49 protein-coding genes and 1 riboswitch (1 of these 50 running past the window's edge) are annotated in these 57,671 nt (G+C 65.2%); of the genes, 26 read left to right on the forward strand and 23 right to left on the reverse strand.

The window, feature by feature from the left end:
* Window positions 1–133: 133 nt before the first annotated feature.
* The 3 genes from ABZ677_RS18400 to ABZ677_RS18410 form a co-directional block, all read right to left on the reverse strand.
* Window positions 134–1,285, reverse strand: coding sequence for a GNAT family N-acetyltransferase (locus ABZ677_RS18400; protein ID WP_358371883.1), 1,152 nt, complete (start codon window positions 1,283–1,285; stop codon window positions 134–136).
* 47 nt (window positions 1,286–1,332) lie between these two features.
* The gene (locus tag ABZ677_RS18405) at window positions 1,333–1,863 is read right to left on the reverse strand and encodes a hypothetical protein (RefSeq protein ID WP_358371886.1); all 531 of its coding nucleotides are present in this window, start codon (window positions 1,861–1,863) and stop codon (window positions 1,333–1,335) included.
* Between the two features lie 260 nt (window positions 1,864–2,123).
* Window positions 2,124–2,597 carry a hypothetical protein gene (locus ABZ677_RS18410; protein ID WP_094741926.1) on the reverse strand — a complete coding sequence of 158 codons (474 nt, stop codon included), beginning with the start codon at window positions 2,595–2,597 and terminating at the stop codon, window positions 2,124–2,126.
* An 80-nt stretch (window positions 2,598–2,677) separates the two neighbouring features.
* On the opposite strand from ABZ677_RS18410, the gene ABZ677_RS18415 reads away from it, so the two are divergent.
* Together ABZ677_RS18415 and ABZ677_RS18420 are read left to right on the forward strand one after the other, a co-directional pair.
* Window positions 2,678–3,172 carry a hypothetical protein gene (locus tag ABZ677_RS18415; RefSeq protein WP_358371888.1) on the forward strand — a complete coding sequence of 165 codons (495 nt, stop codon included), beginning with the start codon at window positions 2,678–2,680 and terminating at the stop codon, window positions 3,170–3,172.
* The gene (locus tag ABZ677_RS18420) at window positions 3,169–3,558 is read left to right on the forward strand and encodes a transcriptional regulator (RefSeq protein WP_052047483.1); all 390 of its coding nucleotides are present in this window, start codon (window positions 3,169–3,171) and stop codon (window positions 3,556–3,558) included. Before ABZ677_RS18415 ends, ABZ677_RS18420 begins: the two co-directional genes overlap by 4 nt.
* 8 nt (window positions 3,559–3,566) lie before the next feature.
* Here the strand turns inward: ABZ677_RS18420 and ABZ677_RS18425 are convergent, their stop codons facing one another.
* Window positions 3,567–4,067, reverse strand: a complete 501-nt coding sequence (locus ABZ677_RS18425; protein ID WP_052047482.1) for a GNAT family N-acetyltransferase — start codon at window positions 4,065–4,067, stop codon at window positions 3,567–3,569.
* Window positions 4,068–4,892: 825 nt separating this feature from the next.
* Here ABZ677_RS18425 and ABZ677_RS18430 point away from each other — a divergent pair.
* The gene (locus tag ABZ677_RS18430; RefSeq protein WP_052047481.1) at window positions 4,893–7,088 is read left to right on the forward strand and encodes an EAL domain-containing protein; all 2,196 of its coding nucleotides are present in this window, start codon (window positions 4,893–4,895) and stop codon (window positions 7,086–7,088) included.
* Window positions 7,089–7,220: 132 nt separating this feature from the next.
* On the opposite strand, the gene ABZ677_RS18435 is transcribed toward ABZ677_RS18430, so the two are convergent.
* Complete coding sequence (locus tag ABZ677_RS18435; protein WP_358371891.1) at window positions 7,221–7,685, reverse strand: hypothetical protein; 465 nt, start codon at window positions 7,683–7,685, stop codon at window positions 7,221–7,223.
* Between the two features lie 79 nt (window positions 7,686–7,764).
* On the opposite strand from ABZ677_RS18435, the gene helR reads away from it, so the two are divergent.
* On the forward strand, window positions 7,765–9,981 hold the full coding sequence (gene helR / locus ABZ677_RS18440; protein ID WP_358371895.1) for an RNA polymerase recycling motor ATPase HelR: 2,217 nt from the start codon (window positions 7,765–7,767) through the stop codon (window positions 9,979–9,981).
* Here the strand turns inward: helR and ABZ677_RS18445 are convergent.
* Window positions 9,942–10,841 (reverse strand): LysR family transcriptional regulator, encoded by a 900-nt coding sequence (locus tag ABZ677_RS18445; RefSeq protein WP_358371898.1) that lies wholly within the window; start codon window positions 10,839–10,841, stop codon window positions 9,942–9,944. The two genes, helR and ABZ677_RS18445, sit on opposite strands and share 40 nt — an antisense overlap.
* A 72-nt stretch (window positions 10,842–10,913) precedes the next feature.
* Here ABZ677_RS18445 and dapA point away from each other — a divergent pair, with 72 nt between their 5' ends.
* The 6 genes from dapA (at window position 10,914) to ABZ677_RS18475 (ending at window position 17,859) form a co-directional block, all read left to right on the forward strand.
* Window positions 10,914–11,858: a 4-hydroxy-tetrahydrodipicolinate synthase gene (gene dapA, locus ABZ677_RS18450; protein WP_358371901.1), complete on the forward strand. Its 945-nt coding sequence runs from the start codon at window positions 10,914–10,916 to the stop codon at window positions 11,856–11,858.
* A 6-nt stretch (window positions 11,859–11,864) separates the two neighbouring features.
* The gene (locus ABZ677_RS18455) at window positions 11,865–14,249 is read left to right on the forward strand and encodes an excinuclease ABC subunit UvrA (protein WP_358371904.1); all 2,385 of its coding nucleotides are present in this window, start codon (window positions 11,865–11,867) and stop codon (window positions 14,247–14,249) included.
* 33 nt (window positions 14,250–14,282) lie between these two features.
* Window positions 14,283–14,849, forward strand: a complete 567-nt coding sequence (locus tag ABZ677_RS18460) for an isochorismatase family protein (protein ID WP_358371906.1) — start codon at window positions 14,283–14,285, stop codon at window positions 14,847–14,849.
* A gap of 7 nt (window positions 14,850–14,856) precedes the next feature.
* The gene (locus tag ABZ677_RS18465; RefSeq protein WP_358371909.1) at window positions 14,857–15,534 is read left to right on the forward strand and encodes a GAP family protein; all 678 of its coding nucleotides are present in this window, start codon (window positions 14,857–14,859) and stop codon (window positions 15,532–15,534) included.
* 23 nt (window positions 15,535–15,557) lie between these two features.
* The gene (locus ABZ677_RS18470) at window positions 15,558–16,358 is read left to right on the forward strand and encodes a DUF2470 domain-containing protein (RefSeq protein WP_094741917.1); all 801 of its coding nucleotides are present in this window, start codon (window positions 15,558–15,560) and stop codon (window positions 16,356–16,358) included.
* 97 nt (window positions 16,359–16,455) lie between these two features.
* Window positions 16,456–17,859 carry an NAD(P)/FAD-dependent oxidoreductase gene (locus ABZ677_RS18475; RefSeq protein ID WP_358371912.1) on the forward strand — a complete coding sequence of 468 codons (1,404 nt, stop codon included), beginning with the start codon at window positions 16,456–16,458 and terminating at the stop codon, window positions 17,857–17,859.
* Window positions 17,860–17,973: 114 nt separating this feature from the next.
* On the opposite strand, the gene ABZ677_RS18480 is transcribed toward ABZ677_RS18475, so the two are convergent.
* The 8 genes from ABZ677_RS18480 to ABZ677_RS18515 form a co-directional block, all read right to left on the reverse strand.
* On the reverse strand, window positions 17,974–18,630 hold the full coding sequence (locus ABZ677_RS18480; protein ID WP_358371915.1) for an urease accessory protein UreD: 657 nt from the start codon (window positions 18,628–18,630) through the stop codon (window positions 17,974–17,976).
* A 6-nt stretch (window positions 18,631–18,636) separates the two neighbouring features.
* On the reverse strand, window positions 18,637–19,341 hold the full coding sequence (gene ureG / locus ABZ677_RS18485) for an urease accessory protein UreG (RefSeq protein ID WP_094641747.1): 705 nt from the start codon (window positions 19,339–19,341) through the stop codon (window positions 18,637–18,639).
* Between the two features lie 38 nt (window positions 19,342–19,379).
* Window positions 19,380–20,036, reverse strand: coding sequence for an urease accessory UreF family protein (locus tag ABZ677_RS18490; protein WP_037189265.1), 657 nt, complete (start codon window positions 20,034–20,036; stop codon window positions 19,380–19,382).
* Window positions 20,036–21,757, reverse strand: coding sequence for an urease subunit alpha (locus ABZ677_RS18495; protein WP_094657184.1), 1,722 nt, complete (start codon window positions 21,755–21,757; stop codon window positions 20,036–20,038). Before ABZ677_RS18495 ends, ABZ677_RS18490 begins: the two co-directional genes overlap by 1 nt.
* Window positions 21,757–22,389, reverse strand: a complete 633-nt coding sequence (locus ABZ677_RS18500; RefSeq protein WP_358371918.1) for an urease subunit gamma — start codon at window positions 22,387–22,389, stop codon at window positions 21,757–21,759. Before ABZ677_RS18500 ends, ABZ677_RS18495 begins: the two co-directional genes overlap by 1 nt.
* Window positions 22,390–22,474: 85 nt before the next feature.
* Complete coding sequence (locus ABZ677_RS18505; RefSeq protein ID WP_358371921.1) at window positions 22,475–23,755, reverse strand: aldolase; 1,281 nt, start codon at window positions 23,753–23,755, stop codon at window positions 22,475–22,477.
* A gap of 5 nt (window positions 23,756–23,760) precedes the next feature.
* The gene (locus tag ABZ677_RS18510; protein ID WP_037189975.1) at window positions 23,761–24,177 is read right to left on the reverse strand and encodes a PaaI family thioesterase; all 417 of its coding nucleotides are present in this window, start codon (window positions 24,175–24,177) and stop codon (window positions 23,761–23,763) included.
* 268 nt (window positions 24,178–24,445) lie between these two features.
* The gene (locus ABZ677_RS18515) at window positions 24,446–25,207 is read right to left on the reverse strand and encodes a hypothetical protein (protein WP_358371924.1); all 762 of its coding nucleotides are present in this window, start codon (window positions 25,205–25,207) and stop codon (window positions 24,446–24,448) included.
* Window positions 25,208–25,390: 183 nt separating this feature from the next.
* On the opposite strand from ABZ677_RS18515, the gene ABZ677_RS18520 reads away from it, so the two are divergent.
* From ABZ677_RS18520 to ABZ677_RS18530, 3 genes are all read left to right on the forward strand, one after another.
* On the forward strand, window positions 25,391–26,866 hold the full coding sequence (locus tag ABZ677_RS18520) for an iron ABC transporter permease (RefSeq protein ID WP_082323575.1): 1,476 nt from the start codon (window positions 25,391–25,393) through the stop codon (window positions 26,864–26,866).
* A gap of 83 nt (window positions 26,867–26,949) precedes the next feature.
* Entirely contained in the window at window positions 26,950–27,963 is a 1,014-nt protein-coding gene (locus tag ABZ677_RS18525) for an iron chelate uptake ABC transporter family permease subunit (protein ID WP_358372084.1), read from the forward strand.
* Window positions 27,960–28,829, forward strand: coding sequence for an ABC transporter ATP-binding protein (locus tag ABZ677_RS18530; protein ID WP_358371928.1), 870 nt, complete (start codon window positions 27,960–27,962; stop codon window positions 28,827–28,829). Before ABZ677_RS18525 ends, ABZ677_RS18530 begins: the two co-directional genes overlap by 4 nt.
* Window positions 28,830–28,838: 9 nt before the next feature.
* On the opposite strand, the gene ABZ677_RS18535 is transcribed toward ABZ677_RS18530, so the two are convergent.
* Window positions 28,839–31,361 carry a DUF2156 domain-containing protein gene (locus ABZ677_RS18535; RefSeq protein WP_256986466.1) on the reverse strand — a complete coding sequence of 841 codons (2,523 nt, stop codon included), beginning with the start codon at window positions 31,359–31,361 and terminating at the stop codon, window positions 28,839–28,841.
* Window positions 31,362–31,474: 113 nt separating this feature from the next.
* Window positions 31,475–32,776: an alpha/beta hydrolase-fold protein gene (locus ABZ677_RS18540; RefSeq protein ID WP_358371931.1), complete on the reverse strand. Its 1,302-nt coding sequence runs from the start codon at window positions 32,774–32,776 to the stop codon at window positions 31,475–31,477.
* A gap of 199 nt (window positions 32,777–32,975) precedes the next feature.
* Here ABZ677_RS18540 and ABZ677_RS18545 point away from each other — a divergent pair, with 199 nt between their 5' ends.
* The 4 genes from ABZ677_RS18545 (at window position 32,976) to gndA (ending at window position 37,958) form a co-directional block, all read left to right on the forward strand.
* A complete protein-coding gene (locus tag ABZ677_RS18545; protein ID WP_032398122.1) occupies window positions 32,976–33,392 on the forward strand; it encodes a BlaI/MecI/CopY family transcriptional regulator in 417 nt (138 codons plus the stop codon).
* A gap of 23 nt (window positions 33,393–33,415) precedes the next feature.
* Window positions 33,416–34,372, forward strand: coding sequence for a M56 family metallopeptidase (locus tag ABZ677_RS18550; protein WP_037189259.1), 957 nt, complete (start codon window positions 33,416–33,418; stop codon window positions 34,370–34,372).
* Between the two features lie 379 nt (window positions 34,373–34,751).
* Complete coding sequence (locus ABZ677_RS18555; protein WP_230596234.1) at window positions 34,752–36,371, forward strand: DEAD/DEAH box helicase; 1,620 nt, start codon at window positions 34,752–34,754, stop codon at window positions 36,369–36,371.
* A 135-nt stretch (window positions 36,372–36,506) separates the two neighbouring features.
* Window positions 36,507–37,958, forward strand: coding sequence for an NADP-dependent phosphogluconate dehydrogenase (gene gndA, locus ABZ677_RS18560; RefSeq protein WP_094634437.1), 1,452 nt, complete (start codon window positions 36,507–36,509; stop codon window positions 37,956–37,958).
* 66 nt (window positions 37,959–38,024) lie between these two features.
* Here gndA and ABZ677_RS18565 read toward each other — a convergent pair whose 3' ends face one another.
* Window positions 38,025–38,495 (reverse strand): DUF4262 domain-containing protein, encoded by a 471-nt coding sequence (locus ABZ677_RS18565; RefSeq protein WP_358371935.1) that lies wholly within the window; start codon window positions 38,493–38,495, stop codon window positions 38,025–38,027.
* Window positions 38,496–38,640: 145 nt separating this feature from the next.
* On the opposite strand from ABZ677_RS18565, the gene ABZ677_RS18570 reads away from it, so the two are divergent.
* From ABZ677_RS18570 to ABZ677_RS18610, 9 genes are all read left to right on the forward strand, one after another.
* On the forward strand, window positions 38,641–39,945 hold the full coding sequence (locus tag ABZ677_RS18570) for a DEAD/DEAH box helicase (RefSeq protein WP_358371938.1): 1,305 nt from the start codon (window positions 38,641–38,643) through the stop codon (window positions 39,943–39,945).
* Complete coding sequence (locus ABZ677_RS18575; RefSeq protein ID WP_358371940.1) at window positions 39,942–40,841, forward strand: DMT family transporter; 900 nt, start codon at window positions 39,942–39,944, stop codon at window positions 40,839–40,841. Before ABZ677_RS18570 ends, ABZ677_RS18575 begins: the two co-directional genes overlap by 4 nt.
* 11 nt (window positions 40,842–40,852) lie before the next feature.
* Entirely contained in the window at window positions 40,853–42,289 is a 1,437-nt protein-coding gene (locus ABZ677_RS18580; RefSeq protein ID WP_037189253.1) for a GuaB1 family IMP dehydrogenase-related protein, read from the forward strand.
* Window positions 42,290–42,636: 347 nt separating this feature from the next.
* A complete protein-coding gene (locus ABZ677_RS18585; RefSeq protein WP_358371943.1) occupies window positions 42,637–44,016 on the forward strand; it encodes a hemolysin family protein in 1,380 nt (459 codons plus the stop codon).
* A complete protein-coding gene (locus tag ABZ677_RS18590) occupies window positions 44,009–45,145 on the forward strand; it encodes a hemolysin family protein (RefSeq protein ID WP_358371946.1) in 1,137 nt (378 codons plus the stop codon). The genes ABZ677_RS18585 and ABZ677_RS18590 overlap by 8 nt, the downstream gene beginning before the upstream one ends.
* A complete protein-coding gene (locus ABZ677_RS18595) occupies window positions 45,146–46,060 on the forward strand; it encodes a 3-methyladenine DNA glycosylase (RefSeq protein WP_358371949.1) in 915 nt (304 codons plus the stop codon).
* Between the two features lie 66 nt (window positions 46,061–46,126).
* The gene (locus ABZ677_RS18600) at window positions 46,127–48,301 is read left to right on the forward strand and encodes a malate synthase G (protein ID WP_358371951.1); all 2,175 of its coding nucleotides are present in this window, start codon (window positions 46,127–46,129) and stop codon (window positions 48,299–48,301) included.
* Between the two features lie 67 nt (window positions 48,302–48,368).
* Window positions 48,369–50,027 carry a substrate-binding and VWA domain-containing protein gene (locus ABZ677_RS18605; protein ID WP_358371954.1) on the forward strand — a complete coding sequence of 553 codons (1,659 nt, stop codon included), beginning with the start codon at window positions 48,369–48,371 and terminating at the stop codon, window positions 50,025–50,027.
* A 3-nt stretch (window positions 50,028–50,030) separates the two neighbouring features.
* Window positions 50,031–51,170, forward strand: a complete 1,140-nt coding sequence (locus ABZ677_RS18610) for a metallophosphoesterase (protein WP_358371957.1) — start codon at window positions 50,031–50,033, stop codon at window positions 51,168–51,170.
* Between the two features lie 60 nt (window positions 51,171–51,230).
* On the opposite strand, the gene gcvP is transcribed toward ABZ677_RS18610, so the two are convergent.
* The 6 genes from gcvP to gcvH all read right to left on the reverse strand — a co-directional run.
* Window positions 51,231–54,083, reverse strand: coding sequence for an aminomethyl-transferring glycine dehydrogenase (gcvP, locus tag ABZ677_RS18615; RefSeq protein ID WP_358371959.1), 2,853 nt, complete (start codon window positions 54,081–54,083; stop codon window positions 51,231–51,233).
* A 193-nt stretch (window positions 54,084–54,276) separates the two neighbouring features.
* Window positions 54,277–54,374: riboswitch (glycine riboswitch) on the reverse strand.
* Window positions 54,375–54,385: 11 nt separating this feature from the next.
* Window positions 54,386–54,943: a MerR family transcriptional regulator gene (locus tag ABZ677_RS18620; RefSeq protein WP_052047548.1), complete on the reverse strand. Its 558-nt coding sequence runs from the start codon at window positions 54,941–54,943 to the stop codon at window positions 54,386–54,388.
* Between the two features lie 397 nt (window positions 54,944–55,340).
* A complete protein-coding gene (locus ABZ677_RS18625) occupies window positions 55,341–55,814 on the reverse strand; it encodes a bifunctional nuclease family protein (protein ID WP_037189246.1) in 474 nt (157 codons plus the stop codon).
* Window positions 55,815–55,912: 98 nt separating this feature from the next.
* Window positions 55,913–56,650, reverse strand: a complete 738-nt coding sequence (locus tag ABZ677_RS18630; RefSeq protein ID WP_037189245.1) for a MerR family transcriptional regulator — start codon at window positions 56,648–56,650, stop codon at window positions 55,913–55,915.
* The gene (locus ABZ677_RS18635; protein WP_032377955.1) at window positions 56,647–57,144 is read right to left on the reverse strand and encodes an FHA domain-containing protein; all 498 of its coding nucleotides are present in this window, start codon (window positions 57,142–57,144) and stop codon (window positions 56,647–56,649) included. The genes ABZ677_RS18630 and ABZ677_RS18635 overlap by 4 nt, the downstream gene beginning before the upstream one ends.
* A gap of 213 nt (window positions 57,145–57,357) precedes the next feature.
* On the reverse strand, window positions 57,358–57,671 hold the 3' portion of the coding sequence (gcvH, locus tag ABZ677_RS18640; protein WP_037189244.1) for a glycine cleavage system protein GcvH. It continues 91 nt past the right edge of the window; the window shows 314 of its 405 coding nt (coding positions 92–405); its start codon lies beyond the right edge, outside the window — the gene reads right to left on this strand; it ends in the stop codon at window positions 57,358–57,360.

Below are 57,671 nucleotides of genomic sequence, written 5' to 3' on the forward strand. Positions count from 1 at the left end.
CTTCCTCGACTTCACGCCACGCTCAGTATCGGAACGGTCGTCGGATTGGAGGGTCAGCGAATACCTCGAGATCAGATAAGAGACTTACCCAGTGATCCGCAGGTGTCGATTCCAGATGCTGCCCCACGACGGTTCAGACCGATCGCAGGAAACAACGAGCTGACTCGAGCCGATCGGCGTCGTAGTCATCCCATTTCGCCGCAGGGACATCCCGACGCCGGACCTCGACGAAACTGCGCTTGACGAAGAACTCCGCGGCTTCACTGCTGACGGTGACCGCGAAGAGATTCGCGATACCCCTCGTGCGGCAGACCTCCAACAATCCGTCCATCAGCAGGCCACCCGCTCCCAGTCCGGAGAATTCGGCGACTGTGATCAAACCCGACACTTCGCCGAATCCCGTTCCGGCGTAGCGGTCCACCTCGAGTCCGACGATACCGGCGAGGTGCCCGGTGCGCAGCACTCGCGCACCGAGCCCTCCGACAGCCATCCTGGCAATCTCGATCCGACTGCGTTGCTTGAGAACCCCTTCTCGCACTCCCTGTGCGACCAATGCCTCGATTGCCGGGAAATCGTCCACCTGCAGCGAGGCCAGATGAAGGTAGCGCCCTTGGGTCAGGACAGTCCCCCGACCGTCGAATGTGAACAGCTCGAATTCGAGATCCTCGGCACGGCAGAGGTTTACGCTGTATGCACCGCCTGCAAGTGCTGCCTCGGCCGCGGGCGCGAAATCGTCGAGCCCACGCTCGGACAGGTGTGCGACCAGACGCTCGCGGTGCAGGTCGATGTCGGCGAAGCTTCGACGAGAATTGCCCCAACCCCCGCCCGGATCGGTCAGGACCATCTTCGACGCGCGCACGCTCGCAGACACGGTGCCGGCAGTGCGCGCGACAGCGGCCGCCTCCGCCCCGATCACGACGTACTCCGAGTCCGCGATGGCCAGCCACAGACGGGCGACGGACTCGTCGTCCCAGACAGTCGCACCGGCCAAGGCCACACCACCGACTGCAGCGGTGACTTCCGAAACGTAGTCGACCGAAACCACAAAAATGAACCGCGTATCGCCAGTGCCGAACTCCCCGACGGTTCGTTCCACTGCGTCCAGCGCTGCGCTGCTCAGCATGGGAAGGGCGATCACGATCGTGACCCCGCGGAACTCCTCGATGAAGAAATCGCGCTCGGAAACAGGCACCCCGCTGGACGTCGTTTCGATCGTCGCCTCGCGCGGGACCGCTGCCCGCGGCCGCAATTTACGTGGGTTGGCGCGCAGATCGTAGTTCGTCATGATGGGTCCCAGTGTGGACTGTCGGCCCACACCCCGCAACGTCCGAATCAGTAGGTGTAGTTGATATCTCGGGAGAACGTGAATCCGCCCATAGGTGCGGTGCAGGCGACGATGTCGTCGGCCCCGGATCGGCATACCACGCCCTCGACCGACAGCACCTGGCCGAACTCGAGCACCGGTGCGTTCGCATCCACATAGATGCCCTGCGTAGTGCACATGCTTTCCGAACCTGCGGCGGTCACGCGAACAGCGACCTTGTCGTTCTCGGCATTCGAGCATTGCGGTCCCTCGAAGGGATTCCTGCCGTCCGCGGCCTGACATCCCACTCGCCCCTCGGGACCGTCGGCATCCCAGATGCCGCAGGAGATGTTGCCCGTCGGCGAAATGAAGTTGTATTTATCACTCCCCGTCCGGAACATCACGGGATCGACGTTGCCTGGTTCGTCTCCCGACGGCTGCAAGATCGCACCGCCACCACCCGGCACCAGGTCCGCTGCTTCCTCCGGGGTTCGAATCGGCGGAACGACTACCGATTCCTGTGGGGATTCGGCCTCGAGCTGAGTCGGCGGCTCGGCCACAACCGACGACGGGGTGGTCGTCCCTGAGGGCGTAGCCGTCGTATCCGGCGTGGCGCTGGTGTCCGAATCGCCACTTGCACAACCACCTAGGGCCAACCCGCACACAGTCGCGACCAGAACAACGGACTTCCGAGCACTTCCCACGTTTCCTCTTTCCTCTTTCGAGTCGATACCAAGACGTCAGGGTGTCGGCGCACGCGTGGTCAGTGAACCGACACCAGAGTTCCCCGCCTGCCGGAAGCCGGTTCGATCGACATCATTCAGCGGGCCGGCACTTCGAAGGTGGGACTCGGTGCATGCGCGGCACTCGTTCTGAAGGTAACCGTGAGCGGCCCCTCCCCTGTCTCGATGTCCAGGTAAGGGTTTGCCACATTGGGGCCCATGAACCGCCAGCTCGCCACCCGCTGCTCGGCGGTTCCGCTGAGTCCGGTGTCGTGGTTACGCCAATCCGCATAGATGCTCAGATAGCACTCGTAGTCGGCTGATCCAGCCCATGCCGGGCTGTACAGGTGGGTGGTGAAATTCGCACGAATCTCGTTGGGCGCGTAGCCGCTCTGGACATTCACATCGACGGTGCCGCCGAAACATTGGGGAACCTCGGCGAGCGTATGGATCCGTTGTTGCGGCGAGAAGTACCTCTCCTGGGCACCGGCTTGTGCGGCGCTGGTTCCGATCACGGCTGCGAGCGCGCTGGCGAGGACGAGTGAACGAGTGACGACCGGGTGCTTCTTCATGACCCTCCATGGATGTGCGCTGTGTACTTTCAGGATTCAACGTATCACTTGCCTATGTGGAAAGTGTTAGAGTTGCCAATATGGAAAGCCATCAGTCACCGGACAACGCACGCGATCTGCTGGGTGCACTTCACGCCGATCGCGTCTCTCTCGCAGATCGTCTCGCCGCACCGTTCTGGTTCTACCCGGCCTTCGCCGCACTGACCGCCTTGTACGTAGGCACACCGGCGTTGCCGGACGGCAACGTGAGTGCGGCATTCGCAGCCGTCCCGGTTGCGGCAGCAGCAACGTTGGCTCTGCTCTACCCCCGCATATCCGGGGTGCGGCCGGCGGCAGTGGGCCCGATGGGATGGTCTGTTCTCGTGGGACTCCTGGTCGGCGTGCTCGGTTTGTTGAGCATGTCCTATGGCGTGGTGGCGTCTCTGTCTGCGTGGTGGGTGCTTCTGCCGCAGGCCGTGTGCTTCGCCATCGTGCTGTTCGGGGGCCGTCTGTTCGACGGCGTGTACCGAACCCATCTACACGCCGGAGGCGTCCGGCAACTCACAGGTCGCCGGACCAGGAGTAGCTGGTCGTGACCGAATCTCCCGGCGCCGGCCCGAGATTCGACGCCGTCATCCATGCTCCGATCCGTTTGCGCGTCTGCGGAATTCTGCGCCGAACCGACGAGATCGACTTCGCGGTCATACGCGACACACTCGAGATCAGCGACGCGTCGCTGTCGAAACACCTCAAAGCACTCTCCGACGCGGGCTATGTCTCGATGAAGAAGACTGCGTCGCTGTCACGTTCGGACTCGCGGAGATTGACCTGGGTGAAGCTGACAAGCGCCGGACGGGAAGCGTTCGACTCCCATATCGCCGAACTCCATGTCATCGCCCACGGCCACCCGGAACCAACGCCGTCGCGACCACCCCTCGTGACGTGGAGTCCGACCTTCGGTGCCACACCCGAATTGGGCTGAACTGCAAGTCACCGGGCGATATTTTCGCCACCCAGCATCCGAACCAGCCGCCGCTCCACTCGCCCTGATGCGCTGTCCACCTGTGTGACATCGGTTCCGATCCACCCTGCACTCTCGTACACGCGAATTGCGCGGTCGTTGTCATCGATCACCCATAGTTCCAGAGTCGCGCAATCGACAGTGCGCGCATGAGTCTCGACGCTGCGCAACAACTGCGTGGCAATTCCTTCGCCCCACATCGCCGGATCCACAGCCAGGTAGAAGATCTCCAAGATACGACCGCGCGGGGCAAAGAGGACGAAACCGACTGTCCGAAAATCTGTTTCGGCCAGCAGAATCGCCGCACCGGCGACGTCGAGTCTGCGTCTGATCCCCGCGACTGCCGATGACAGGTTGCACGGTGTCCGGCGCCTATCGCGAACGGCCGTCGAGCTCGTCCAGATCGATGCCACCGCGTGCAAGTCGTCGAGATCTCCGGCAACGATGACGGGCCTACCGGAACGATTCATGCGGCCGGCACGATCGTGTCGATTCTCGAGCGCTCGCACACCGCCATCAGCTCAGCGTAGCTGCCCGAGGATGGAGTCGACGCGATGTCCTGCCCCCGATCCCATCGATCCCACCGTCCGAGCGTCCCGGCTGCAGGCTTGATCGTTCACCCTCACGCACGGGCAGTTCCTACCCAAATGTGTTGTAGTGCTCGCTGAATCGACCTTTCCGTTCGACGCTTTCGCCTACCCACATCAGTCGACAGCATTGTTCCGACCACGCCCGACTGGGCCGACATGCGGGCCTCGGAGACGTCACCGACATGATTCGCCGCGTGGGGTCGGCAGCACGACGACGGAATCGACCTCCACTCCCCCGCGCTGTGCGCTCTCATCGTGAAAATCGCCGAATCATGAACAGCTACAACCACTTCGGTTCCGACATCACACATCGATTCCTCGGTCGCGTTCGCGTCGAGGATCGGCCGGCGGTGTGGTGACCGTTCCGACGTCCAACAGCTCCGAGGAAGCGACTCGACGACCGCGCCATCCACCAGGTTCGTAGCGCTGACGAACCCGGCCGATGCGCCGACACCGAAGGGTGCGGTGGTCCCATCGAGCATGATCGCCCGGCCTACGGCAGCTCCTGACCGCTACATTCGGCCGGTCGAGGTGACGATGGTGGGCAATGTGGCATACGTCGTCGCTCGACATCCCCTCCACGCACGACAACAGGCAGACCAGGGCAGTTACCCGGCGGGTACTATTCGGGCACAAGGACCGCGAACGCCGAATAACATGGGCCCGGTGCCGCTCGTATCCCGAGTGAAACGGATCGGAGGGCCGATGTTCGATCTCCCGGACGATCCGGTGAGTCTTCGATCCTTCCTGGAACGTTCTCCGGACTTCGTTGCACTGTCCGACGTCACGGGAAAGATCCTGTACATCAATCCGGCAGGTTCGGAACTGATCGGCGTCGAAGACGTGGCAGATATCGGCCAAGTCTCCGCCTTGGATCTGCTGACTTCCGACGGACTCGATCTGACCGACGACATCGCCGCCGGTCTGCTCTCCGAGGGCAAGTGGGAGGGCTACTGCGAGCTGCGCCATCAGGTGACCGGTGCCGGCATGCCGGTCGTGGTCTCTTCCTATGTGATCAGTCGCGCCGATGGTGGCCCCGACGTGGTCGCATCCACCATTCGGCACCGACACACGGTGGAGCAGCGCAGTGCCAGGATGGCGGCCGACGCAGTCATTGCCGGTCGTCACGCGCTCGAGCAGAAGGCTCTCGCCGATCTGAGCCGATTCGCCGTCGTCGCCGAGCTACCCAGATTGCTCACTGCAGCAACCGACACCGCCGCCACCCTGATCGGCGTGGGAAACTCCGCCATCGCCCATCTCGAACACCCGACCGACCCGTACCTGACCATGGACGCCGCCAGCGGTGCACTCGGCATGCGTCAGGACATTCCGTCCGGGGACGGTTCTCTGGTGGGATTCGTCCTGACTCTCTCGGAGCCTGTCGTGTGCAGCGACAGCCACGCGGAGAAGCGTTTTCGCACCGACACGATGATCTCACTCGGCCTCCGCAGCGGCGTCGGAGTTCCCATCCTCACCGCCGCCGGAAGAGCATGGGGAGTTCTCTCCATCCACAGCGTCGAGGCCCGTCTCTACCGCGACGAAGAAGTATCGTTTCTCAGCTCGGTGGCCGGCATCGTATCCGCGGCGATTCGACGCATCGATCTCGAGCTCCAGCTGCGACGACGTAGTACGCACGACGCCCTGACCGGTTTGCCCAACCGCACCCTCGCATACGAGGTCATCGAATCGGCGTTGGACCGCGCGAGACAACAGTCCGGCACCGTAGCACTGCTTCTGCTCGACATCGACGACTTCAAGATCATCAACGACAGCCTCGGACACGACGCCGGAGACAGGGCGTTGGTCAAATTCGTCGAACGGCTCGCTTCGGCGATCCGAGACGCCGACACCATCGCACGCCTGGGCGGAGACGAATTCTTGATCGTCTGCGAAGGTGTGGACAGCGTTGCTCATGCGGAGGAACTCGCGCGACACATCTCGAGTTCCATCGCCGTTCCCTTCTCCGCCGAGGACGTGCCCATCCCTCTGAGCGCCAGCATCGGTATTGCGGTGTCCGAACCGAATTCGACTCGGCACGAGCTGATCCACCGCGCCGACTTGGCCATGTACCGCGCGAAGGACAGTGGGAGCGGCGGGCATGCGGTGTTCGATCCCACCGATCTCTACGACGCCGATCGCATCAGGTCACTGTCGATCGATCTGCGAACGGCGCTGCGCGCCGACGAACTCACTCTCGCCTATCAACCGTTGGTGGACATCGCCACCCGGAAAATCGTTGCCGTCGAGGCACTCGCCCGCTGGAATCACCGAGAACTCGGACCCATCGAACCGAGCGAATTCGTCGGCGTCGCTGAAAGAACAGGTCTTGCAACACCATTGGGCGCATGGGCGCTGCGTACCGCATGCACGGCCGCGGCGCGGTGGAGAACGTTCTCCGACATCGTGGTTCGCGTCAACGTCAGCGCGCTCCAACTCCGCGATCCCGACTTTCCCACCCAGGTCGCTTCCGTGCTGGCAGAAACGGGACTGCCGGCCTTCGCGCTCGGACTCGAGGTCACCGAAACCGTGTGGGTCGCGGACACCGAACGCGTCGCCGATACCGTCTCTGCCCTGCACGCCATGGGTGTGGCACTCCTGCTCGATGACATGGGTAAAGGCCACAGCTCCATGTCGTATCTCGACCGCTACCCCATGTTCGAGTGCTTCAAGATCGACAAGTCGTACATTGCCCGGCTGCCTGCCCCTCGGGCTCGCGCGATCGTATCGGCCATCGTGTCGCTCGCCCGCGCATTCGACGTCACCGTGGTCGGCGAGGGCGTCGAAACCGAGGAGCAACTCGAAGCACTGGCCGCCACCGGCTGCGATTTCGCGCAGGGATACCTCTTGGGTCGGCCGGTCGGTGCCGGTGCCATCGCTGATCTACTTCTCGGCGATCGATGAATTTCGATCAAAAGGACACACTCGCCGGTCGAGTACACGGACTCCCCCACAATCGAGCTCTCGCATCGGTGCGCGCCGACCGCGCCCGGGACCGAAGCCGAACGATATCGACAGCCTGATCTCGACTGCGAATCACCGATTGCACACAGTGTTTCGTCGGCTCTGATCTGCCAGGACGACGAGCAACCCCGGAATTCCAGCCGTCGTCCACGGTACGACAGCACCCAGTGTCGAGACGGTCTGCACCACTCCGAGTTCACAGAAGTCCGTAGAATTCTCGCAGACGATCGCGTCATACGGCGCTGCCGCCAGGAGGACGAACAACGCCGTCGTGAGAATGGACAGCACCACCGTAAACAGTGCTGCCGTAATTACTTTCGGCCGTCCGGCAAGCCCTGACCAGCTCCATGCGAGAAGTGAAACAGGGACAGTGAGGCCGATCAGTGCTGCAGCGACACCGGCTTCGCCGCCGTGACCCTCGACTGTCGGTCCGAACAAGAACCCGAATTGCACTGCGCCGCCTGCCAGCACCCCGGTACCGACGAGTGGGAGAAATCCACGCAACAAGGGACCGGTGCGATTCGGTGATGGATACAACGAGCGACGAATCCCTCTTTCCACTTTCAATATATAGCGCACCCCGGGGCTTGCGGCAAGACCCCGTGCAGGGCTCAGAATGGCTCGCTGCAGCCACGTAGCAATCGATCGGAGTCCTGTGAAACAAGTACACCCGAGTGTTTTCGACCTACCCGACAATCTCGCACACAAGGGCGACCCAGCATCGATCGGCCCTGATGAGCAACACTTTTCAGCAGTCCAGTCGAGTATCGAGAAGTCTCGTCTCGATACGGCGGCGCGGCTGGAGACCGCGCAGAAGTCGTCGGGCCGAATGGGCCGGGAGGTGATGGAACGGGACTTCGAGATACATCGCTTGGGCGGCCGTCTCCGTTCACTCCGTCGATACGGTGTCGATCTGTGCCTGGGTCGCATCGTGACCATCGACACGGACGAGCCGGTGTACATCGGACGACTCGGACTGCTGGGAACCGCGGGCGATCAACTCCTCGTCGACTGGCGCTCCCCCGCAGCCGAACCCTTCTTCGGTGCTACTCACGCCAATCCCATGGGGCTGCGAAGCCGTCGTCGATATCGGTGGACGAACGGCACCATCTCCGACTACTGGGACGAGGTGTTCGACCTGACCGGACCGATCACCGACACTGCACTGGACGATCAGTCCGCCTTCATCGCCAGTCTGGGTTCGGCACGTTCACCGCGAATGCGTGATGTGCTCGGCACCGTTCAAGCAGATCAGGACGCGATCATTCGTGCGGACTCCCACGGCGCGCTGGTCGTCGACGGTGGTCCTGGAACCGGGAAAACCGTTGTCGCTCTGCATCGCACCGCGTATCTGCTGTACACGCAGTCGCGTCTAGGACACAGTCGCGGCGGCGTGCTCGTCGTCGGCCCACACGAGCCGTACCTCTCCTACGTCTCCGACGTCCTACCGAGTCTGGGCGAGGACGGTGTGCAGACCTGCACCCTCCGGGATCTCGTCGCCGAGGGATCGAACGCGGCCGAGGAGACGGATCCTGTTGTGGCGCAACTGAAGGCGACCGCCAACATGGCGGTGGCGATCGAGGCGGCCGTTGCGTTCTACGAGCAGCCGCCGACTCGGGACATGATCGTGGAGACCGAATGGGCCGATCTGACATTGACTGCGGCCGATTGGGCCGAGGCGTTCGAGGCACCTGATCCCGGCACTCCGCACAACGAGGCTCGTGAACAGGTCTGGGACCTGCTGCTCACGATTCTGGCCGACCGCCACGACGGCGACGAGACCCCGAACGACATACGAAAGTCTCTGCAGAACAACAATTCTCTACGTGCAGAGCTGGAACGATCCTGGACGATCATCGACGCTGCCGACCTCGTCGCAGACCTGTGGAGCGTGCCGGCGTACCTTCGCTCGTGCGCACCCTGGCTCGGCACCGAGGACGTCCGCGCGCTCCAACGCCCCGATCCGACCCGATGGACGGAGTCCGATCTGCCGCTGCTCGACGCCGCCCGGATGCGGCTGGGAGATCCCGAGCATGCGCGCCGCACTCGGCGTCGGGAGATAGCCGCAACTGCGGAGCGCGTGCGGATGGACCGCGTCGTCGACGAACTCATGGCCGCCGACGACGACGAGATGATGGCCGCGCAGTTGCGGCAGGACGGGATTCGCGATGCGCTCGTCGATTCGGCGGGCTTCGAGGAGATCCCGTCGGATCCCTTGGTGGGGCCGTTCGCACACGTCGTCGTCGACGAGGCGCAGGAGTTGACCGACGCGCAGTGGCAGATGGTCCTGCGCCGGTGCCCGTCGGGCAGCATCACCATCGTCGGCGATCGCGCGCAAGCGCGGCTGGGATTCGCCGAGTCCTGGCGCGAACGGCTTGCACGTGTGGGACTCGACCGGGTGGAGATCTCCACTCTCGGCGTCAATTACCGCACCCCGCTGGAAGTGATGACCGAGGCCGAGCCGGTGATCCGCGCGGCGCTGCCGGACGCCAATGTTCCGGTCTCCATCCGCAGCACCGGTGTGCCCGTCGAGTACGGTGACGCGGCAGATCTGTTGTCGATCCTCGATCGCTGGCTGGAGTCGAACGTCGACGGAATCGCCTGCGTCATCGGTGATCCCACGTTTGCTCCGTCGGGTCGCATCCGCTCGCTGACACCGCAGTCGACGAAGGGACTCGAATTCGATCTGGTCGTCCTGATCGACCCGGATTCGTTCGGATCAGGAATCGCCGGTGCCGTCGACAAGTATGTGGCGATGACGCGAGCGACCGGTCATCTGGTCGTCCTGACCACTCATCGCGAGGCCGCATCGAGGACGTCGAGCACGGCATGAATTGCCGGGCTGGCGTCGGCGCTGCGCCGCCACGCGGCCTCCACCTCACGAACGGGAGCTCGCTCGAGCGGTACCGCGACGAGATCGGCACCGAGCAACGGACGCGCGAGGCGAGGCACGAGAGCGAGGACATCGTCCGCTTCGACCAACGCGAGTTGCGTGGAGAAGTCGTCCACGAGATGGCGAACGTCGACCTCGGCGGACGTCTCGGCGAACAGCCGCCGAAACCACTGGTGGCACACCGTTCCGGCCGGGCTCGTCACCCACGGGTACCGAGCGAGTTCGGCAGGGGTCAACGCGATGTCGGGTCGGGCGAGGGGGTGGGTTCGCTTCATGATCACGTCGCCGAAATCCGTGTGAATCCGTTGCCGAACGACCGAGGGCGGAGCGGGCGCGGATACTCCGTCTGCGTCGTGCACGAGCGCCAGGTCTGCAGTCCCGGCAGACACGCTGTGCAGTGCGCGGTCGGGATCCTCCTCGCTGATGTGCACCGTCAGGTCGGGATACCGTCGATTCAGCTCGATCAGTGCGGGTGCCAGCAAACCACGAACCGCGGTCGAGAAGCCGACCAACCGAACGACACCATGTGCCACGCCCTCGTCTGCGGATCGAGCCGCCTCGACACACCGCTCGAGAGCGTCGAACACCTCCCCCGCGGACTCGACCACCGCCCGACCTGCGGGAGTGAGCACGACTCCCCGACCGGCCTGGGCCAGTACCGGGGTGCCGATCTGCCGTTCGAGTCGTTTGATCTGCTGGGAGATCGCCGAGGAGGTGTAGCCGAGCTCGTCGGCGGCGCGCGCGAGGGTGCCCAGAGCTGCCACAGCGCGCAGGGCGTGCAGGGCACTCATGTCGATCATGAAGCAACAGTACGCAGTATTGCGGAAAATACCTCGCTGGACCTTACATATCGAGCGGTCCACACTCGAACCATGACCACCACTCCGTCGCCGGCCTCGACGATCTTCGGCACGAACCTCGTCGCTGTGGCTACCCCCATGCACCCCGATGGATCGGTCGACAGGTCCGGCGTCGATGCCCTTCTCGCGTACCTGTCGGCGACACGATGCGACGGCGTCGTCATCGCCGGGACAACCGGTGAAGCACCGACCCTGGCAGTCCACGAGATCTCTCGGCTGATCGCCCGTGCCCGCAGGCATCGCGATCACGCTCTTCGAGTGATCGCGGGAATAGAGGCCAACGACACCTCCGCGGGGATCGAGATGGCGCGGTCCGCGGCCGCAGCCGGCGCCGACGCACTGTTGATCACCGCTCCCTACTATTCGCGCCCCACTCAGGCCGGCATCGTGGAGCACATCGTCGCCATCGCCGAGGCAGGTGGGCTGCCCGTCATGGTGTACGACGTCCCGGCGCGCACAGGTGTGGCCGTCGAGGCACCGACGCTCGTCGAGCTCTCCCGCCACCCCCTCATCGGTGCGGTCAAGGACGCGAAGGGTGATCTGTACGAGGCCATGACCGTCATGTCCTCGACGGACCTCGCCTACTACTGCGGAATCGACGAACTCGCGCTCCCCTACCTCGCCTCCGGTGCAACAGGATTGGTCAGCGTCACCGGCAACGTGGTGGCCGACCGTTTCGCCGAGCTGATCGCGGCAGTCCGAACCGGCAACCTCGACAGGGCGAACTCGGTACAGCGATCGCTCCTGCCGTTGACCGACGCCGTCATGCGCACGACGCAGGGAGCCATCATGGCCAAGGCCGCGCTCGTCAGGATCGGCGTCATCTCCGACGCGACCGTGCGACGCCCACTCCTCGAGTCCTCGGCGGCCGACCTGAGACGACTCGACGCCGCGCTGTCCGCCACCGGAATCGATCAGGAATCGAGAAGCGTGCAGGTTCCGGTACGACTAGCCTGACTGCTCATGGCGACGAAGAAGGTCACGCAGGGCTCGGCACCGCATGCTGCCGACAGCCACGATTTGATTCGTGTACAGGGGGCTCGGCAGAACAATCTTCAGGACATCGATGTGGAGCTGCCCAAGCGGCGACTGACCGTGTTCACCGGCGTCTCCGGCTCGGGAAAGAGCTCGCTCGTCTTCAGTACCATTGCTGCCGAATCACAGCGCATGATCAACGAGACCTACAGTGCCTTCGTTCAAGGATTCATGCCCACGCTCGGCCGCCCCGATGTCGACGTCATGGACGGACTCACCACCGCCATCATCGTCGATCAGCAGCGCATGGGCGCCAATCCGAATTCCACCGTCGGCACCGCAACCGATGCCAACGCAATGCTGCGGATTCTGTTCAGCCGAATCGGAAGGCCGTACATCGGCTCCGCACAGGCCTTTTCGTTCAACGTCGCGTCGGTGTCCGGTGCAGGCGCGTACAAGGTGGACAAGGGCGGCAGGCAGACCACCGAGAAGAAGTCGTTCTCCGTGACCGGTGGCATGTGTCCGCGCTGTGAGGGCAGAGGCTCCGTCAGCGACTTCGATCTCACCGCTCTCTACGACGCGAGCAAGTCGCTCAACGAGAGCGCGATCACCATCCCCGGCTACAGCATGGAAGGCTGGTACGGCCGAATATTTCGCGGCTGTGGGTACTTCGACCCGGACAAGCCCATCTCGAAGTACACCAAGAAGGAACTCGACGACCTGCTCTATCGCGAGCCGACGAAGATCAAGGTCGAGGGCATCAATCTGACCTATTCGGGGCTCGTGCCTCAGATTCAGAAGTCGTTCCTGTCCAAGGACGTCGACGCCATGCAGCCCCACATCCGCGCCTTCGTCGAACGCGCGATCACCTTCACCACCTGCCCGGACTGCTTCGGAACCAGGCTCAACGAAGGTGCTCGGTCGTCGAAGATCAAGGGTGTCAACATCGCCGACGCATGTGCGATGCAGATCAGCGACCTGGCGAAGTGGGTGGGCGGCCTGAAGGAGCCGTCGGTGGCGCCGCTGCTGACCACACTCGGCGAGACCCTCGACTCGTTCGTGGAGATCGGGCTCGGCTACCTGAGCCTGGATCGTCCGTCGGGAACGTTGTCCGGTGGAGAGGCTCAGCGCACCAAGATGATTCGCCATCTCGGATCGTCGTTGACCGATGTGACGTACGTGTTCGACGAGCCGACCACCGGTCTGCACCCCCACGACATCGAGCGGATGAACAATCTGCTGCTTCAGTTGCGGGACAAGGGAAACACCGTTCTGGTGGTGGAGCACAAGCCCGAGACCATCTCCATCGCAGACCACGTCGTCGATCTGGGTCCCGGTGCAGGAAGTGCAGGCGGGCACGTCTGTTTCGAGGGCACCGTCGACGGATTGCGGCAGAGCGACACCGTTACCGGGCGGCACTTCGACGATCGGGCATCACTGAAGAAATCGGTGCGCGAGTTCTCCGAAGTGCTCGAAATTCGCGGCGCGGACTCCCACAATCTGCGCGACGTCGACGTCGACGTTCCACTCGGTGTTCTGGTTGTCGTCACCGGCGTCGCCGGCTCGGGCAAGAGTTCGCTCATTCACGGATCGCTCTCGGGGACAGACGATGTCGTGTCGGTCGATCAGGGAGCCATACGTGGATCGCGGCGAAGCAATCCCGCGACGTACACCGGGTTGCTCGAACCGATCCGGAAGGCGTTCGCCAAGGAGAATGCCGTCAAACCTGCGCTGTTCAGCTCCAATTCGGAGGGTGCGTGCCCGACGTGCAACGGCGCGGGCGTCATCTACAGCGACCTCGCGATGATGGCCGGGGTGGCCACGACGTGCGAGGAGTGCGAGGGCAAGCGATTCCAAGCATCGGTACTCGAGTACCACTACGGCGGCCGCAACATCGACGAGGTGTTGTCGATGTCGGTCGCCGAGGCCGAGGAATTCTTCTCCGACGGTGCGGCCAAACTGCTGCCGGCGCACAAGATTCTGCAGCGATTGAACGACGTCGGGCTGGGCTACCTGAAGATCGGGCAACCGTTGACCACACTGTCGGGTGGAGAACGCCAACGCCTCAAGCTGGCGACGCACATGGCCGACAAGGGCGGGATCTACGTGCTCGACCAACCCACCACAGGACTGCATCTCGCCGATGTCGACAAGCTCCTCGGGCTGCTGGACCGGCTGGTCGACTCGGGCAAGTCGGTGATCGTCATCGAGCATCATCAAGCCGTCATGGCCCACGCCGACTGGATCATCGATCTCGGTCCCGGTGCCGGGCACGACGGCGGCCTGGTCGTGTTCGAAGGAACGCCGTCCGATCTGGTGGCGGACGGTTCGACCCTGACCGGACGACACCTGGCTGCGTACGTCGGGAGCTGACGTGCAACCGAACACGAGAACAAGGGAGATGCCGTGACCACCCTGCCTCACCGGACCGCAACCGCACTCGTGATAGTCGACGTGCAGAACGACGTGATGGTCGGGGTCCACGAGAGGCAGCGCGTCGTCGACAACATCGTGGCCCTGGTGTCGCGCGCACGGGAGACGAGCACGCCGGTGATCTGGGTGCAGCACTCCGCAGAGAAGGAGCTGCGCTTCGGGACGGACGGATGGAAGATTCTCGACGCTCTGCCCGTGGTTCCGGGCGATCCGATCGTCCACAAGAAACACGGAGACGCCTTCGAGGACACGACTCTGGCGGAGGAACTGGCCGCCGCCGAAGCCGGGCACGTCGTGGTCGCCGGCGCACAGACAGATTTCTGTGTGCGATCCACTCTGCACGGAGCACTGGTACGCGGGTACGACGTGACGCTGGTGAGCGACGCACACACGACGGAGAATCTGACCGAGTGGGGCGCGCCGCCACCTGCACAGGTCATCGCGCACACGAACATGTACTGGAACAACCAGACCGCGCCCGGCCGCGCCGCCGTGGCCGTCGTCACCGAGAAGGTCACCTTCGGCCGACCGATACCCTGAACCCTCCATGGTGACCTTGCTGCTCGCGCTCGTCGGATTCGCGATACTCGATTCTCTGGACGTCTTGCTGATCGGCATCACCGCTGCCATCGCAGTGCACTCGAGAACCACCCGCCGGTCTCCTTTCCGAGCCGGGCTTGCGTTCGTCGGCGGAGTCTTCACGGCGACGACCACGTTCGGCATCCTCACCGTTCTCGGCATCGACTTCTTCACCGATCTGTTCGACATCACCATCACTCCCACGCTCCGGTATCGCACCGAGCTCGTGGTCGGGCTGGTCCTGATCACGCTCGGTGCACTGCGCACCACCGAGCGCCGCCCACCGGCATGGGCAGCCCGAGCCGGTTCGAGCATTCCCGTCGTCGCCCTGACCGGACTCACCATCGGTCTGGTGCAGGGCCCGACGGCAGTGCCGTATCTCGCCGGGCTGACGATGCTCTCGACCTACGATCCCCGTCCGACGTGGTGGCCGGTCATCGTCGTCGCCTACTGCCTGATCGGGCTGCTCCCGCCCATCCTCGTTCTGATTCTGGCGTCGAGGAAGAGTCATCGTTCCCGGCGGGCGTTCACCGCGACCGTGCGGGCCCTGACGCGGTACGGCCCGCCGACGGTGCGCGTCATCTTCGTCGTGCTCGGTGTCGCACTCGTCGCCGACGCGCTCGTTCATGCCCGAGACCTCCTGTAGGTCGTCGCCGTAAGCTTCTGCGCATGGCACTCGATCACGGCGATCCCGGTGACGCCCCGTCCGTTCCCCCTCCCCTGGCCCCGGTCGTCGACGACCGTCGTCCCTCCGCGGCCGAGGAAGCGCGCACGATCGCTGCGTCCACCAACACCGCAACTCTCGCGAGCCTGACCGCGGACGGTGATCCCTGGGCTTCCTTCGTCACGTACGGATTGCTCGACGGCGCTCCGGTTCTGTGTGTCTCGCGGATGGCCGAGCACGGACGCAACCTCGCGGGCGATCAACGGATGAGCCTGTCGATCGTGGCACCGCAGTCGCAGACCGATCCACTGGCATCGGGCCGTATCACTCTGGCGGGCGTGGTCGAGCGGCCGGCGGCGGACGAGTTGGCCGCGGCACGCGCCGCGCATCTCGACGGCGTCCCGGCGGCGAAGTACTACCTGGACTACAGCGACTTCACGCTCTGGGTCATGCGCGTGCATCGGGTCCGGTGGGTCGGCGGATACGGCCGGATGGATTCTGCAACCGCCGAAGCGTATTCCCAGGCCACGCCCGATCCGGTGTCGCCGACCTCCGCGTACGCGATCGAGCACCTCAACGCCGACCACTCGGCGTCGCTGACCGCGATGGCCCGCGAACTGGGCGGCTTTCCCGACGCCACGTCGGCCGAGTGCACGGCCGCGGACCGCTACGGACTGGATCTGAAGGTGCTCACTCCGCGCGGAATCGCGTACACCAGGGTCGGTTATGCGACTCCGATCGACTCGGCTGCCGAACTGCGGGCCGCGACCGTGGAACTGGCGAAGCGCGCAGCAGCCGGCCGATAGGTGTGCACTGCCACCACAGACACGACGACCTTGTCGAGACGTCGCGATGGATGGCGACTACCGTTGACCACACACCGCAATCGTTAGGGAGCAGGCAATGAGCATCCAACCGCTCGAATCGAAGCGTCACCGCGTCGTCGTCATCGGTTCCGGGTTCGGAGGTCTGTTCGGCGTCAAGGCGCTCAAGAAAGCCGACGTCGACATCACCCTCGTCGCCAAGACGACACACCACCTTTTCCAGCCGCTCCTCTATCAGGTCGCGACGGGCATTCTGTCCGTCGGCGAGATCGCGCCCACCACCCGCGTCATCCTGCGCAAGCAGAAGAACGCCGAGGTGCTGCTCGGAGACGTGCTGAACATCGATCTCGAGGCCAAGACGGTGACGTCCAAGCTTCTCGAGCGCATCACCGTCACTCCGTTCGACAGCCTGATCGTCGCGGCAGGCGCACAACAGTCCTACTTCGGCAACGATCACTTCGCCGAGTTCGCGCCCGGCATGAAGACCATCGACGATGCACTCGAACTGCGCGGACGCATCCTCGGTGCGTTCGAGCAGGCCGAACTCTCCGACGATCAAGAGGAGAAGGACCGCCTCATGACCTTCGTGGTCGTCGGCGCGGGTCCCACCGGTGTCGAGCTCGCCGGGCAGATCGCCGAGCTCGCCGATCGCACGCTCGACGGAGCCTTCCGCAACATCGACCCGCGCGATGCTCGCGTCATCCTGCTCGACGCCGCGCCCGCCGTACTGCCGCCGATGGGCGAGAAGCTCGGCCGCAAGGCCGCCGAACGGCTCGAGAAGCTCGGCGTGGAAATCCAACTCAACGCGATGGTCACCGACGTCGACAACGACGGATTGACCGTCAAGGAGAAGGACGGCACGACCCGGCGCATCGAGGCGCAGTGCAAGGTCTGGTCCGCAGGCGTGCAGGGCAGCCCCCTCGGCAAGCAGCTCGCAGATCAGTCCGGATCGGAAACCGATCGCGCCGGACGCGTGCTGGTCGAACCGGACCTCACCGTCAAGGGCCACCCGAACGTGTTCGTTGTCGGCGACCTGATGTCGGTCAAGGACGTTCCGGGCATGGCGCAGGGCGCCATTCAGGGAGCGACCTACGCTGCCAAGCTGATCAAGGCGTCGGTCAAGGGCCAGGACGATCCCGCCCAGCGAGCCCCGTTCAAGTACTTCGACAAGGGTTCGATGGCAACGGTGTCGCGATTCAACGCGGTCGCCAAGGTCGGCAAACTCGAATTCGGCGGATTCATCGCCTGGCTCATGTGGCTCGCTCTGCACCTGTATTACCTCGTGGGCTACCGCAGCCGCATCACGACCGTCATCTCGTGGTTCGTGACGTTCCTCGGCAAGGGCCGCGCACAGATGGCGTCGACCGAGCAGCAGGTGTTCGCGCGCCTCGCCATCGAGCAACTCAACTCCCTCGAACGCTCGGGTGCCGTGGACGCGGCCACCGCTGATTCGGAGCAGGAACGCGAGAAGGCCGCGGGCTGATCGGCCCCGCGCCGGGGTTTCACCACCGAAACCGACTCCGACACAACGCATCGGCCGACGGGACTCCGTCGGCCGATGCGTTCGTTGTTCGATCTGCCGGTGTCACACCCCTGATCAGCTGGGCTGAAGGCGACGCCCCACCGAGGTACTCAGCGAGCCGCCACCGGCCAGCGCCAGCCGGACGGTCCCGTCGGCGAGATCGACCTCGGACGCCCGGGTATCGGGATAGCTCAGCGTGCTGGACATCGACAGCGGTGCCGACAACGCGTCGTGCGCAACCGATCCCGCGCCCAGTTCCACTCGATGGCGAAGCAACGGACTGCCCCCGACATCACATCGCATAGCACTGCTCCAGTGCCCCGACGCTTCCTCGAAGCGGCCGATCTGCGTACGCTCGCGCAGCCACAGGGTCGAATCCTGCTCCAGCGCAACGGTGTTGACCACCGAATGCGAGGCGTCGGAGACGACGACCATCGGTTCGGGATCGAAGATCAGCGACGCACCTGCACCGACCTCGAAGTGCCACTGCGCGGAGGAGTGACGATGCAGCCCACCGGGCATCGCCAACGAGGCTGCGACGCTACGCACCTCCAGGTGCGCGCCGGCCGCCACCGAGATTCTGACCACGATGGTGTCACCGCCGAGAGGAGTTGCCGCCGTTCCGATCAGGTGAACCGTGTCCGGTCCCGTCTGGCGGCCGGCGAGTCCGCCCACCGAGGTGATGCGTGGGCTGCGGCTGCGGCTCGCGTCGATGCAGAGCTCGGTGTGCATCGACGCTCAGTGCGTGTGGGCATGTGCGTCGGCGTCGGCGATCACCTTCAGCTGCTCCCGCACCCACTCGAGCACCATGGTCGCCGCCGGATCGTCGGTGAGGGAGATCAGCGCAGTCGGTCGTCCCTCGCGCACCTGTGCCGCGTCCCGCTCCATGACACCGAGGTCGGCACCGACGTACGGGGCGAGGTCCGTCTTGTTGACGACCAACAGGTCGGAGAACGTCACACCGGGACCGCCTTTGCGCGGCACCTTGTCTCCCCCGGCCACGTCGACGACGAAGATCTGTACGTCGATCAGACCGGACGAGAACGTCGCCGTCAGATTGTCGCCACCGGATTCCACCAGAATCAGATCGAGGGGCGGGTTGTTCTCGATCAGATCGTCGATGGCGTCGAGATTGGCCGTGATGTCGTCTCGAATCGCGGTGTGCGGGCAGCCACCGGTCTGCACCGCCGTGATGCGTTCGTCGGGCAACACTGCGTGCCGACGCAGGAAGTCCGCATCCTCGGTGGTGTAGATGTCGTTGGTGAGTACGGCCAGCGAGAGTTCGTCGCGCAGCTCGCGGCACAGCGCAGCCACCAACGCCGTCTTTCCGGAACCGACGGGTCCACCGATCCCGACGCGCAGCGCATCGCCTGCCACCCGTGCGCGCTTGGGCCGATCCAAACCGTGGTCGTGGGGCTCACCGTCGATCAGGTGCGGGGGCATGTCGAACTCCTTGTCACTAGAGGAAAATGGAACCGTATTCAGGATACGAACAACGGCCGATCGCGGACGGCGTGGGCTTCGGCGAACATGTCCAGCAACGGATCCGACAACTCCATCAGCTCGGGCAGGCACCGGCACACCGCGGCGGTCACGTCGTCGCAGAACTCGCCCAACCGGATGGTGCACGCCGCGACCTCTGCCGGATCGAGCGCGAGCAGACGCTGCGCGGCGATCGCCGACCCGGTCATGGTGATGTACACCTGCACCGCGGCCGTGTCGGCAACCGACAGGCCCGCCGCGAGTCCGACGTGCCCAGCGGCAACGGCCAGGTGCGGCCTCCGTCCGATCGACGCCCAATCATGATGCGGCCAGGCAGATTTGGCCAACCGAAGCAATCCACGGCCCTGGGCACGAGAGGCAGACCTGGCAGCCGGGGACGGGGTTCGGGCGTCGGATTCGGCATCGGCCTCGTCCGTGCTCGACGACCCGTGCACCAGTGATGCGGCAATGGATGCCGTCGTTGCCCCGGAGGTTCGGATACGGCGTCGCAGAAACGCCTCGAGCGTCGTGATGTCTCGAACGAAGCCCGACGCGATGGCTTCTTCGACTCCCCCGGAGTGCACGTGGCCACCGGTGGGCAGGCGTGAATCGGCAAGCGAGAGAAGCGTCGTCACCTGTAGTCGGGCATCGGGCATCAGAAGAGGAAGTATCGCTGGGCCATCGGCAGTTCGGTTGCCGGCTGCTCCGTCCACACGTCACCGTCGATACGGACCGTGAAGGTATCGGGATCGACTCGGATGTCGGGCAGAGCGTCGTTGAGTGCCATGTCCGACTTCCTGACACCGCGCACGTTCTTGACCGGAACCAACCGACGATCGCAGTTCAGGCGCCCGGCGAGGCCATCCTCGATCGCCTGCGGGGCAACAAAATGCAGCGACGTCGCGGCGGCTGCCTTCGGCGACGCCCCGAACATCGGACGTGGCAGTTCGGGTTGTGGGGTCGGGATGGACGCGTTGGCATCGCCCATGGCAGCCCAGGCGATCATGCCGCCCTTGACGACCATGTGGGGACGCACCCCGAAGAATGCCGGATCCCACAGCACCAGGTCGGCGAGTTTGCCCGGCTCGATCGAACCGATCTCGTCGTCGAGGCCGTGGGCGACGGCCGGGCAAATGGTGTACTTCGCGACGTAGCGCATCACTCGGTTGTTGTCGGCTCCGTTGTCACCTGCCAGGAAGCCGCGACGAGACTTCATCACGTGTGCCGTCTGCCAGGTGCGCAGAACCACCTCGCCTATCCGGCCCATCGCCTGAGCGTCGCTGCCGATCATCGAGATCGCACCCATGTCGTGCAGCAGATCCTCGGCCGCGATGGTCGACGGCCGAATCCGACTCTCGGCGAAGGCCAGATCCTCCGGAATCGATGGACTGAGGTGGTGGCACACCATGAGCATGTCGAGATGCTCGTCCAGGGTGTTGACGGTGTGCGGACGCGTCGGGTTGGTCGAGCTGGGGAGGACGTGCGGCTGTGCCGCCACGGTGATGATGTCGGGTGCGTGCCCGCCGCCAGCACCCTCGGTGTGATAAGCGTGGATTCCGCGTCCCTTGATCGCACCGAGGGTGGTCTCGACGAATCCGGCCTCGTTGAGGGTGTCCGAGTGCAGTGCCGCCTGAACGCCTGCGTCCTCGCACACTCGCAGGCACGCGTCGATCGCGGCCGGGGTGGATCCCCAGTCCTCGTGCAGTTTGAATCCCGATGCGCCGGCGCGCAATTGCTCCCACATCGAGTCGGGATTGACAGTGTTGCCCTTGCCGAGGAGCACGATGTTCATCGGCCAGTCGTCCAGCGACTCGAGCATCCGGGACAGGTGCCATGCGCCCGGGGTGACAGTGGTGGCCTTGCTCCCTTCGGCGGGGCCGGTACCGCCGGCGATCACGGTGGTGATGCCGCCGCCGAGAGCCTCCTCCTTGATCTGCGGGCAGATCAGGTGGACGTGACAGTCGATGCCGCCTGCCGTGACGATCTTCCCGTTGCCCGCGATGATCTCGGTGGACGGGCCGATGACGAGATCGGGATGCACCCCGGTCATGGTGTCGGGATTGCCTGCCTTGCCCAGTGCCACGATGCGTCCGTCGCGAATACCGAGATCGGCCTTGATGATTCCCCAGTAGTCGACCACGACGACCCCGGTGATCACGGTGTCGGGCGCACCGTCGGCGCGGGTTGCCCTGGACTGACCCATCGACTCTCGAATGACCTTGCCGCCGCCGAAGACGGCCTCCTCACCGGCGTTGCCGGGTCCGCCACTGCGGTCCTCGGTGACCTCGATCAGAAGATCGGTGTCTGCCAAGCGGATTCGATCACCCGTGGTGGGGCCGAACAACTGGGCGTATCGACTGCGACTCATGCGCGCCATCAGCTGTCCAACTTTCCGGGAGGTGTCATGCTCAATCCGTGTACCTCGCGCGTGCCACCGAGGGGCACGAGCCGAATCGTCTGTTCGATGCCGGGCTCGAAACGCACCGCCGTGCCCGCAGGGATGTCGAGGCGACAGCCGTGCGCCCGTTCGCGGTCGAACTGCAGAGCTGCATTCGACTGCGGGAAATGCACGTGGCTGCCCACCTGCACCGGCCGATCTCCCGCGTTGACGACGGCCATGGAGATCACCTCGGCGCCTTCGTTGATCTCGATGTCGCCTGCGACGGTGATGATCTCGCCCGGAATCAGGTGACCGTCACCGCGCTTGGGCGAGATCGGCTCGTGCACCGTGATCAGCTTCGTACCGTCGGGGAAGGTCGCCTCGACCATGACCTCGGGGAGCAACTCGGGCACACCGTCGAGCACGTCGTCGGCATCGAGAACCTCGCGACCCGAGGACATCAGGTCTGCGACCGATCGGCCGTCGCGGGCCCCCTCGAGGAGGTGATCGGTGATGACCGCGATCGCCTCGGGGTGATTGAGTCTGAGGCCGCGTGCCTGGCGACGCCGAGCGAGTTCGGCCGCGTAGCTGACGAGCAGTCGGTCCTGCTCGTGCGGAGACAACCGCATTGGAGTTCTCCGTCCCGATCGGTGATGGTGCCCGGCAATTCTGACACGCTTGCGACCTACCGGCAGCGGAGCGCGCCGACGCACCTCATCCGAGAGGCACTGTCACCGATCGATCGAGCAGCCCCCGCAGCACGTCTCGGTCGATGCCGGCAGACACGTTCTGCAGCTCGGCGATGCCGAACGCGCCCGAATCCAGGCCCCGCACCAGAACACCTGCCAACGCCTGAGCCGTCGCCGGCTCGTCCATCACCTCACCACCCTGGCGATCGAGGTAGCTGCCCAGCCGAGCAGCAGCGACCGGCATGGCCTGACGGAAGAAGCCGAATGTCGCCGACCATCGCGTCACCAGGTGGCCGGGATGCATGTCCCAACCCTGATAGAAGCCGCGCTCGAGGGATCTGGTCACCAGCTCGAAGTGTCGACGAGCGGATGCCGCCACCTGCGTCGGATCGCCCGTCGGCACCACCTGGGTCGAACCGTCGCACACCCACACCCCGGTCTGTGCCGCCGCCACCAACATGACGTTCTTCGCATGGTCTGCCACCGGATGCGCGAGTGATTGCTGCGCAGAGGTGATTCCGCAGGCGGCGCTGTAGTCGTAGGTCCCGTAGTGCAGGGAGGTGCAGCGGCCGTCCGCCCTGGTGATCGCCCGCGCGAGAGTCGCCGTGCCGTCGGCCCCGATCACCGCCTGTGGGCTCTCGATCTGCAGCTCGAAGCGAAGGGCTCGATCGGGCAGGCCGTGCGCACGCTCGAGTTCCTCACACAAGGCGACCACAGCGGCTACCTGCTCGACGGCACGGAGCTTGGGTACGGTGAACACGAAGCCGTCGGGCACTCCCCCGGCTCCGTCCAGGACCAGCTCGAGGGTGCGGATTCCGCGCCGACGCTCATGTGCAGCAAGCCCTTTGGCACGAATTCCGAGCCACGTCGGACCGTCCGGATCGTCGGCAAGGGCGGCCAGGGCAGCCCCGGCTGCGGTCGCGTGGCGGTCCTCGACGGCATCGGATCGCCACCCGTAACCGTCCTCGAAATCGAATCTGAGGTCCTGGATGGGCGCACTGCCGAGCCGGTCGCGCACGAGAGGCATAGCGTTCTGGGTGTCGAGTCCGGCGAACGCCTCGGGGTGGGCGTCCAGGATTGCCAGGGCGGCGGCACCCCATTCGGCCGGCACAGCCGCCGACGCATCCGCGGCCGACACATAGACGGTGTGAGAGGGCTGGCCACCGACTCGGTCACCCGGATAATGCTGCGCGAGTTCGTCGTCGATGGGATGGAAGAGTGATTCGAGGCGATCCAACGCGTCGGCAGTCAGTCCCGTTGCGCCCGACCGGAAGGAAGAGTCGGCGCTGTCGCTGTGTCCCGTCATGGGCATCACTGTCCCAGATGCGCGGTGTTTTCGATATTCGCCAGCCGGACCTTGCCCTGAGCAACCAGGCGTCCACTCTCGTCCGTCATGTCGACCTGCCAGAGCTGCTGGGTGCGGCCCCGATGAATCGGATGTCCGTGCGCGGTCAGGGTTCCCGATCGAGACGCGCGCAGGAAATCGGTGTTGTTGTTGGTGCCGACCACGTGTCCCCGGGAGCCGAACCAGGCCGATCCGCCGATACTCGCCACCGACTCGACCACCGAGCACAGCACGCCCCCGTGCATGATTCCCGCCGGTTGATGAAGCTGCGGGGTGACGGTCCATTCGGCGCGTACCTTGTCGCCGGAGACCTCGAGGTATCGGAGGCCGACGGCTCCGTCGAACCCTCCTGCACACAATTCGGTGAGCTGTTCCGGCGTCATCGTGTCGAAGGAGGTCTCCCCGTTGGTGCCGTTCGAGTCCGTCATTGCTGTGCCTTCCGGTTGCGTCGAGAGTGTGGCCGACTCGGCTGTCGACTCCCGTTCAGAGATACACGACGATCGACCCACAAAAATCGGTGGGCCTCTCGTTCGTCGAAGAACGAGAGACCCACCGTGGCAAGGACCGGGAGTCACTGCAGCCCTCAGGACTCCGGCGCGGTCCGTTGGTACAAAGTCAGCATAGGCAAACCTTAGTTGTGGCGCAAGGCCTTCACGATGCCCGCAGTCTCGCTCGCCCCGGAACCCCGACGCGTGATCGCACGGGAGCACCGGCGGCGACCATGGCGTCGAGCAGCATCTGACCCCGGCGCGCACCTGCCGATGCGCTCGCCCCCGCCAGAATCGGCACATACGTCGAGGCCCCGAGGATGGCGTCACCCACCAGAGCCCAGAAGACACGCGCATCCAGCGGTGCGCGGTCGGCGATCGCCCGGAACACCGGCCCGAGCGACGTCGTGCATCGATGCGCAGTCCAGACCAACAGAGCCTGTTCACACGGAAGTGTGACCGTGCCGGGCTCACCCGCAGCGGAATCCTCGGGCAGCACTCGCAGGATCGGCGATGCCACTCCAGCCCAATCGATCCCGCCGTCACTGTCCATGTGGATCCACAGATTGTCGATGCCCGGATCCCAGGCGCGTGCCTCCAGAACCAGCAACGCGGCCACTCGTCCGACGACGGCGTGAATGAGGGCCGTTGCGACCTGCACTGCCGCAGCCTCGGGAACATCGAGATCCTCGAGCGATCGTCGATACATCTGCTCGACGCGACCGTCGTCGAGACCCACCGCCAACTGCCACCAACGGCGTTTGCCCTCGTTCGCCATGGCTGCCACCGCGTACATCCGCGGGTAATCGGGGTTGAGTGCACGCAGGGTCGCGCACGAGTCGGCCAACAGCGCCGCCCCGCCGGATCGACTCGAGAATCGATGCACATCGGCCCAGCCCATGTATGACGCTGTTGCAACTGACACCTGATCGCTCCTTAGGTTCTCGGCGGGTGCACGCGTCGCACCCCTACCCGCTGAATGTAGGTTAGCCTAACCAGATCGTAAAGCGGGTCAGGCACCGCTACCCTTACCTCACCTCACATGCCGAGGAAGGGTTCCGTAACCTAAACCGAGTCCCTTCGAAAACAGCGAGGAGTCACGAGCACTGTGACAACAGCTCCGCTACTCGGCCCCCACGGCGCACGCCGGTCTTCCGACGAGCCGTACGGGACCGAAGACGTGCCCACCGGGCCGCCGCCGCGTAGCTCCCGCATCGCTGCAGCCGCGATCGACGCACTGATCGTGCTGGTCCCTCTGTTCGTCGGCTGGTCGATCGTCGACGCTCTTCGCGACGACAACGGCGGCGGCCAGGCGGACCGAATCGTGTTCGGCACCATCGCGGTGGGCGTCGCCGTAGCCCTGTTCGTCTGGAATCGCGGCTACCGCGACGGCAACGAAGGCCAGAGCACCGGCCGCCGCTGGATGGGTCTGACACTGCGTGACAGCGCCACGCACGGTCCCATCGGTGTTCGCCGTGCCCTCCGGCGCCAGTTCGGGATCGACGCTTCGTCGTCCGAGATCGTTCGAGAGAAGACCGCGGCAGCGGAGGGATTCGAGCCGATTCCCAAGGACGGTTCGGTCGCCGCGATTCGGCGCCGAAGATTGCTCGGCTTGGCCGTCCTTGTCGCAGCTCTCGTCGCCGGAATACTCGCCAGCATCGCCATCGGCGCGCGACCACTGACCTTCGCCGAAATCGCCCACGCCCTGCTGAATTCGACGGGCACCGACACCGACATCATCGTGCGCACGCTGCGAGTTCCCCGCACGGTGCTCGCGTTGGTCGTGGGAATCGCGCTCGGCATCGCAGGCGCTCTCATCCAGGGGCACACCCGCAATCCGTTGGCCGACGCCAGCCTGCTCGGCCTCAATTCCGGGGCGGCGTTCTTCGTCGTCATGGCCATCTACCTGTTCCGGTTCACCTCACCGAGTCAGTACCTGTGGTTCGCGTTCGCCGGTTCGGCGGTGGCGAGCATCGTGGTGTTCGGCCTGTCGTCGATCGGGTCCGGCAGATCGAGTCCGGTCAATCTCGCGCTGGCCGGAGCCGGCGTCGCATTCTTTCTCTCGGCCATGACCAACGCCGTCGTACTGCTCGATCAGACCAGCTTGGACGGCTACCGCTTCTGGGTGGTCGGATCCGTTGCAGGACGCGGTCTCGACGTACTGTGGCAGGTTCTGCCGTTCCTGGTGATCGGCGTCCTCATCGCGTTGGCGAGCACACCCGGCCTCAACGTCATGAGCCTCGGCGAGGACGTCGCACGATCGCTCGGGACCAACATCGCGGTCACCCGCACCGTCGGCATCCTCGCCATCACCCTGCTGACCGGCGCAGCGACCGCAGCATGCGGGCCCATTGCGTTCGTCGGCCTCGTCGTTCCGCACATCGCCCGCGCGGTGACCGGTCCCGACTACCGCTGGCTCGTGCCCTATGCGGGTCTCATGGGCGGCGTGATGCTCATGATCGCCGACGTCATCGGACGAGTCGTGGTGCGCCCGGGCGAGCTTCAGGTCGGCATCGTTCTGGCACTGATCGGAGCGCCGTTCTTCATCGCTCTCGTCCGACGCCGGAAGTTGGTCGGCCTGTGACCGCCGACCTGAAGTCCCCCACACCGACGCCCGGCCAGCGTGGCGTTCGCACCCGGCCGGCGTTCCGCTTCGGTCCGATCTCGATGGTCCGACGCCCACTGATGGTCCTGACGACCGTCCTCCTGGCGGCGGCACTGGTGCTGGTCATGTGCGTGAACATCGGCCGAGGCGACTTCCCGCTGTCGATCGCGCAGGTACTCGACGTACTGCTCGGCGGCGGTTCGAGGATCGAACGATTCATCGTGATGGACCTGCGACTGCCCCGATCACTGACCGGGCTCCTCGTCGGGGCCGCCCTCGGCATATCCGGCGCGATCACGCAGTCGATCTCCCGCAACGCCCTCGCCAGCCCGGACATCCTGGGCATCACCGCCGGTTCCAGTGCCGCGGCAGTCGCACTGATCGTGCTCGGCGGTGGCGGCAGTTTCAGCGGGCTGCTCGCCACCCTCGGCCTTCCTCTCGCTGCACTGATCGGCGGGGTGCTCACCGCGATCGCGATCTATACCCTCGCCTGGCGCAAGGGCGTCGACGGGTTCCGCCTCATTCTGGTCGGAATCGCCGTCAACGCGATGCTCACCGCGGTGATCGGCTGGCTGCTGATCAGCGCCGACATCAACGATGTTTCCCGTGCCCAGGTCTGGCTCAACGGGTCGCTCAACGGAGCCGATTGGGGCGCGGTCTGGCCGGTGGCCATCGCAGTCGTCCTCGTCGGCGGCGGAACCGTCGTCGCGACGTTCACGCTGGGTGCCCTGCGACTCGGCGACGACAACGCACGATCGCTCGGTGTTCGCCTGCAACACAGTCAGGCAATGATGCTGCTCGCTGCCGTCGCACTCGCCGCGATCGCGACCGCCGCCGCGGGGCCCATCGGATTCGTCGCGCTCGCCGCTCCTCAGATCGCGCTGAGGGTGCTGCGAACGCCCGGCCCGCCGATCATCGCGTCGGCACTGCTCGGTGGATTGCTCGTCGTGGCAAGCGATCTGATCGCGCGCACGATTCTGCCGGTGGAGCTTCCGGTCGGCATCGTCACCTCGGCCCTCGGCGGACCGTTCCTGCTCTACCTACTCGTTCGCAGTAATCGAAAGGCCTCCGTATGACAACCAGCCACACCTCGCGTCTGATCGCGAACGATCTGAGCCTCGGTTACGGCGACCGCGTCATCGTCGAGCACCTCGATCTCGAGATCCACACCGGGGTCATCACCACGGTCATCGGACCCAACGGCTGTGGAAAGTCGACGCTGCTGCGTTCGCTCGGCCGTCTGCTCAAGCCCAAGGCCGGCAGCGTGATGCTCGACGGTCGGGCCATCTCTTCGATGAAGACCAAAGAAGTGGCACGCACCCTCGGGATGCTGCCTCAGGCACCGACCGCTCCCGAAGGACTGACCGTCGCAGATCTCGTGTCACGAGGTCGTCACCCGCACCAGTCGTGGATCAGGCAGTGGAGCTCGGACGACGAGGCCGAGGTGGCGAACGCACTGGAACTGACCGGAGTCGGTGACCTCGCCGACCGACCCGTCGACGAACTGTCCGGTGGCCAACGGCAACGCGCGTGGATCTCGATGGCGCTGGCCCAGGGCACCGACATCCTTCTGCTCGACGAGCCGACCACCTACCTCGATCTGGCGCACTCCATCGAGGTCCTCGATCTCATCGACCGCCTGCACGACGAACTGGGCCGCACCATCGTCATGGTCCTGCACGATCTGAATCTGGCGATTCGCTACAGCGACCGGTTGATCGTGATGAAGCAGGGCCGGATCGTCACGTCCGGCAGGCCACAGGACGTCATCTCCGAGGAACTGCTCCTCGACGTGTTCGGCCTCGAAGCCGCCGTGATCGACGATCCGATGTCCGATCGTCCCCTCATCGTTCCGATCGGCACCCGGCACGTGTACGGGTCGGTCGGTGGACCCGTACGGTCCGAGAGCCACACCACCGCAGGTGCTTCCACCGAGCGGTAGCGCGCAGTCTCACCGCTCGATCATCGTGCGCACCAGCTTGACACCCTGACCGATCGACACGTCCGGCAGATATGCCCGGCCGATCGCATTGCCGATGCTGGGCAGTGCGGCCGGATCCGCGAAGGTCATGTGCATCGGCTCGTAGCGAGGCTGGAACTTCGACTTGAACGCCAGTAGGGAACGGAATCCGTAGACGGGTTCGAGCGTGCGTCCGAGAACGTCCAGCAGCCGCTCGAGCAGCCCCGACAGCGTCGACTGCTCGACACTGGAGACGTGTTCGGGTTGCTTCTCGTCGACCTTGGCCAGGGGTGCGCCCGAGAGACTGAGGAATCGGGCCCCCTCCTGCTCGAGCAGCAGAGCGGCCGATGCGATGAGGAACTCCATCGTGGGCCGGAAGCCCTCGGATCTGCGTCTCATGAAGTCGAGCGTCCATCCGACGATGACGCCGTCCTCGTACACCGGCATCCACGAGGTCACGCCGTGCACGGTCCGGTGCTCGTCGACGGCGATCAGGCACCGCACGTTCTCGTCGTCGACCTCCTCGAGACCGCCGAGGGTGAAGCCCATCTCGGGCATGCCCTTGTCCGCGACCCATTCCTCCGAGATCGCAGTGATCTGGTCCGTGATCGCCAGCGGAGCAGAAGGAAAACGAATCCACTCGGCGACGACGCCGGCCTTCTTCGCTCTGTTCAGTGCAGTCCGCACGTCCTGGAATCGCTTGCCGGTGAACGCAATTCCGTCCAGGTCGAGAACCGTTTCCTCACCGACCTGGATTCCACCCCAACCTAGGGAGTCGGTGATGCGGCGGACCTCGGGAGTGACCGAGTAGAAGCACGGGATCCAGCCGTTCTCGGACGCGAACTCGGCGAAGTCGACGACGTTGTCCCGCAAGGACTCCCGCGGACCGACCGGATCGCCGGTGGTCAGCGCCACGCCGGAGATGACCCGGTAGGCGACGTAGCTGCGACCGTCCGGACCGAACCAGTACTTGTTGCCGCGCCAGGTCGTCATCCACGACAGAGCAGACCCACTGCTCGACATGAGCAATCCGCGAGCGCGTTCGGTGGCGTCGGTCTCGGTGCCGTACACCGGGGTGAGGAACGTGCTGGCGGCGAGCACACAGACCACAACCCAGAACACCACGCCGGTCCACTCGAAGAGCAGGGTCGTCGGCGTGCTCTGCGGTAGCAGGGCGGGTTCGAGCCACTGCAGGTAGACCGGGGGAACCAGTCGTTGTGGGAAGTCCACCAGCAATCCGCCGAAGGACGGTGAATCGGCGAAGCCATCACGGGCCAGATATCCACCGATCGAGTAGATCAGGGCGAGTCCGACCGCCACTCCGACCACCGAGCCCGCCCATCGACGGTAGGTACCCGAAGGTGCCGAGACGTCGAAGAACTTGCGCGTGACGATCAGGACCAGCAACACGATCAGTGGCAGCAGGAACGGCACCGCAGTGCGGTACGCCGTCGGCGATTCCAATCCGTAGAACAGGGACTGGTCGTCACCGGACTCGAGGAACCGGATTGCGAAGTTGGCCACCGACAGTGCGAGCAGAATTCCCTGCGAGACCACCGCCATCGCCCACGCGAAACGCCTGCCTCGACGCAGGCCGTCACTGACCACGAGCAGGAACAGGGACGGCATGATGCTCAGGATCGTCGGACCGACTCCCCCGAGCCTGAGATCGAGCAGACCACGACGACATTCGACCGGATCGGTGGTCGCGTCGGCGCAGATTTCGCGCACCTCGGCCGCCGTGTACGGAACCCCCCGCACCACATCACGAAGTACAGCGAACGGCCCGACGGCATTGGGACTCAGGGCCGCCAGCACCGGGCCGAGGGCGCTCGCGGCGACGATCAGCGCAACCAGCACCCGGCCTTCGCGCTGGGTACCCGCCAATCGAGGGCCCCGTGCCGATCGGCCGACGATCCACGGGCCCACGATCAGACCGATCACCGCCGCAGCGAGCCGAACGACATCCTGCAGGTGTCCACCGAACAGTGCCAACGTCACCAGCAGGGCCAGTACACCGACGCGGATTCGCCTGCGCCACAACGTATCCATTCGCGAGGTCGCGACCAGGACCACACCGAAGATCCAGGTCGTCGGGCCCACAGCGGTTCCGACGTGCAACCGGAATCCCCAGTCCGCGTCGAAGGTCTTGGCCAGGACCGCGAGACCGAGGCCGAACAGCGAACCGGCCACCTGCGTCACGAACGCGGCGACGGCGAAGCGACGCGATCCGATACGCCGCTCGATCGGTGCGGCGGCGAGCAGCACCCCGACCGTGGCCACCACACAACCGGCGATGTCGGGTGCCGCCAGACCCGAGGTGAGCGGGGTCCACAGGTGCCAGTGCTCGAACGGCATGATGCCCACAGCGAAGTACTTGTCCATCTCGCCCCGGTTGTCCACGACCGCAGCAACGATCCCCATCACCCAGACCACGGCGAGCAAAGCGAAACTGACCGGTGCTCCCACGGCACCGAACACGATGAGCGCCCACACCCGCCGCAGCTGGCGCATCACGGCAGACGCAGCCGATCTCAGTGACTCGGCGCGCTGGGACATCCACGACGGTTCGGCGGGTGTGGGTGGTTCGGCGTCCGCCGCGGACGGTCGTTCCGGATCGGTCACGTTCACGAAATCAACCCTGTTCTCGTTGCCAGCCACGGCAGCTCGCGTCGGAGCCCCTCCGACCACACCGCGAAGCTGTGTCCGCCCGGAACCTCCACGTACTGCACATCCATTCCGGCAGCCTTCGCCGCGTTGTACATCTCTTGCTGACCGGGTTTGTAGTCGTTGTCGTCCGACCCCACGACGAAAATCCCGGCCGAATCGGGGTACTGACGCGATTTCAGCAGGTCGAGTGGGTTCACGGCAGCAAACGCTGCCGGATTTCCGCCGAAGGCCTCCCGGACGGTGCGATCCCTGTCTCCGAGACTGGGCTCGGTCTGACCCGACAGGTCGAGGAAGGTGGGATAGACGTCAGGATGGTTTGTCGCCATCTGGATGGAACACGTTCCGCCGTAGGACAGTCCACCGATCGCCCAGTGTCGTCGATCCGGATCGACCTGAAGAGAACTGTCGATCCAGTCGGGTACGTCGCGCGAGAGGTACGTGTCGACGTTGCCCAGCGGTGAGTCGACGCACAGCGGGTTGTCGATCGGCGAACCGGTGCCGTCGGCCACGACCACAACAGGCGCGAGGCCGGCGTGGTCGCGGGCGAAGTCGTCCATCGTCTCGGCGAGCTTGCCGCCGTTGAGCCAGTCCTCCGGGTCGCCCGGCTGCCCGGCGAGGAGTACGAGTACCGGCAGCAGCGGACGTGGATCGGAGAAATAGGCAGGGGGAAGGTATATCTGCGCGTCGCGGGCAGAGAACTTCGACGCCGTGGCCGGGATGGCAGCCGAGGTGATCCGTCCTGCGGACGGCATTCCTGCCGGTGAGGTCCATACGGAATCGAGCGGCGTTCCGGTGACGGTCCGAGAAACCGCCGCAGGCACGTCGGAGAACTGAATGCGGCTCGCGGACTCGACCCCCAGTGCAGTACCCACGGTCGGATACGCCTCGAACTTCAGGTTGATGTTCAGCGCCGAGACTGCGACAACGAGCACGGCCGCGACGACCGACGCGAACGTACCCACAACCCCGTGCGCCGCGACCGAACGTGGGGTCACCGCGAACAGGGACGCGAGGCCGACCCCGATCCAGACATAGATGGACGTCTCGATCGGATCAGGGAGTGGTCGCCACACCTTTTCGACGATCAGGTAACCGATCACGGTGACCACGACGGCCGCCGTTGCCGCAATCGGGAGCCCACGCGTCATGTACCGCCGCGAGCGGGAGACGAGCAGCCACACACCGCCGAGTACTCCGGCGACGACAACGATGACAGGCAACGGTCCGTCGATCAAAGAAAGGGAATCGAACCAATCCACGTGAGAGCTCCGCTCGTCTGACGGATTCGGACCGAGATGCGGCACGAACTACCGTCAGAATATTCGTCCGCGACACCGCGTCGATGGTGACCCGCCGAAATCCGGCAGCGGCGACTATGACCGAACGCACACCGCCTCGGCGGGCGGTACTACCACGAGTAGTACGCATCCGCGTCGGAGTAGCCGTAGACTCGGACGAATGGCTGGTCTTGGTGAACTAGAGCGCGCAGTGATGGACCATCTGTGGGAGTCGTCGGATCCCCAGACCGTTCGACAGGTCCACGAGGCACTTGCGACGCATCGCGAACTCGCGTACACGACGGTGATGACGGTGCTGCAGCGACTCGCGAAGAAGAAGCTGGTCGTGCAGCAACGCGACGACAGAGCGCACCGCTACGCACCGTTGCACGGCCGCGACGAGCTGGTCGCGAGCCTCATGGTCGACGCACTGTCGCAGGCGCCGGCATCGGGTGGACGCGCAGCGGCACTCGTGCACTTCGTCGGTCAGGTGGGGGCCGACGAAGCCGCCGCCCTCCGTGAGGCGCTGGCCGCGTTGGAAGTGGCACAATCGACATCGAAGTCCCCTTCGGCTGGAGATGGCCGTCCGACGGACTGACGCTCGCGGCAGTAAGTGAGGACATGAACTCGACGACTGCGCTGGTATTCGCAGTACTCGCGCTGATCCTGGCTGGGCCGGTTCCGGCAGTGCTCGCTCGCGCGAGTTGGCCGTACCGGTCACCACGCGCGGCGCTCGTGCTGTGGCAGGCGATCGCTCTCGCAGCGGTGCTCTCGGCTTTCAGCTCCGGTCTCGCGATCGGCGGACTGTTGCTGGTCCCAGGACCGGATGGTCGCCCCACCACGGCACCCACCGACGAGATCGACGCGCTCGGTCTCCCCCTGTGGATCCTCTACGTCGTCGTCCTCGCCATCACGCTGGGCATCGGTGCCAAGCTCATGTTCTCGGTCGTTCGGGTAGCGGTCAGAACCCGTCGTCGACGATCGAGGCATCGCGTGCTCGTCGATCTTCTCGATCGAAGCGACTTGGGCGAAAACCCTTTTCGTGGTCTTCGCGATGCAGACATCCGCGTACTCGACGCGGCCGAACCGATCGCGTACTGCCTACCCGGTCTGCGTCAGCGGGTAGTTCTCAGCCGGGGAACGTTGGCCAGCCTTTCCGAGGCGGAGATCACCGCCATCCTCAGTCACGAGCGGTCGCACCTGCGCGCCCGCCACGACCTGGTCCTCGAAGCGTTCACCGCCGTCAACGAAGCGTTCCCACGGATCGTCCGCAGCAAGTCGGCACTCGGCAGTGTGCAGCTGCTGGTCGAGCTGCTCGCAGACGACTCGGCAGTCAAGGTCACCGGACCCACTCCGTTGGCCAGGGCACTGGTCACGTGTGCCGGGTCCACCGCACCGCGTGGCGCGATGGCGGCCGGAGGTCCGCACACCCTCATCCGTGTTCAGCGCTTGAGCGGCCCGGGCAGCGATGTGCGCATCGCCGCGGCCGCCTACGCGGCGGCCGTCGTGATCCTCGTTCTTCCGACGATCTACGTGGCCATGCCGTGGCTGGAGGAACTGAGCAAGCTCGTCGGGTGAGTCCGTGCGCGATCGGGGTCGCACAGGTCACATCGACTCGACTCGAACAATTCGCGCTACGTCCCGTACAGTAGAGACCGGTCGCCATCGCGACCTAGCAATCGAAATGGCACAAACAGCCCCACTTTATGCAGTTCTCATCTGCATTCTGATGGCCAGGTGACAGTGCCCTGGCTCGTATCAATGTGTTCTGGCTGTTTTTCGTGTTTCCCGGTTATTCGGGTGCTCTCAGCTTCGGGCTTATTGGCGTGCCCGTAATCCGGAGAGGCTTTACTGCGTGACCCACGCTGTTTCCAACACACCCGTTTCCACCACTTCCGACACCACGGCAGTCCCGACGCCCGCAGCGGCACCGGCCTTCACCTTCGCCGATCTCGGACTGCCCGAGGCAGTCGTCGCCGCATTGGCGCGCAACTCGATCACCGTGCCCTCCCCCATCCAGGAGAAGGCACTTCCCGACGCGATCGCCGGTAAGAACGTCCTCGGTCGTGCGCAGACCGGCTCGGGCAAGACCCTTGCCTTCGGCCTGCCGATCCTGCAGCGCCTGTCGCTGCACACCGACCGCCCGGCTGCCAAGCGCCCGCGTTCGCTCGTGCTGGTCCCCACCCGCGAGCTCGCGTTCCAGGTCGTCGAATCCCTCGCTCCCTATGCCAATGCCCAGGGTCTGCGAGTCATGCCCGCCGTCGGCGGCACCCCGTTCAACAAGCAGGTCGAGCAGCTCCGCCGCGGAGTCGACGTCCTCGTCGCCACCCCGGGTCGCCTCGCCGATCACCTCCGTCAGGGCACCTGCATCCTGGACTCCATCGAGATCACCGCGCTCGACGAGGCCGATCAGATGGCCGACATGGGCTTCCTGCCCGAGGTACGTGCCGTCCTCGCCGACACTCCGGCAGACGGACAGCGCATGCTGTTCTCGGCCACCCTCGACCGTGAGGTTCAGTCGCTGGTACGCCAGTTCCTGCCCGATCACGTCGAGCACTCCACCCAGGACGGCAAGGCCAGCGTCCGGACCATGGATCACTACGTGCTCATGGTCGACCGGGGTCAGAAGGATCTGGTTCTCTCCGAGATCGGTGCCCGCGAAGGCGGCCGCACCATCATGTTCGCGCGTACCAAGCTGGGCTGCGACGGAATCACCGATCGCCTGCGCGCGCTCGGTATCGCCGCGGAGTCACTGCACGGCGGCAAGGCACAGAATCAGCGCACCCGCGTTCTCGAGCGCTTCAAGAACGGCCGCACCCCCGTCCTCGTCGCCACCGACGTTGCCGCTCGCGGCATCCACGTCGACGGCATCGACCTGGTCGTCCACGTCGATCCGCCCGCAGACCACAAGGACTACCTGCACCGCGCAGGACGCACGGCGCGCGCAGGCGAGAAGGGCACCGTCGTCGCGATCGTGCTCCCCAACCAGCGTCGTCAGGTTCTGCGTCTGACCGGGATGGCCGGCGTCAAGGCCACCGCCGTCAACGTCTCGCCCGGTTCGGCCGAGCTGAACAGCATCACCGGGGCGAAGAAGCCGACCGGTGAGCCCCTGCGCGCCGAGTCCGCTCCCCGCGACCGGAACAGCCGTCCCGGTTACCAGGGATCGAATCCCCGTAGCGGCGGTGGATACCAGGGCTCCAACCCGCGCAGCAGCGGTGGGTACCAGGGCTCCAACCCGCGCAGCAGCGGCGGATACCAGGGCTCCAACCCGCGCAGCAGCGAGGGCTACCAGGGTGACCGTCCCCGCACCGGATACCAGGGTTCGAGCCCGCGTAGCGAGGGCTACCAGGGCTCCAACCCCCGTAGCAGCGGCGGATACCAGGGCTCCAACCCGCGCAGCAGCGAGGGCTACCAGGGCGATCGCCCGCGTCGCTCCGACTCGAGCTCGTACCGTGGCTCCGACAACCGTCGTCCCGCGTCCGGCCCCCGCCAGGACGAGCACCGCTCCGGAGGCTTCCGCAGCCGCACGGAACGCCGTTCGTACGACGGTTTCGACGGTCCGGCTCGCAGCCACTGATCGGTTCGTCACCGTGAGGTCGTGATCCGACCTGAACTGCACCAACGGGTGCCGCATTCTTCGCGAATGCGGCACCCGTTGTCGTTGCCGGGGGGTTGGCTCGCGCGAAATCTCTCGGCAGGGAAAGCTGTCGGTATGACCTCAGCAGCAGAACCGACAGAACTGGCTCAGATCGGAGTCACCGGACTCGCCGTCATGGGCTCCAATATCGCCCGCAACTTCGCCCATCACGGCCACACCGTCGCATTGCACAACCGCAGCGTCGCCAAGACCGATGCCCTGATCGCCGATCACGGCACCGAAGGCACCTTCATTCGCACCGAAACCATCGAGGAGTTCGTCGCCGCTCTCGCGAAGCCGCGCCGAGTGCTCATCATGGTCAAGGCAGGCGACCCCACCGATGCGGTGATCGAGGAGCTTGCAGGCGCGATGGAGGAGGGCGACATCATCATCGACGGTGGTAACGCCCTGTACACCGACACCATCCGTCGCGAGGCGGCCATGAAGGAGCGCGGATTGCTCTTCGTCGGTGCCGGTATCTCCGGCGGCGAAGAAGGCGCTCTCAACGGACCGTCGATCATGCCCGGTGGTCCGGCAGAGTCCTACAAAGCTCTCGGGCCGCTGCTGGAATCCATCGCAGCACAGGTCGACGGCACGCCGTGCTGCACCCATATCGGACCCGACGGCTCCGGCCACTTCGTCAAGATGGTCCACAACGGCATCGAATACGCCGATATGCAGCTCATCGGTGAGGCGTACAACCTGTTCCGCGATGCCCTCGGCTACACGCCGGCTCAGGTAGCGGACGTGTTCACCGAGTGGAACAACGGTGATCTGGAGAGCTACCTCGTCGAGATCACCGCCGAGGTTCTCCGCCAGGTCGATGCGAAGACCGGTCAGCCTCTCGTCGACGTGATCGTCGACGCCGCGGAGCAGAAGGGCACCGGTCGCTGGACCGTCAAGGCGGCTCTGGACCTCGGCGTTCCCGTCACCGGTATCGCCGAGGCCGTGTTCGCTCGGGCTCTGTCGGGGTCACGCGCTCAGCGCAAAGCAGCCGTCGGACTCGCCTCCGGAACACTCGCCGACAAGCCGACCGACGCAGAGCAGTTCACGCACGACATCAGTCGGGCTCTCTACGCGTCCAAGATCGTCGCCTACGCACAGGGCTTCGATCAGATCGCCGCGGGCAGCACCGAATACGACTGGAATCTGCATCCCGGTGACCTCGCCACGATCTGGCGTGGTGGCTGCATCATTCGCGCTCGGTTCCTCGATCGCATCAAGGACGCGTACGACGACAACGCCGAACTGCCCAGTTTGATCCTGGCCCCGTACTTCCGTGATGCCATCGAGAACGCCATCGACAGCTGGCGTCGAGTGGTCATCACCGCGGCTTCACTGGGCATTCCGGTCCCTGCGTTCGCGTCCTCGCTCTCCTACTACGACGCGTTGCGGGCAGAGCGTCTACCTGCCGCTCTGACACAGGGTCAGCGGGACTTCTTCGGGGCGCACACCTACGAGCGAACCGACTCGGAAGGAAAGTTCCACACCCTGTGGAGCGGCGATCGTTCCGAGATCGAAGCCTGACCGAGAAGCTTCCGCCGGTGGCGCTGCGTTCACCACGCAGCGCCACCGGTACAGCACGGGAACCGGTCAGCCGGGTACCGGCCCGAGAATCGGTTGGACCACCGTCGACGGGATCCCTTCCCACGGCAGTGCACCTTCGAGGTCCTTCCACACCGCCTGTACGGCACTGAAGCAACCTGTGCCGTACACGTCGGATGCCGTGTACAGAATGTCCGCACAGTCCGGAACATCGATGGTGAATATCTCGAATCCCGCGGCAGAGCAACCGATTCCGGCTTCGAGTTCCAGCATCCCCGAGGCCACCGACGCGCCGAGTGCGTTCAGTATCCGAGAGGATTCGGTCGGCCCACGCCCCGTCAGGACTATTTCCGGACTCCCGAAATCGGTGAGGCCGACGGTGTAACAGAACGCCGGGTGGATTCCGTCACGGTCGACCTCGGATTCGACGTATTGCAATGCCCACCCGAATTGCTCCATGGTGCGCCTGACGTCTCCGATGTACTCGTCGACGCCGAAGCCCTGACACATCTTGCACATAGCTCCCCCACACTCTGCGTGCGATCGCCCCCTCGGCAATCACCGTGTCGAACGCCGATCGAACATGCGTTCTACCCCGAGTATTGCGCGGGGCACCGACAAGAAGATTCCGACGCCTGGTGGACGCAGCGGTAGGGTCACAGCCATGCCGGGTCAATCCGTTCGATCGTTCGCAGAACTGGGACTGCCCGTGGTTCTCGTCCACTCGCTCAGAAAAGCGGGTGTCTCGGAGCCGTTTCCGATCCAGTCCGCGGCCCTGCCCGATGCGCTCGAGGGCCGCGATGTACTCGGCCGTGCTCCGACCGGATCGGGAAAGACTCTCGCGTTCGGGCTTCCGTTGCTCGTGCGGCTTGCCGGCCGTCGCAGTGAGCCCGGTGCTCCGCGTGGACTCGTGCTTGCTCCCACTCGCGAACTCGCGCTCCAGATCCAGGAAGTCCTCGACATCCACGGCGCGACGTTCGGCCTACGCAGCGTCGGTGTGGTCGGCGGCGTCCCGCTCGAGCGCAATGTCCGAGAGATTCAGCGCGGAATCGACATCGTGGTTGCCACCCCCGGTCGCCTCAACGACCTGCTCGCGCGACGCTCGATCACGTTGAATCGCGTGGAGGTGACCGTGATCGACGAGGCGGATCGCATGGTGGACATGGGATTTCTGCCTCAGGTCGAGTCGCTTCTCGCCGCGACACCGGCCGTCGGCCAGCGGCTGCTGTTCTCGGCGACCCTGGACGAGGACGTCGACCGCCTGGTCGCGAAGTTCCTGAACGATCCGGCCGAACATTCCACGGCGGAGTCGGTGAGCGAGCCCGACATTGCGCACTACGTGTTCAGGGTCGATGCTGCCCGCAAGACCGAAGTGGCTGCCGCACTTGCCAACAGAGACGGTCGCACGTTGCTGTTCGTCCGCACCACTCACGCGGTCGACCGACTCACCGACGACTGTCGCCGGCTGGGCGTATCGGTATCGTCGTTGCACGGCAACAAGACTCAGGCACACCGCACACGTTCGCTTGCCGCTTTCGGCGACGGCGCATCGACCGCGCTGATCGCGACCGACGTCGCGGCACGCGGGGTTCACGTCGACGACGTCACCCTCGTGGTCCACGTCGACCCACCGTTGGATTCCAAGGACTACGTGCATCGCGCAGGCCGCACTGCACGCGCCGGAGCCAGCGGAACCGTCGTGACGTTGGCCACCGCCGAACAGCTGGATCACGTGTGTGCGATGGCAGGCGACGCCGGTGTCTCGGCAACGGTGGTCGACACCGAGACCGATCCCACCTCGTGGCGTCGTCTGACCGGGGCGCGTACACCCATCGGCAGACCGCTGCCGGCCGAGGCTGCGGAATCACCCGCACCTCGTGGTTCACGACGCGGTGCCGCACCCGTCCGACACGAGCGAAGCGGGCGGACCGGAGGCAGGCGGGGCGGCAGCAGAGGACGACGCGGGTGACGGCCTCCTGGTTGTCGATCGCGCTCGCCCTGGTTTCGGCATTCCTGTTCGCCTGTGCATCGGTGGCACAGCAGAGCGCCGCAGCATCGGTTCCCGAGGGAACGTCACTGCTCTCGGCCCTGATCCGAAGCCCGAGGTGGTGGGTGGGCGTACTCGGCGACGGGGGCGGATACGCGGTTCAGATCGCTGCGTTGTGGGTCGGTTCTGTCCTGGTCGTACAGCCCTTGCTGGTCACCGCCTTGCTGTTCGCCCTCCCGATGTCGGCGAAATTGGCGGGCCGGGCACTCCCCGCCTCGACGTGGGCGCTCGCATTTCTCCTGGCTGCGGCCCTCGCGGTGTTCATCGTGGTCGGCGATCCCAGCGAAGGTGACACCGACGCCCCTCTGTCCGACTGGATCGTGCCGCTGATCATCGCCGCGGTCGTGATCGGTGGCGCTGCGGTGGGTGGTCTCCTGCTCAGAACTCCCGGCGCGCGGGCTCTGTTGCTCGGAGCCGCGGGAGGCTTGCTGTTCGGGTTGGCTGCGGCTCTGACGAAGTTCGTCACCGATCTGGTGGAGAGCGACCTGCTCGGTGCACTGGCCGCCTGGCAGACCTACGCCCTGGTGGGATCAGGTGCTCTCGGGTTCTATCTGCAGCAGCGCGCATTTCAGGTCGGCCCCCTGTCCGCGTCGCTACCGGCCGTCACGATCGGCGAGCCTCTCGGCGCGGCGTTCATCGGCATCGCGGTTCTGGACGAGCGAATCAGAACCGACGGGGCTTCCCTCGCCATCATCGCCGTGGCGGTGTTCGTCATGGTCGTCACGACGATTCGACTGTCGCGGACTCAGGCGTCGACCCGCATCGAAACGGAGACGATGGACGGGGCGTCGGCCCCACCGATTGCGACCGACCGGTAGTCTCGATCAACGTGCAGTTCCTCGATGGTCACCGACCGCCCTACGATCTCACCTACGACGATGTCTTCCTCGTCCCCAACCGAACCGACGTCACGTCGCGGTTCGATGTCGACCTGAGCACCGTCGACGGTTCGGGAACCACCATTCCGATCGTCGTGTCGAACATGACCGCGGTGTCCGGACGGCGCATGGCCGAAACCGTCGCACGCCGCGGAGCGATCGCAGTGATCCCGCAGGATCTCCCCACCGAGGCCGTCGCCGAGACGGTCGCATTCGTCAAGAGTCGTGACCTGATCGCGGACACACCTGTCGTCCTCGGGCCCAACGAGTCCGTGTCCGACGCCCTGGCCCTGATGCACAAGCGTGCACACGGGTCGGTTGTGATCGTCGAACACGGCAAGCCGATCGGAGTGGTGTCCGAGAGCGCCTGCGCAGACGTCGACCGATTCGCGCGGCTCAGTTCCGTGGCGTCGGCCGACTTCGTGCGCGCCCCTCGCCATGCGTCGCCCAAGGAAGTCTTCGAGCTGATGGAGGCGGCACACGCCCACCTTGCCGTCGTCGTCGAGAACGACGGCTCCCTCGCAGGTGTCGTGACGAGGACCGGCGCCGTTCGGACCGGCATCTACGCGCCTGCAGTCGACGCGTCGGGACGCCTCCGTATCGCTGCCGCGGTCGGCATCAACGGCAACGTGGCCGAGAAGGCGACCGCACTGGTCGAGGCCGGAGCCGATGTGCTCGTGATGGACACCGCTCACGGGCATCAGCAGAAGATGCTCGAAGCCCTCGCTGCCGTGCGCTCCCTCGATCTCGGCGTTCCCCTGGCGGCGGGCAACGTGGTGTCCGCCCAGGGCACGCGCGATCTCGTGCAGGCGGGGGCAGACATCGTCAAGGTCGGCGTCGGGCCAGGAGCAATGTGCACGACACGCATGATGACCGGCGTCGGACGCCCCCAGTTCTCGGCTGTTGCCGATTGCTCCGCGGCGGCGGCCGAACTCGGGGCGTCGGTGTGGGCCGACGGCGGTGTGCGCCATCCTCGTGACGTTGCACTCGCACTGGCTGCCGGTGCCGCGAACGTCATGATCGGCTCGTGGTTCGCCGGCACCTACGAGTCGCCCGGCGACCTGCGAGTGGACGCATCGGGCAATCGGTACAAGGAGAGCTTCGGTATGGCGTCCAAGCGCGCCGTTGCCGCCCGTACCGCCACCGACGGAGCATTCGACCGGGCTCGCAAGGCCTTGTTCGAGGAGGGCATCTCCAGCTCGCGGATGCGCCTCGATCCCGATCGGCCGGGTGTCGAGGATCTGATCGATCACATCTGTGCCGGAGTTCGCAGTACCTGTACGTATGCCGGAGCCCGATCGCTTCCGGAGTTGGCCGAACGAGCGGTTCTGGGAGTCCAGTCCGCCGCCGGATTCGCCGAGGGACGGCCCCTGCCCTCCGGGTGGTGACCGTCGGGCACGGTTAGACTCACCAACAGCACACACAGTTGTTCGCGCTCGCCACGCGTCGGAAATTCGAGCATTCGATTCCCGACGCGTGGCCGAACGGTCGGTTCCGCACGGAGTGGGACCACAGCGCGAACCGGACAGAAGGGAATCAGGTGCCCGAGGCACCCACTATCTCGGTTGCCGTTGCGGCAACTGCGGAACAACACGACGACGGTTCCACTTCGGAGGGATCCTCTATCGAGCCGGGAGAGAAACCCGGCGACACAGATTTCGGCAGCCACGTGCACTCCGGCGGCGCGATGCTCCTTTCCCAGCTTCGACGGTCCCGGCTCAGGCGGAGTTGACGCGTGGCACTTCTTCTCACCATCGTCAGCCTGCTCGGTTTCGTCGCCCTGACGGCAGGCACCGCGCTGTTCGTCGCGGCCGAGTTCTCCCTCACTGCTCTCGAACGCAGTGCAGTCGAGTCACAGGCAGCGAACGGCGACCTGCGCTCCCGCCAAGTTCTGCACGCCCACAAGACACTGTCCTTTCAGCTGTCCGGCGCCCAACTCGGCATCACCATCACGACACTGATCACCGGCTACCTCGCCGAACCGGTACTGGCCGGCTTCATTCGACCCGTGGCCGACGCGTTGGGCGCATCCGAGACCCTCTCCGCAGGCATCTCGCTCGCGGTGGCTCTGATCCTGGCCACCTCGTTCTCCATGATCTTCGGTGAGCTGGTTCCCAAGAACATCGCCATCGCGAAACCGATGTCGACCGCTCGTGTCACCGCCGGTGCGATGGCCGGGTTCTCGCTGGTCTTCAAATGGGCCATCAACGGGCTCAACGGGTCGGCGAACTGGCTGGTACGCCGGCTCGGGATCGAGCCGGCCGAGGAACTGAGATCCGCGCGGTCGCCGCAGGAACTGGGTTCACTGGTCCGCACGTCGGCACGGCAGGGATCGATCGACGAGAACACTGCCCGACTGGTGGATCGGTCGTTGCAGTTCGGTGATCGCACGGCCGAGGAACTGATGACGCCGCGAGTGAAGATCGAAACGCTCGCCACCGACGCGACCGTGGCCGATCTGATCGAAACGGCTGCGCGAACCGGCTTCTCGCGGTTTCCGGTGGTCGACGGCGATCTGGACGACACCATCGGGGTCGTTCACATCAAGCATGCGTTCACCGTCGCCGGATCGCACCGTCGCTCGACGACGGTCGAGTCTCTGGCACGCGACGTACCGGTCGTACCGTCCAGCCTCGACGGCGATGCGGTGATGGAACGGGTGCGCGCCGACGGTATGCAGGTCGCGCTCGTCGTCGACGAATACGGCGGTACCGCGGGCATGGTCACGATGGAGGATCTGATCGAGGAGATCGTCGGTGACGTGCGCGACGAACACGACGAGCCGGAGCTCGATGTCTCCAGGTCGGGCGACGGATGGGATTGCGCAGGCCTGCTGCGTATCGACGAGGTCGCGTCGGCCACGGGGTATTCCGCGCCGGCGGGCGAGTACGAAACCATCGGCGGTCTGGTACTGACCGAGTTGGGTCGCATTCCGACCGAGGGGGACGCAGTTCTGCTGCCTCCCCCGGCCAACGAGGATCCGCTCGAACGAGACGGCGGTTGGGTGGCACGAGTGATCCGTATGGACGGCCGCCGCATCGACCGGGTGGTGCTCCTGCCCGTCGACGCGGCAGCGGTGGCTCGGATGAGATCGGACGGTGAGATCGATGGGTGATTTCCTCGGAGTCGGTCTCGCCGTTCTGTTGCTCGCAGGCAACGCATTCTTCGTCGGTGCCGAGTTCGCACTGATCTCGGCCCGGCGGGATCGCCTCGAAGCTCTGCTCGCGCAAGGCAAGAAGCGCGCGCAGAGTGTCATCGAGGCCGGTCAGAACCTGTCGCAGATGCTCGCTGCTGCCCAGCTCGGTATCACGATCTGTTCGATCCTTCTCGGTCGTGTGGCGGAGCCCGCGGTGGCACACCTGATCGAGGTTCCGCTCGAGGCAGTCGGCATTCCCGAGTCCTTCCTGCACCCGATCGCCTTCGCCATCGCGTTGACGCTCGTGGTCGTGCTGCACATTCTCATCGGCGAGATGGTGCCCAAGAACATCGCCATCGCGGGCCCGGAGAGCACTGCGATGGTTCTGGTGCCCATCCATCTGCTGTTCATCAAGGTGGCGCTGCCGCTGATCTCGTTCTACAACATGTGCGCCAACCTGACCCTTCGACTGCTGCGGATCGAACCCAAGGACGAGCTGAGTTCCTCGGTGTCGGCGGTCGAGTTGTCGCAGATGATCGGCGAATCACGATCGGAAGGATTGATCGACGCCGAGGAGCATCGACGATTGCGGCAGGCGCTCGAGACATCCGGCCGGACGGTGGGTGAAGTTCTGATTCCCTCGCACCAGGTTCGCAGTATCGAGTTGTCCGGGCCCGACCACACTCTCGGACCCACGCTCGGCTCCGTCGAACGTGCTGTCATCGAAACGGGATTCTCTCGCTATCCGGTCCGCGACGCCTCGGGGGCACTGGTGGGCTACCTGCACCTGAAGGACGTCCTCGACGACATGGCCGACGAGTCGGCAGGACCGGACACGGTCATTCCCCGCAGCGATGTGCGGGCGCTTCCGGTGGTCGCCATCGACACGGTGCTCGACGACGCATTGACCAAGTTGCGTCGGGCCAGCAGCCATCTCGGTGCCGTGCACGACGCAACCGGTGCCACGGTCGGCATCGTCGCCCTCGAGGACCTGGTCGAGGAGTTCGTCGGTACGGTTCGAGACGGCACCCACCGAGTGGCCGGTCCTCGTCCTGGTCAATCGTCGTCCAGCGTCGAGTCCACGCCCGCTCCCCCACGGAACGTGTGAATGTCGGACTCGACGTTGCTGCGCGAGGAGCAGTGGATCACTCGTCGCGCTGCGCATGCAGCGCGGGTGGAGAACCTGGTCGGTGACTATCTGACCGACCGGGGTCACGGCGGCGTTCATCCGGTTCTCGACTTCCTGTTCACCTATTACAGTCATCGCCCGGGTCAGCTGCGCCGGTGGAATCCAGGCCACGGCGTTGTCCTCACCGGTGATCGTGCGCACGATTTCACGGCGTTCGCGTCCTACGAGCAGGTGGACACCGACGACGGCCCGGGTTTTCGGGTGCGGTCGGATCTGGTGGAGCGACGACGATCGAGTATCGAATTCACCCTCGGCCTGCTCGCCGCCACCCGGGAAAGGCCCCCGGTGCTCGGCTGTTTCGGACTGCACGAGTGGGCGATGGTCTATCGCGGGGGTACCTCGGCACAGCGTCACGACCAGGTGCCGTTGCGTCTCGGACACGACGGAACCGATGCCGTGGTCGATTCGATGACGTTGCGCTGCACCCACTACGACGCCTTCCGGTTCTTCACCCCCGATGCTGCGCCGCGCAACGCTCTTGCGCTGTCTCCGGATTCGCGGCTGACATCCGAGCAACCCGGTTGTATCCATGCCTCGATGGATCTGTACAAGTGGTGCTACAAGCTGGGGCCGCTGATCGATTCCGAGTTTCTCACCGACTGCTTCGAACTGGCTCTGCACGCGCGAACGATCGACATGCGCGCGAGTCCGTACGACCTGAGCGACTACGATCTCGAACCCATTCGGATCGAGACCGCGGCCGGTCGCGCGGAATACGTGCGTGCGCAGGGAGAATTGTCGAGCGAAGCGGCACCTCTGCGTTCGGCGTTGATCGCTCGATGCCAGAATTTACTGATCGGCGGCGAGTTCGGCGTCGGACCTACCGCCGAGTAACATCGACAGCGTTGTCGTGGGGACACCGGTCAGCCGGTGTCCGTGACCGGAAAGAGTGAGGAATTCATGACCGATCGTGTGCAGGCTGGTGGACTTCAGGTCGCCAAGGTCCTATTCGATTTCGTCGAGAAGGAGGCGCTGCCGGGTACGAACGTAGATCCGGATGCCTTCTGGGCCGGTGCTGCGTCGGTGATCGCAGATCTCGCTCCCAAGAACAAGTCGTTGCTGGCTGTGCGCGACGAGATCCAGGGCAAGGTCGACGCCTGGCACGGCGAGCACGCAGGCCCGAACTACGACCGAGCCGCGTACAAGGCATTCCTGAAGGAGATCGGCTACCTGCTCGACGAGCCGGCCGACTTCCAGATCAGCACCTCCGGTGTCGACACCGAGATCACGACCACTGCAGGACCGCAGCTCGTGGTGCCGGTGCTCAATGCCCGGTTCGCGATCAACGCGTCCAACGCACGGTGGGGCTCGCTGTACGACGCCCTCTACGGAACCGATGCCATTCCCGAGACCGACGGAGCCGAGAAGGGCACCAGCTACAACCGGGTCCGCGGCGACAAGGTCATCGCCTTCGCGCGGGACTTCCTGGACGAGGCGCTGCCCCTGAGCTCCGGCTCGCACGTCGGCACCACCGGATACGTCGTCGACGCGGCATCGCTGACGGTGACTCTGTCCGACGGCAGCACGGTCGGGCTGAAGGATCCGTCACAGCTGCTCGGCTACCAGGGCACCCCGGACGCGCCGTCGGCGATCCTGTTCGTGCACAACGGCTTGCACTTCGAGATCCAGATCGACCCCGAGAGCCCGATCGGCAAGACCGACGGCGCAGGCGTCAAGGACGTCCTGCTCGAGTCGGCTGTCACCACCATCATGGACTTCGAGGACTCCGTCGCTGCAGTCGATGCGGACGACAAGGTCCTCGGCTACCGCAACTGGCTCGGTCTGATGAAGGGCGATCTGACCGAGGAAGTCTCCAAGGGTGGCAAGAGCTTCACTCGTGCCATGAACAAGGACCGCACCTACACCTCGGTCGACGGTTCCGAACTGACACTGCACGGTCGCTCGCTGCTGTTCGTCCGCAACGTCGGTCACCTGATGACGTCGGATGCGATCCTCGATGCCGACGGCAACGAGGTGCCCGAGGGAATTCTCGACGCACTGTTCACCTCGCTGGCCGGTATGCACTCGCTGACCTCGGACAACGTGCTGTCCAACTCACGCACCGGTTCGCTGTACATCGTCAAGCCCAAGATGCACGGACCGGACGAGGTCGCGTTCACCGCGGAGCTGTTCGGCCGTGTCGAGCAGGTTCTCTCGCTGCCGACCAACACGCTCAAGGTCGGCATCATGGACGAGGAACGCCGCACGACGGTCAACCTCAAGGCGTGCATCCAGGCCGCCTCCGAGCGGGTCGTGTTCATCAACACCGGCTTCCTCGACCGCACCGGCGACGAGATCCACACCTCGATGGAGGCAGGTCCCGTCGTTCGCAAGGGCGCGATGAAGGGCGAGAAGTGGATCGCCGCCTACGAGGATTTCAACGTCGACACCGGCCTGGCTGCAGGCCTCGAAGGCAAGGCCCAGATCGGCAAGGGCATGTGGGCCATGCCCGACCTGATGCACGACATGCTCGAGCAGAAGATCGGCCACCCCAAGGCCGGGGCCAACACGGCGTGGGTTCCCTCGCCCACCGCGGCGACCTTGCACGCCCTGCACTATCACAAGGTCGATGTGTTCGCCCGTCAGCACGAGATCGCACAGGCCAAGCGCGCCTCTGTCGACGACATTCTCGAAATCCCTCTCGCGCCGTCCACGGACTGGACCGACGAGGAGAAGCAGAACGAACTCGACAACAACTCGCAGTCGATCCTGGGCTACGTGGTGCGATGGATCGACCACGGCGTCGGGTGCTCGAAGGTTCCCGACATCAACGACATCGCACTCATGGAAGACCGTGCGACGCTGCGCATTTCGAGTCAGTTCATCGCGAACTGGCTGCGCCACGGCATCGTCACCGAAGACCAGGTGCGCGAGTCGCTGAAGCGGATGGCCCCGGTGGTGGACCGTCAGAACGAATCCGATCCGACGTACAAGCCGTTGGCTCCCGAGTTCGACACCAACATCGCCTTCCAGGCTGCCAGTGACCTGATCTTCCAGGGCACGAGCCAGCCCAACGGCTACACCGAGCCGATCCTGCATCGTCGCCGACGGGAGTACAAGGCCGTCAACGCCTGACGGACTTGTCGATCACGTGGGTGAACATCGGAACACAGGGCGCGGGCGTTCGATAGCCGCCGGACCCGTGATCGTCGTGATAACGATCGCGGTGCTGGTTGCGGCCGTGTTCGGATGGTTTCAGCTGCGGGATCGCATCTTCGATCAAGGGGTCGAAGCTGCCGACACCTGTGTGGAGGGATCGGCGGTGCTCACTGTCGCCGCCGATCCCGACATCTTCGGGCCTGTCGAACAACTGGCTGCTCGATTCAACGACACTGCACCGGTGGTGCGGGATCACTGTGTGACGGTGCAGGTTCGAGCGACGTCTTCGGACGCCGTGCGGACGGCGTTGAACGCCGGTATCGACAACTGGGACGTCGAAGCACTCGGTGCTCGGCCGGGCCTGTGGATACCTCAGTCCTCGGGCGACGTCCAAGCCGTCACCGACAGGGGTGCCGTCGACGGCACCCCGCGGCCACTCGCGACGAGTCCGGTCGTACTCGCGGTGCCGTCTGCTGTGGCCGACGCTCTGACCACTGTGAGCTGGGCCGACCTGGTCCGACTGCAACGCGACCCACAGGCCCTCGGTCTCGGCGAGTGGGGTGCGCTCCGTCTCGCCCTTCCGACCGGATCCGATTCCGGCGCAACCACACTCGCGGTCGCCGCGATCGCTGCCGGGGTACGCGGCGATCCGACCACTGCACTGACCCTCGAACAGGTCTCGTCGAGAGAACTGATCTCGGCAGTGTCGGAGCTGGCTCTCACCGACACCGGTGCCTCCGCGACGTCCGCGTCCACCACCTACGACGCGCTCGCGGCCCTCGAGAACGCGCCCGGCCCCGACGGCCCCGTCCACGCGGTTCCGGTCACCGAACAACAGCTGGCATCGACCGATTCCTCGACGTTGGCCGCCGTCGAGCCTCAGGGCCCCGCTCCCGTTGCCGATCATCCCGCGGCCGTGCTCTCCGGTGATGAGACATCGACCCGGGCTGCCGCCGCGTTCGTCGATTTCGTCCGGCAGCCGGACGGTGCGCAGTTGCTCACGGATGCGGGCTTCGGCGTCGGCGAGACAGTGAACGCGGACGCGGTCACTGCTCCTTCCGGACCGGTCGCCGACGCACTGCTGGCCGTGTTGCGAAATCCGGTCCTGCCGCGCCGCGCCACGGTACTGCTCGACGTATCCGAGTCGATGGGCACCGCCGAAGGCAGTGCAACTCGGCTGCAGAACACGGTTCGCGCCCTCGACGAGCAGTTCCAGCGAGTACCCGACTCCACCGAGCTGGGCCTGTGGAGCTTCAGCGAGGATCTGAACAACTCGCTGCCGTTCCGAGTGGATGTTCCGACCGGTCCGATGACGGCTGCGATCGGGCCGACTCCCAGACGCGCAGCACTCTCCACCACCGCGGCGGCGTTGACGCCGGCAACCGGGTCGTTCACCTATGCGTCGGTCCTGGTCGCGTATCTCGACGCCGTGGCCGGATACGTTCCCGGCCGCGTCAATTCCGTCGTGCTGATCACCGACGGCCCGGACGACTCGTCCTTGTCCACGCAGGATTTGCTCACCGACCTGACCGCAGCGGCCGATCCGGCGCGTCCGGTCGCGGTGAACATCGTGCGGATCGGGGACAACTCCGATGCCTCCACGTTCGACGACATCGCCGCCCAAACCGGCGGCACCGTGGAAGCAGTATCGACATCGGATTCGCCAGACCTCATCGATCGACTCGGAAAGTTGCTGTACTAGAACATGTCTCGTGTACTTTTTGTCGGCGTCTTCTTACTCCTCGTCACCCTGTTTCTGCACTGGCGATTCCTCTCCGTGACCAGGATCCCGACTCGTCCCAAACGGGCTGTCGATGCCGTGCTGGCGCTCCTGTGGCTGTGTGCGGTGATCGGCTTCGGCAGCGGCGTCGCATTCGATCCGTCCTGGGCACGGGGCCCCGCGTTCGTCGGCCTCAGCTGGCTCGCCGTCGTGCTGTACTTGTTCCTGGGAACGCTTCTGGTGGCCGTGGTATGCACCGTCATGAGAGTGGTTTTCGCTGCGAGGCATCGTGATTCGTCCGCTGCTCGACTGCGTGTGTCGAGGATCGGCTCGGCGGCGGTGGCACTGGTCAGCGTGGTCGCAGTGGGGTACGGACTCGTCGAGGCGGCAACTCCGCGTGCGACGAACACCGGCGTCGCACTCGACCGGCTACCGACCGAATTCGACGGAGTCCGAGTGGCGTTGGTGTCGGATCTGCATGCCGGTCCCTCCCGCGGCGCGGACTTCGTTCGTGAGGTCGTCGATTCGATCAACGCCCAGAATCCAGATGTCGTGCTGCTCGACGGCGATCTCATCGACGGCACGGTTGCCCTGGTGGGAGCAGATCTCGAGCCGCTCCGCGACCTCGACGCCCCGCTCGGTGTGTTCGCCGTCAGCGGCAATCACGAGTTCTACGCGGGCGACGGCGGCGAATGGCTCGACTTCTGGTCGACGCTCGGCATCGACGTTCTGCGCAACGAACGCGCGACGATCACTCGCGGCGACGCTGCAATCGATATCGCCGGCATCAACGACGCCACCGCACCGGCCCCGTACGAACCCGATCTCGCCGCGGCATTGGACGGGATCGATCCCGATCGATTCGTACTACTGATGGCACACCAGCCGTTGCAGGCGGTGGAGGCATCGGACTTCGGAGTCGACATGCAGGTGTCCGGGCACACGCACGGGGGTCAGATCTGGCCGATCCGTTATCTGGTGCCGCTACAGCAGCCCAGTGTCGAAGGGCTGGACACGATCGGCAACACCACGCTGTACACCACCCGCGGCGCGGGTGCGTGGGGTCCACCGGTCCGCGTCGCCGCTCCGCCCGAGATCGCGATGCTCGAGCTCACCCGGGGCTGAAGCCCCCGACGCGAAGACGACAGAGCCCGCCACGTCGACGTGGCGGGCTCTGTTCTCGGCTCAGGCGAACGCCTCGATCGGTGGGCACGAGCACACCAGATTGCGATCACCGTGGGCACCGTCGATGCGACGCACCGCGGGCCACACCTTGGGACGGTCGTAGCCCGCCGGGTAGGCAGCGAGTTCCCGTGAGTACGGGTGATCCCACTCGGCAACCAGACTCCGAGCGGTGTGCGGTGCACCTCGAAGTGGGTTGTCCTCGACCGTCCATTCGCCCGATCCGACGCGATCGATCTCTCCCCTGATGGCGATCATCGCATCGCAGAACGCGTCGATCTCCTCGAGATTCTCGCTCTCGGTCGGCTCGACCATGAGAGTTCCCGGCACCGGGAAGCTCATCGTGGGCGCGTGGAAGCCGTAGTCCGCCAACCTTTTCGCAACGTCGTCGACGGTGACTCCGGTGTCCTTGGTCAGGCCTCGCAGATCGAGGATGCACTCGTGGGCAACCATGCCGTTGTCGCCGGTGTACAGAACCGGGAAGTACTCGTCGAGGCGACGGGCGATGTAGTTGGCCGACGCAATCGCCGTCAACGTCGCCTGCCGTAGCCCCGTCGCACCCATCATCGCGATGTAGGCCCACGTGATCGTCAGGATCGAGGCACTGCCGTAGGGGGCACCGGACACCGTCGGTCCCGAACCGAGCTGCGGGGCCAGTGGGTGACCCGGCAGGTACGGCTGCAGGTGCGACCGCACACCGATGGGTCCGACCCCGGGCCCGCCGCCTCCGTGCGGGATGCAGAATGTCTTGTGCAGGTTCAGGTGGCTGACGTCGCCGCCGAATCGGCCGGGGCGTGCCAGCCCGACGAGAGCGTTGAGGTTGGCACCGTCGACGTACACCTGACCGCCCGCGTCGTGGACCGCTGCACAGATCTCGGAGATCTCGTGCTCGTACACGCCGTGGGTTGACGGATAGGTGATCATGATCGCGGCCAGGGTGTCGGAGTGCTCGGCGATCTTGGCGCGCAGGTCGTCGACATCGACGTCGCCGTTCGGCCGGCAGGCCACGACCACCACGCGCATGCCCACCATCACGGCCGAGGCTGCGTTGGTTCCGTGGGCGCTCGACGGGATCAGGCACACGGTGCGCTCGGCATCACCGTTGCCGAGGTGGTAGCGACGAATGGCGAGCAGACCCGCGTACTCGCCTTGGCTTCCCGCGTTGGGCTGCAGGCTGACCGCGTCGTAGCCGGTGATGTCCACGAGCCACCGTTCCAGGTCGGCGATCACCCGCAGCAGTCCGGGCACGTCCGAGGACGGGGCGAAGGGGTGCTGACGGGCGAACTGCGGCCAGGTGATGGACTCCATCTCCGCGGTCGCGTTCAGCTTCATCGTGCACGAGCCCAGCGGAATCATGCTGCGATCGAGCGCAATGTCCTTGTCGGACAACGCACGCAGATAGCGCAGCATGGCGGTCTCGGTGCGGTACCGGGTGAAGGCCGGGTGCGTGAGGTACTCCGAGGTGCGAGTCGTGTTCGCGGGCAACGACACGGCCCCGGAACCGGCGGGTTCTGCACCGAACGCGGCGAGCGCGTTCGCGATGTGCTCGGGCGTCGTCGCCTCGTCGCACGCGACGGCCACATGGTCGGCGTCGACCAGCCGCAGATTGATGCCACGCTGCTTGGCACCGTCGACGACGGCCTGAGCGCCACCCGGGATGGCAGCGAGGACGGTGTCGAAGAATTCCGTGTGCACCACGTCGATCCCCGCTGCCCGCAGACCTGCCGCCACGGTTCGAGCATGCGTATTCACCCGAGTTGCTATGGCCCGCAGTCCGTCTGCGCCGTGGTAGCTGGCGTACATCGCAGCGACGATGGCCAGCAGGACCTGAGCGGTACAGATGTTGGAAGTGGCCTTCTCGCGGCGGATGTGCTGCTCGCGGGTCTGCAGCGCCAGTCGGTAGGCGCTGTGACCGTCCGCATCGAGCGAGACCCCGACCAGACGGCCGGGTAGCTGACGGGAATGACCGGATCGCACTGCGAGGTAGCCGGCGTGCGGTCCGCCGTATCCCATCGGAACGCCGAATCGCTGGGTGGTTCCGAAGCAGACATCCGCACCGATCTCACCGGGCGGAGTCACCACGGTGGCAGCGAGCAGGTCCACTCCTACGGCAACCAGCGCGCCGCGCTCGTGCGCGGCCTCGATGATCGCCGTGTGATCGACCAGACGGCCAGACGCTCCGGGCAGCTGCGCGAGGACACCGAAGAATTCTCCATCGGGGAGGCCGTCGGTCAGATCGGCGTAGACCAGTTCGATCCCCAACGGCTCGGCGCGAGTGGCCAATACGGCCACGGTCTGCGGGAAGATGTCGGAATCGACCAGTAGTCGAGGCGACTTCGATGCCCTGTTCGCGCGACGCATCAAGGTCATGGATTCGGCGGCCGCCGTCGACTCGTCGAGCATCGATGCATTCGCCACGTCCATGCCGGTGAGGTCGGCAACCATGGTCTGGAAGTTCAGCAGCGCTTCGAGTCGCCCCTGGCTGATTTCGGGCTGATACGGCGTGTACGCGGTGTACCAGGCCGGGTTCTCCAGAATGCCCCGGGTCAGCACCGGCGGGGTCAGCGTGTCGTAGTAGCCGAGGCCGATCATCGACGTCGCCACGGTGTTCTGCCCGGCGAGGTCGGCCAGTGCGGCAAGCACCTCGTGCTCGCTCAGCGCAGGCGGAAGCGTCGCCAAGCCGTCGGGAACGCCGTCGACCACGGTGTCGAGGATCGAGGACGGAACGGCCTTGCGGGCCAGCTCGTCGAGCGAGGCGACGCCGATCGTGTCGAGGATGCGAACCAACTCGGTCGGGTCCGGGCCGATGTGACGGTCCACGAAAGTGTGTGCGGGCGAAGCGGTTCGGTCGGTCACGATGTGCTCCCAGGTGCCGGAAAGACGAGGCGTCGGACGACCGAGGCATACGCTCCGGCCGCTCCTCCCCCTCTGTCGTGTGCCCGCTGACGCGTGCGCCTGAGAGATTCGGTCGGACACGGCGCGCCACTTCGGCGCGCCGGCACCTTTCCCCTTGGGCGGGTGGGTGCTCCCACCACTTTCCAGAGTTGTCGAAGCCCACACGGTCCGTGTGCCTGAGAGATTGACGGGGAGGTATTGCTCCTTCGGCGTCCGAGACTGGATGCCTCGGAACTCTCCCGCGCGGGCGCGACGGGGAAAGTCTAGCCGGTCTTGCGGCTCGCGCGATTCTTGCGTCGCGAGGCCAACTCGTCCTCGGGGCTCGGCTGGCTTTCACCGCCGTCGGCACGTTCGGCCGGGAAGTCGGCGATGGTGCCGGTGAGCTCGCGCATTGCACCGTTCACGGCGATGCCGAACACGCCTTGCCCGCCTTGGAGCAGGTCGACAACTTCTTCTGCCGAGGTGCACTCGTAGACGGTGGTGCCGTCGGAGAACAGCGTGATGTTGGCGAGATCGCCCACGCCACGCTGGCGCAGGTGATCGACTGCGACTCGGATGTTCTGCAGCGAGATACCGGTATCGAGCAGCCGCTTGACGATCTTGAGGACCAGCATGTCCTTGAACGAGTACAGCCGCTGGCTTCCCGAACCCGCTGCGCCGCGGATCGACGGGACGACGAGCCCGGTGCGGGCCCAGTAATCGAGCTGACGGTAGGTGATGCCGGCGATCTGGCAGGCACTCGGCACGCGGTAGCCCACGAGTTCGTCGGGCACGGAGTCGTCCGGGAACAATCCCGGCTGAATGTCCTGGGGCGCTTCGATTCGGGCGCTCGACGCCTGTTCGGGGGTGTCGACCCGAGCATCGGCACCGACGGGCGTGTCCTCGGTCCGGCCTGCGGCTTCGGAACCTCGACTGCCGTGATGCTGCTGCGGCTGATCTCCCACTGACTGCTCCCTCTCGGATGTATCACTGCGTTCGGATCGAGTCAGTACTGCGATCCGTCCGAGACACTGGAAATGTCTCGGTGTACTCGCGTGAAGTCATACCGTGTACCAGGCCAGAGTACGCCTCGACAGGTGTCGAAGAGGCGTGAACTGCACCGGATCGGTCCAGCGGCGGCGATGAACTTCACTGGCACGAACGTTATGGGGACGATCGTGCAGATTCAACGCAACGCGCCGTAAACCTGAACCTAAAGTTGAGGTTGAGACTCTTCTGTTACCCGTCGGTGGCTTTGAAGTCGTCCGGAGAGACCGATTCGAGGAACTCCTTGAACTTCTCGACCTCGTCCTCGCGCTCGTCGGGCATGATCAACCCGGCTTCGGCGAGCACAGGCTCCTCGGCGAAGATCGGCACCCCGGCCCGAAGAGCGATGGCAACGGAATCCGACGGCCGAGCGGAGACTCTGATGTCCTTGTCGAACACGAGATCGGCGTAGAAGGTGCCCTCCTGCAGATCGACGATGCGCACCTCCTTGAGCTGGTGCCCCAGTGCCGAGATCAGATTCTTGACGAGATCGTGGGTGAGTGGCCGAGCGGGTTGCACACCCTGCTGCTCCAAAGCAATTGCAGCAGCCTCGGTTTGACCGATCCAGATCGGGAGGTACCGGTCGCCGTCGGCCTCGCGCAACAGCAACACGGGCTGGTTCTGCGGCTGTTCGACACGAATACCGACCACACGCATCTCACTCATCGTGTCTGCCTCTCACCTCGAGAAATCCGGGCTGCACTGAAACTGGCTCAGCTCGTCGCTGCCGAGTCTATTGGAATTCGAAACGACGCGAGCGAGCGTCACCGATCGAGTGCACCGCGCACCGCTGCTTTGACCAGGCAGGTGTGCAAGGTCAAGGACAGTGCGGCCAACTCGCGAATCATTTCTTCTGCTCGATCGCGCGCTCCGGCGTCTCGTCCCTTGGCAACGGGTCCGGCAATCTGCGCGACCAGGCCGGCTTCGCGGTCCGCCGCGAGCTTGAAGGCGCGGAGGTGGCGCACTTCGAGACCGAACTGCAACATCGCGTGCGCCGTTCGGGCGAGCGTCACGGCTCCGTCGTCGTAGAAACCGGCCTGCCCGGGGGTGATCAGACCGGCTCGCAGCAGCTCGGTGAGAAACGCATCGTCGATCCCCGCCTGAGCGAGTAGATCCGCCTTGGCGATACGAACCTCACGATCGGGCAGGAACTCCTCTGGGGACACCTCACCCGCGGCAACCGTGAGCGACCGCGGACGCTTGACCGACGCATCGGCCCGCTCCACGGTGGCGACCCCGTGGTCGATGGCTTCGAGTTGTTCCTTGATCACCTTGAGCGGCAGGTACTGATCGCGCTGCGCGGTCAGCACGAAACGCAGACGCTCGCAATCCGCGATGGAGAACCGCCGGTACCCCGACGGTGTGCGCTCCGGCGAGATCAGCCCCTCGGCTTCGAGGAATCTGATCTTCGAGATGGTGACATCAGGAAAGTCGGGCCGAAGTCGATCGAGGACGGAGCCAATCGACATCCCCCCGTTGGACTGCTGCCCGACGGCGGTCACTGGCTTCCTGCACCCGCAGACGCGTCGCCGACCTGAGATCCGTTGCCGCCCCGCGGTCCGGTGAGGAACACCAGGCGGAACTTGCCGATCTGGACCTCGTCGCCGTTGGCCAGCACGGCGGAGTCGACCGGCTCGCGGTTGACGTACGTGCCGTTCAGGCTGCCGACGTCGACGACCTGGAAGTCGTCCTCGTCCTGCCGGAACTCAGCGTGCCGACGGCTGACGGTGACATCGTCGAGGAAGATGTCACTGTCGGGATGCCGACCGGCCGAGGTGGTCGGCTGGTCGAGCAGGAACCGTGATCCGGCGTTCGGTCCTCGCTTGACGACGAGCAGTGCGGCACCGACAGGCAACCCCTCGACACCCGATACCGGAGCTTCGGTGCTCTGGGCGGCCGCGGAGTTGTCCAGCTCCTGCAGGAAATCTGCACGGAAGACCGAGGTGGTCTCTGCCGGTGACTCCCCGTAGTTGCTGTCGTTGTCGTTCTGGCTCACCGTTACTCCTTCTCAGTCCGTTCACCCGGGGCAGAGAACGCCGCGGGTAACGCAGTACATGGTCTTCACATCAGGTGTTGCTTGGCGTTCGGTGTTGCGTAGCGTCGTACAGCTTGCTGGACCTTCGCCCCGACAGGGTATTCGCTCGGTGTCGACCGTACCCTGCGCAGCGGGGGCCGTGTGGCCTGTTGGCTGGTGTCGACAGCCGGCCGATCACTCGGCCGTGATGTCAGCATATCCGGCGGCATCGAGCATCTGCGCCAGTGCCGCGTCCAACTCCTCCGGTGTCGAAACCTCGAGGTCGATCAGCCAGCCTCCGGTGTAGGGTCCCGAGTTCACCTTCTCCGGTTCACCGTCCAGATCCTGGTTCACGGCAACCACTTTCGCGGTCAGAGGGCTGAACACGTCGGACACGCTCTTGGTGGATTCGACTTCGCCGAGAGACTCGCCCGCAGTGACGGTGTCGCCGATCGAGGGAAGCTGAACGAACACCACGTCGCCCAACTGCGCCTGCGCGAAATCGGTGA

Origin of the sequence: Rhodococcus sp. NPDC006774 (genome assembly GCF_040636045.1) — a bacterium.
In the GTDB taxonomy this organism is placed as follows: Bacteria; Actinomycetota; Actinomycetes; order Mycobacteriales; family Mycobacteriaceae; genus Rhodococcoides.

Coding starts and splice junctions, on each gene's coding strand:
- ABZ677_RS18545 (WP_032398122.1), top strand. CDS start 32,976: ATGGCTGGTCTTGGTGAACTAGAGCGCGCAGTGATGGACCATCTGTGG.
- ABZ677_RS18625 (WP_037189246.1), bottom strand. CDS start 55,814: ATGAGTGAGATGCGTGTGGTCGGTATTCGTGTCGAACAGCCGCAGAAC.
- ABZ677_RS18600 (WP_358371951.1), top strand. CDS start 46,127: ATGACCGATCGTGTGCAGGCTGGTGGACTTCAGGTCGCCAAGGTCCTA.
- ABZ677_RS18445 (WP_358371898.1), bottom strand. CDS start 10,841: ATGATCGACATGAGTGCCCTGCACGCCCTGCGCGCTGTGGCAGCTCTG.
- ABZ677_RS18465 (WP_358371909.1), top strand. CDS start 14,857: ATGGTGACCTTGCTGCTCGCGCTCGTCGGATTCGCGATACTCGATTCT.
- ABZ677_RS18495 (WP_094657184.1), bottom strand. CDS start 21,757: ATGGCGCGCATGAGTCGCAGTCGATACGCCCAGTTGTTCGGCCCCACC.
- ABZ677_RS18480 (WP_358371915.1), bottom strand. CDS start 18,630: ATGCACACCGAGCTCTGCATCGACGCGAGCCGCAGCCGCAGCCCACGC.
- ABZ677_RS18470 (WP_094741917.1), top strand. CDS start 15,558: ATGGCACTCGATCACGGCGATCCCGGTGACGCCCCGTCCGTTCCCCCT.
- ABZ677_RS18550 (WP_037189259.1), top strand. CDS start 33,416: ATGAACTCGACGACTGCGCTGGTATTCGCAGTACTCGCGCTGATCCTG.
- ABZ677_RS18400 (WP_358371883.1), bottom strand. CDS start 1,285: ATGACGAACTACGATCTGCGCGCCAACCCACGTAAATTGCGGCCGCGG.
- gndA (WP_094634437.1), top strand. CDS start 36,507: ATGACCTCAGCAGCAGAACCGACAGAACTGGCTCAGATCGGAGTCACC.
- ABZ677_RS18565 (WP_358371935.1), bottom strand. CDS start 38,495: ATGTGCAAGATGTGTCAGGGCTTCGGCGTCGACGAGTACATCGGAGAC.
- ABZ677_RS18590 (WP_358371946.1), top strand. CDS start 44,009: ATGGGTGATTTCCTCGGAGTCGGTCTCGCCGTTCTGTTGCTCGCAGGC.
- dapA (WP_358371901.1), top strand. CDS start 10,914: ATGACCACCACTCCGTCGCCGGCCTCGACGATCTTCGGCACGAACCTC.
- ureG (WP_094641747.1), bottom strand. CDS start 19,341: ATGCCCCCGCACCTGATCGACGGTGAGCCCCACGACCACGGTTTGGAT.
- ABZ677_RS18430 (WP_052047481.1), top strand. CDS start 4,893: ATGTTCGATCTCCCGGACGATCCGGTGAGTCTTCGATCCTTCCTGGAA.
- ABZ677_RS18425 (WP_052047482.1), bottom strand. CDS start 4,067: ATGAATCGTTCCGGTAGGCCCGTCATCGTTGCCGGAGATCTCGACGAC.
- ABZ677_RS18475 (WP_358371912.1), top strand. CDS start 16,456: ATGAGCATCCAACCGCTCGAATCGAAGCGTCACCGCGTCGTCGTCATC.
- ABZ677_RS18455 (WP_358371904.1), top strand. CDS start 11,865: ATGGCGACGAAGAAGGTCACGCAGGGCTCGGCACCGCATGCTGCCGAC.
- ABZ677_RS18505 (WP_358371921.1), bottom strand. CDS start 23,755: ATGACGGGACACAGCGACAGCGCCGACTCTTCCTTCCGGTCGGGCGCA.
- ABZ677_RS18535 (WP_256986466.1), bottom strand. CDS start 31,361: ATGCGCCAGCTGCGGCGGGTGTGGGCGCTCATCGTGTTCGGTGCCGTG.
- ABZ677_RS18500 (WP_358371918.1), bottom strand. CDS start 22,389: ATGCGGTTGTCTCCGCACGAGCAGGACCGACTGCTCGTCAGCTACGCG.
- helR (WP_358371895.1), top strand. CDS start 7,765: ATGGCTCGCTGCAGCCACGTAGCAATCGATCGGAGTCCTGTGAAACAA.
- ABZ677_RS18570 (WP_358371938.1), top strand. CDS start 38,641: ATGCCGGGTCAATCCGTTCGATCGTTCGCAGAACTGGGACTGCCCGTG.
- ABZ677_RS18525 (WP_358372084.1), top strand. CDS start 26,950: ATGGTCCGACGCCCACTGATGGTCCTGACGACCGTCCTCCTGGCGGCG.
- ABZ677_RS18410 (WP_094741926.1), bottom strand. CDS start 2,597: ATGAAGAAGCACCCGGTCGTCACTCGTTCACTCGTCCTCGCCAGCGCG.
- ABZ677_RS18415 (WP_358371888.1), top strand. CDS start 2,678: ATGGAAAGCCATCAGTCACCGGACAACGCACGCGATCTGCTGGGTGCA.
- ABZ677_RS18595 (WP_358371949.1), top strand. CDS start 45,146: ATGTCGGACTCGACGTTGCTGCGCGAGGAGCAGTGGATCACTCGTCGC.
- ABZ677_RS18490 (WP_037189265.1), bottom strand. CDS start 20,036: ATGCCCGATGCCCGACTACAGGTGACGACGCTTCTCTCGCTTGCCGAT.
- ABZ677_RS18530 (WP_358371928.1), top strand. CDS start 27,960: ATGACAACCAGCCACACCTCGCGTCTGATCGCGAACGATCTGAGCCTC.
- ABZ677_RS18510 (WP_037189975.1), bottom strand. CDS start 24,177: ATGACGCCGGAACAGCTCACCGAATTGTGTGCAGGAGGGTTCGACGGA.
- ABZ677_RS18610 (WP_358371957.1), top strand. CDS start 50,031: ATGTCTCGTGTACTTTTTGTCGGCGTCTTCTTACTCCTCGTCACCCTG.